We start from the raw sequence: 55,935 nt of genomic DNA on the forward strand, positions 1-55,935 counted from the left end.
TAGGCGGCGATCCGGAACGACGCTATGCCGAACGGAATCGTGATGATCAGGATGAAGCAGATGATCCCCGCCGCGATGTAGCCCAGCGCCAGCCAGAACCCGGCGAAGATCAGCCACAGGATATTGAGAACCAACTGGATCGGCTTCATGAGACCAGCATGCCAGCCCGCGGGGCGTGGTGCGCGGCGTCAGAAGAACCAGCCGAGCATCGCGTCGCGCTCGGCGCCGAAGGCGTCGTCGAGCGCGCGCACGTGCGCGGAATTCTTGCTCCGCAACCGGTTCGCCGCGGCGAACACGCGCGCGGGGTGCGCGCCCAAGTACATGCTGCCGAGGACGTCGATGCCGAGCTCGATGTCGGGCGCGCGATCGGTCGGCTCGCATTCCGCCTGCCCGTTGCGGACGCGCAGTGCGAACGTTCCGCCCGCGTTCCGGAAGGGATCGGTCACCTCGAGCGTCACCTCCAGATCGCTAAGGTAAGCGCGTGCGGTGAGCGCCGCGGGCACGTCCATCAGGCGAAGCCACAGACCGTCGTAGCGTGCGGTGGTACGCACCAGCCGGGGATCGGTCAGCAGATAGGGCAGCGGGTCGTGGTCGGTGAGCACCGCGTCCACCCGCCGCGTCAGATCGAGCCCGAGCAGGGCTCGCCACAGGGCCGCGTGCGCTTCGGCGGTGACCGTCCGCATCTCGACCACGTCGACCGTCTGCGCCCTGTCGTCGGAGTGGAACCGGTACAGCGCGTAGCCGTCGGCGTGCAGAAGTCCGAACAGCGTGGTGCCGCCATCGCGGAAACGTTCCGGATCGTCGAAAACGATGTCCCAGGCCGCCGCCGGGCGTACCTGCGCCCCGGGCGTCAGCCTGCGCCAGCGGTCGTAGATCGCATCCGCCGCCGCGCGCATTTCGCTCGGCGGGCGCAGCGTGACGCCGCCGGGATCCGGCGCCGACGGCAGGAATGCCGCGAACCGCCGGTCGATGCCAACGGCGTTCTCCCGCGTCACGGGGCCGTAGCCGAACCGGCCGTAGATGCCGCCCTCGCTCGCGGTGAACATGGTCAGCGGCAGCCCGGCCGCCTCGACGCGCCGGTGCTGTTCGGTGTACATGGCGCGCAGGATGCCGCGCCGCCGGTGGGTCGGCGCCACCCCGACGGCCGCGATGCCGCACGCAGGCACAGTCCGTTCGCCGGGCACCGTGACCGTCATGGTGGTGGACTGCACGTGCCCGACGATCTGCCCGTCCTCGACCGCCACGATGCTGTTCTCCGGTGGGAACAGCAGGGGTATCCGCTCCAGCTCGGCCGGGTCGTAGCGAGTGCCGAACGAGGTCTCCACCAGCGTCGTGATCGCGGGTCCGTCGTCTTCGGTGGCCGACCGGATGGTGATTCCCTGGAGGGTCGTCATGCTCCGACCATCCCACGTTCGCGCACCCGCCCGCACCAGGTTTTCCGTGCTCCGCGACCGCCCGGCGAACGCCGATTCGGACCCGGCCGCGACCGTTCGGCAGGATGGAGCGGTGGCCGAAGTGATCGACATCGATGACCCCGCCGACCCTCGGGTCGACGACTTCCGCGATCTCAAGTCGGCCGATCGCAGGCCCGATCTGCCCGGGCGCAAGGGCTTGGTGATCGCCGAGGGTGTCGTGGTGGTCCAGCGGATGCTCGACTCGCGCTTCGCGCCGTCCGCGCTGCTCGGTGTGGAGCGCAGGCGCGCCGAACTCGCCGACGATCTGATGGCCGTCGACGTGCCGTACTTCCGGGCGACGGCCGAGGTGATGGCCGAGGTGGTCGGTTTCCACCTCAACCGCGGCGTGCTGGCCATCGCCCGCCGCCCCGCCGAACTCGGCATGGACGAGGTGCTCGAGCAGGCGCGCACCGTCGCGGTGCTCGAAGGCGTCAACGACCACGAGAATCTCGGCGCCATGTTCCGCAACGCGGCCGGGCTCGGAGCCGACGCGATCCTGTTCGGCGACCGCTGCGCCGACCCCTTGTACCGCCGGGCCGTCCGGGTCTCGATGGGCCATGTGCTGCGAGTCCCGTTCGCGTCCGTGCCGGACTGGCCGGGTGGACTGGATATACTGCGCCGCAGAGGATTCCAGATCATTGCCCTCACTCCTGACGCGGCGGCGGCGAATCTGGCGGCGGCGATGACGGGGGAGCGGGTGGCGTTGTTGCTCGGGGCCGAAGGGCCGGGGCTGACCGAGGCGGCCATGCGGGCCACCGATGTTCGCGCGCGCATCCCCATGACGCCCGGCACCGACTCGCTCAATGTCGCGACCGCGGCCGCGATGGCGTTCTACGAGCGGGTGCGCACGGCATGAGCGGTCAGGCCCGGAGGAGGCAGCGCAGCGTGACCACGCAGGGCCCCGCTCATGCCGGAAAGGACACGGCATGACCGGACCGTATCGGCCGTATCCGTCCGACCAGGACCCGACGCCGTGGGGCGCGGGCCTCACCGTGGCCGTCATGGTGGCGCTGCTGGCGGCGGTCGCGGTGTATTCGTTCGGGGCCGCGCTGGCCGAAGTGCACCCGTTGCTCGCGGTGGCGGTCAACCTGGTGGCGGTCGGCGGCGCCGCGCCCACCGCGTGGCGCTGGCGGTTCGCCCCGGTGACGCGGTGGGTGATCGGCGGCGGCGCGGCAGGTGTGCTGCTCGGATGGATCGTGCTGTTGATCGGCGGATCGGCCGCCTAGCACCGGCGGGCTGCCGCGTTCAGCCGACCGGGTCGTGGCCGCGCAGCCAGCCGAACAGTCCGCGCTTACGCGCGCGCGTATGCGCTGCGGCCTCGGTCGAGCCGCGAACCGGGGGGTCGGGCATCTGGCCCTTCGGGTACAGCGCGAACTTGCAGACGGGAATGTCACCCGGCACGAGCGCGCGGGGCGCGACAGGCCCGCGGTAGTGGAAGCCCAGCCATTCGTTGTTGGCCGCGTCGGCGAAATCGGGTGGGTCGAAGGGCAGCGCCTGGGGGTCGGGCAGTTCGCCCGCGCGCCAGCGCACCGGATGTTCGCCTGCCCAGTACGGCCGTTCCCAGACCAGCGGAAGTCCTTCGTCCTCCAGGATGCGCACCCGGGTCGAGCTGAAGGCTCTGCGGAATTCGCCGCGCTCCCAGTGGGCGAACGCGCCCCAACCGTGCTCGAGGTCGAACGACACCAGATACGTGTGTTCCGAGGCCAGCGGCCGCACCAGCAACTCCGGGATCTCGGTCGGGTGGATACGCGCGGCTTGGGCCGAGCACAGCACCGTCACGCCGGGAAAACAGCCGATGCACACCTCGTCGGTTCCGGGTCCCGCGCAACCCGCCAGGGTGCCGACCATGATCGGCCGCACATCGCGGTCCTCGTGCAATTGCTTCGCCAATGCCAGTGCGGCTTTGGGATCCGGATCGTGGTTCGCGCGCAATACCGTCAGAGCATCGGGTGCGTCGACGTACCAGAGCGAGCAAGCCTTGGATAGCATCCGGCACCTCCCGATAGCTGCACGAATCGACTCCGCGAACTTCGAGCGAACGCCCGGCTGCGCCGAACGGCCACCGCAGGGGTGGCTCCTGGCGCCGACGCGCGTCGTCGACCACACCGAAAATTTACTCGCCACGGACCGGCCCCGGTGCGGCTTCGCACCGCGAACGCCGGTTCGTAATCATCGATTTCGCGAGGCAGCGCTATCGCCAGAGGGCGGCCGACGCACGAGGGCTTCCACGTCCCGTCGGCGACCGATCGACGGCTCGGAAGGCCGACGCTCAGTGACCGGAGCTGCGCACTCCGAGCAGTACATCCTCCCACGACGGCATCGGAGCCTTGCCGCGCTTGCTGCGACTCGGCTTGGCCGGGGCCTTCGCCGCGGGTTTCGCAGGCTCCTCGGTGGGGGCGGGCGCCGGCGCGGCGGTGTCCGCGGGGGTGGACGTGGTGGCCGTCGCGGCGCCATTGGCGGGCGCGGCGGTAGCGGCGGCGGCCGGGGCCGCGGTGGCGGGCGCGGCGGGCGTCGAGCCGTTGCCCGCCGGGATCGCGGCGGCGCTGCCGCCGGCCGCGACGGCCCGCTGTTCGTAGTACTCGTCCAGCGTCGGCTGGCTCTGGCGGCTCGCGGTGCGCGCCGGCGGCGCGGCCGGGGCGGGACGCGGTTCGGCCACCGGCTCCGGCTGCGGCGCGGCCGGTTCGGGCTCGGGCGGCGCGATCGTCGCCAGGCCGCGCAGGGCGCGGCCGAAATCCGGATCGATCAGATCGGAGGCCGGGTCGTCGAGCGGGGAGACCGAGCCACCGTGCGCGTCCGGCTGGTAACGCCAGTGCGCGGCGATCTCGGATCGTCCGTTCTGCCACTGCAACTGGGCGACCCAGTAGCCCTTCTCGTCTTTCCAGGCATCCCATTCGGCACCCTCGATGTTGTGCCCGCGCGCGGTGAACGCGGCGGTGACCACATCAATCAGAGTGTCCACGGCGGGGCCGTCGGGGCGCACCGGGTGCGCCTTCTGGGCGAGCTCGGCGGCGCGGGCTCGCTCCAGTAGCACCGGATAGGCGAATCGCTCGACGCGACTGGCCGGCATTCCGGATTCTTCGGTGACCTGTTCCACGGAGGCCCCTGCGCGAATACGGGCCTGGATATCGCGGGGACGCATAGTTGCTTCCATTTCGATCTCAATCTGGCCGAATCGGGCAAGGTCTCCGCGCGCGGCGGCTCGCAGTTTGTCGTCGGCGGGCAGCCGGAACTTCTGACCGGACTCGGTGTCGATACACACGATGTGCGTGGAGTCGGGCGTCACCCCGATCACTCGAAGTTCACGCACCGTTACCTCCTTATCGCGTCGACTCGCGACACCGCCCACTTTCCGAAACAGTAGTGCACATCTGAGATTCATGGGGCAGGACACGCGGCACGGAAATCTCTCGGGAGACGTCCGTGCCCCGCTAATCTGCTCTGTTCGCTCGGCTACGCCTAATTCTGCGGCGTGTCGATCCCGGGCGTGTTGCGGCCGTCGGGGTCGAAATATGCGGCCGTCAGCCGAGATTCTGCACGACCCAATCGATGGCGCGGGTCAGCTGGCTGACGTCGTCCGGATCGATCGCCGGGAACATGCCGATGCGCAGCTGGTTGCGGCCCAGCTTGCGGTACGGCTCGGTGTCCACGATGCCGTTGGCCCGCAGGATCTTCGCGACCTTGGCCGCGTCGACCGAATCGGCGAAGTCGATGGTGCCGACCACCTGCGAGCGGTGCGCCGGGTCCGTGACGTACGGGGTGGCGTACTCGCTCGACTCGGCCCAGGAGTACAGCCGCGAGGAGGAGTCCAGCGTGCGCTTGACCGCCCAGTCCAGACCGCCGTTGCCGTTGAGCCACTCGATCTGGTCGGCGAACAACAGCAGGGTGCCCAGGGCCGGGGTGTTGTAGGTCTGGTCCTTCGTGCTGTTGTCGATCGCGATCGGCAGCGACAGGAAGTCGGGGGTCCAGCGGCCCGAGGCCTTGATCTCCTCGACCCGGGCCAGTGCGGCCGGGCTCATCAGCGCGACCCACAGGCCGCCGTCGGAGGCGAAGCACTTCTGCGGCGCGAAGTAGTACACGTCGGCGTCGGTGATGGTCACCGGGAGGCCGCCCGCGCCCGAGGTGGCGTCGATGGCGATGAGCGCGTGCTCCGAGCCCGCGGGCCGCCGCACCGGGATCGAGACGCCGGTCGAGGTCTCGTTGTGCGCCCAGCCGATCAGGTCCGCCGACGGGTCGGACACCGGCTCCGGCGCGCTGCCGGGCTCCGCCGAGACCACGATCGGGTCGCCGATGAACGGATTGCCCTTGGTCACCGCGGCGAACTTCGAGCTGAACTCACCGTTGGTCAAGTGCAGCGAGCGCTCGCGGACCAGGCCGAACGCCGCGGCGTCCCAGAATGCGGTGGTACCGCCGTTGCCGAGCACCACTTCGTAGCCGTCCGGCAGGCCGAACAGCTCACGCAAGCCGGAGCGCACGCGCGCCACCACGTCCTTGACCGGCTTCTGCCGATGCGAGGTTCCGAACACCGAGGCGCCGACGTTCACCAGCGACTGCAGCTGCTCCGGACGCACCTTGGAGGGGCCGCAACCGAACCGTCCGTCGGCGGGCTTGAGATCGTCGGGAATGGTCGGAAACGCAGAGGTCATGGCGAACAGGGTAGTCGGTGGTGTCGCTGTGGCGACGCCCACACTCCGGCTAACGTAAGCGCCCATGAGCATGCCCTCAGCTAACTCGGGGTGGCGACTGCGCGAGCGAGCTCGGAATTTCCGGCTGCGCGGAGCGACGGTCTCGGACGCGATGCGACGAGAGTTGCTAATCCGGGGGGAAGCGGGGACCGCGACGATCCTCGGTGTACGTCCGCGGCGCACCGAACCGGGGCACGTGTTCTGGGTCCGGGTGCAGCTGGCCGGGGAGTTCCCCTACGAGAGCCGGGTGCGGCAGCGGGTGGCCGACGCCGACCTGGAATGGATGCGCCCGGGCGACGTGGTGTGCTGCCGAGTGGACCCGCGCGACCGCGATCGCCTCGTGCTGTACGTGCCCGGCATCGAAGAATCCGGCCGCGCGAGCATCGCGAAAATCCTCGCCGACGGCCGCCGCGCGGACGCCACCGTGCTAGCCGCCGCGCCGGTCGCGGCCGACTATTCCGGGCGTGACGATCCCGTGCTGCGGCTGGACCTCGAACTGCGGGCCTGGGACGAACCCAAACCGTGGCGGGTGCGGCTGGTGCAGCCGGTGCCGTTGAACGCCATCCGCCTGGTGGACCTCGGCCAGCATCTCGAGGTCGCCTTCTTCGAAGTCGACCACGGCGAATCGGTCGCCGTCGACTGGCTCGCGTCGCTGGAGGAGTGAACCGCGGGTTGATCGGGTCGAGCGCCTACAGATGCACGAAGGTGAAACCCATCGCCCGGATCTTCGGCAGCGCCGCGATCATGCCCGCCGCCGTCCCGGAGTGCGGCCGGTGCATGTGGGCGAGTGAAATAGCGCCCGGGGCAACCGCACTCATCGCCGATTGCACCTCGGTGGCCGAAGCCGTCGCGCCGAAATCGGCGTTGATACTGAAACCGACCGGGATTTCCCCCAATTCGCGAACGATAGCCACGGCCACGTCGTCGTAATGCGCGGTGCCCGCACGGAAGAATCGCGGCGGCCTGCCCGCCAGCTTGGTCAGTAACTCGTGGTTGGCCCACACTTCGTCGGCGGCCTCCTGCGCCGAGCGTGTGCCCGCGATGCCATACGCTTCGCGGCCGTTCACCGAAAGCGGTTTGTGCGCCACGCCGTGATTGGCCAGTTCGAACAGTGGATTCGCTGCCAATTGCGCGGCCCGCGCCCGGTTCGCATCGATCCAGCGCTTGTTGAGGAACAGCGTCGCCGGAATCCGCTCGCTGATCAGGAAGTTCATTAGCGACTCGTCGATATCGTTGTTACCTGGCCCGCCGCACGCGTCGAAGGTGAGCGCCACTTGTTTGCCCGCGGCCGCGAAAGCACTTGTGATTCCCGCCATCTCGACGCCCCAGTGGCTCGGCTGCATCCCGGCGTACCGGGTGGCGACAGCAGGCGCCGGTGCCGACCGCGCGCTCGTGGCGGGCGCAGCCGACGTTTCGGCCTGGGCGACGGACGTGATCGGTGTGGTGCCGCATCCGGTGGCGGCGAATCCTGCGGCCAGTACGGCCCCGGCGCCGAGCATTTGGCGCCGCGATATTTCTTTGTCCAGCATTCCTCGAGTCCTCTTGCTTGCCCCGGATGCTACGCCGGGGTAGTGCTCGGCCGGATCCTCGACGTACTCGAGGCGGCCGCGATGGGCGAGGAATACCAGCCGCCGCAGGACGATGCCGACGACCGGTACCGACCTACGCCTTCACGTGGTAGCGCAGTACCGCGACGTCGCCGAGCTGAGTAACGTCGACCAACCGCATCCGCCGCGTCGAACCGCCCGGGAATAGTGCCGGATTCACGAACCGCGGCGCGCGGGGGTCGCCGACCAGGATCGGGCCGATCGCGAGATGCAGCTCGTCGGCGAGCCCGGCCGACAGAAACGCCGTGTGCATGTGAGAGCCGCCCTCGACCATCAACCGGCCGACGCCCCGGGCGCCGAGGTCGTCGAGCAGCGCACCGAAGTCCACCGTCTCGCCGAGCGCGACGACGTCCGCCAGTTCGCCGAGTTGTTCGCGCACCTTCGCTGCGCCGGCGTCGATCGTGTAGACCACGGGCCGGTGCTGGTCGGTGCCGTGGTGCCAGAATTTCGCGTCCGGCTCGAGGTTGCCGCTGTCGGTGACGGTCACCTTCAACGGCTGCCGGCTCCGGCCGGCTGCGGCGCGCTCGGCCTGGCGGTCGTCGCCCTTCACGATGAGCCGGGGATTGTCGGCGCGGATTGTGCCTGCCCCGATGAGGATGGCGTCGCACTCGGCGCGGACCTGGTCGACGCGGTCGAAGTCCTCGGCGTTGGACAGCAGCAGCCGTTCGGCGGTCGTATCGTCGATGTAGCCGTCGATGCTGGTCGCGACAGACAGCAGCACGAACGGCCGGGTCACGAGATGACCGCCCAGCGCTCGGCCGCCGCACGGAATTCGGCGACCTCGGGCAGATGCGGCGCCGACAGCAACTCATCGACGGCGCGCACGTTCCGCAGGACGCGTTCGGATCCGGTGCTGACGCCGACCTGCATCGCGGCGAGGCCCAGCGTGGCGGCGGGCTCTGCCTCACCCGCGTGCGCGTACGCGAGCGCCTGCCGCGAGGTGTAGACAGCTTCATCGCGCGTGAACCCGGACTGCATTCCACCGATCGCCCGCGCGAACTGGTCGATCGCGGCCCGGTAGTCGCCCAGCGCCGCGTGCCCGTGCGCCTGGTGGGCGTCGATGTACGGCTCGTCGAGGAACCCACCCCACACCGGATCCGTGTCGGCGCCGTCCGCGAGCGTGCGCGCCCGGTCGAACGCGCGAGCGCTGCCCGATCGGTCACCGGCCAGCGCGGCACCGTACCCGGCGAAGGTCGCTGCCACCGCAGCGAAACGCGTTCCCGGCGGTGCGGCGCGTTCGGCGGCCTCCGCCAACTCCATTGCCTCGGCACCGTCTTCCATGTCGTTCGCGATCTGCGCCTTACGGATCAGCGTGGCCGCGATGCAGTAGTCATCTCCGAGCTGATGCGACCAGGTCAGCGCGCGGTCGGTCCAGTGCCGAGCGCGCGACCAGTTACAGGCGTCCTGGTACAGCCACGCCGCGAACTCCGCGTAGAAGATCCGTATCCGCTGCATCTCGGCGGCGTCGCCGATCCCCGCGCGCCGCAGCTGGTTCATGATCTCGAGGTTCTGCTCGACCAGTGGGATCACCGACTGGCCGCCGTAGAGGTTGTCGCTCTCGATGAGCGCCAACCGGAGCGTGCGGAAGTGGGCGGGATGGTCGACGTGACTGTGGGCCAGGGCTGCCGCGGGCTTGGCGCCCACGGCGGCGGCTAGGGCTCCAGCTCCGAATCCTGCGACGACGGTACGACGTGGGAGTGACACGAGGACGACCTCTCCGGCGGCGGTCCGGGCGCGCACCCAGACCTGATCAGCATCACCAGCACCCGACGCGATCGGCACCAGCCGAGCGGGGGTGTCATTCGCCAGCGTAACTGTTGCCGGGGGACCGTCCTGGGGTTCGTTTCGCTGCGATCCGATTTCGGCCAGCGCCCGCTCGAAGCGGGCGATCACCTCCGGCGACGCTTCCACGAGCGCCTTGTCCAGCAGTTCCCGGCTGCTCGGCCGCATGTGCGCAGAGACCCCCTGGAGCTCCCAGTTGGTGACCGACCGCGCCGAGATCCCCGTTCTGGCTGCGAACTTCTCGACGCTGAGGAGCATCGCATCGCGCAGCGCTTTCGATTCCACTCCGGTCCAGCGATAGATGATCATCGGCTCGCTTCAGCCCCCTGCTCGTGCCGCCGTGGTGCTTCGAAAATTACACCCGGTCACCCGCATCCCCTCTCCAATCGCTCAGGAGATGCTGCGAAGTTGCGTTACAACTGCATCGCTACTGCCTAGTCGCTTCGACCCGCCGCGGAGACGCTGAGATAGCACACAGGTGCAGGGCCGCAGGCGATCCCCGCATCCGTCTCGGATACGTTCCCGGCCGCGCGGGAGGTCTTGGTTGGAGCTGCGCGGCCGGTTCCGGCGCTGGTGTGCCCGAACCGTCTGCCACGGAGGCTGCCATGCGTATCACGCGAGACACCCAGGACCCGTGGGCCGCGCACTACTGCGACTGCGGAACCGAACCCACCGATCTCGACTTCGACCGCGCCCGCTTCATCCTTGTCGACCACTCCGGCCACGGTGGCGGATGCCTGCCATACCTCGCGGCGATGGCCTACTCGCTCGGATCACAGGAGTAGCCGGGTATGAACGCGGGCAGCAGGTTTCAGCACGGGTTACCGGACTGGCACGAGGTCAGCGCGGCGATCCGCTACGTCGCAGGCGACAAGCCCGGCGATCACCTCGTCACTCGGTGGGCGCGGGCACTCGCGCACCTGCACCGCACCCGCCGAATCGACCCGGGCCGCGCCGCCGACGTCGACCGCCGCCGCGCCGAACTCGTCACGCAGATCAACCGATGGGTGACCACCCACCTTGCGTCGGCCACCGGCGCGGCCGATGTCGGGCCCGCCGCTGATGCGCTTGCCGGCGCGTACGTCGATGTCGAGGCGCTGTTGCTCGCGCAGGAGGAAGTCACCGAGGAGACCCTGCACGCGGCGTGGACACAGGTGGGTTACCTCGCTACGCAGTGGGCAGACCTCGTCTCCGCGGTGATGGATGGACAGCCATGCCCGCCGGACCGGTGCTGATCCTCGCCGCGATGGCCGCCGCGGTCATCGCCTGCGTATTCGCCGCTGCCTGGCTGGCGACCGGTGCACCGGCTATGGGGCCGCGGTTCACCGAGATCGACGAACGCCTCAGCCACGAACCGCCGCCCCTGCCGCTGACGGTCGAGCAGGCCCGCCAGCAGTGGGCGCGGCATCTGGGCTGCCGACTCACCCGCTGCGCCCGCAAGCGGGAGATCCAGCGGACATTGCGCGCGGCCGGAGTCGCCCCGGACATCGACGCCAACCCAACGGCACCGACCCGGCGAGGTGGTCGGCACGCCCACTCCCGGAGGAGGAACCCATGAAGCTCAGGACCACAGCCCGTGCGCTGCTCGCAGGCTGCGCACTCACGGTGTCGCTCGTCGGCAGCACGCTCACGCCGACCGCGATTGCACCGGCCCACGCCGGGCCATGCTTGTTCGGGCACGTCGATCCCAAGGACGACAACTCTGCATGCCGAGGTAGCGACTCGGCGCGGTTCCCGGAATCGGAGTCGACGCCGGACGGCACTCCGGCACTGACCTGCAGCCGACTCAATGAGGGCGACAAGGTGAGGACGCATGACGGTCTGGGGTGGCGGTACTGGTGGTGCAGGAAGTACAAGGACTCGTGGGGGCACACTTACTACGAATGGACCGAGATTCTCTACATGTGACGGGAAAGTGGAGCGATGGCGGAGTCGATCATCCGAACACCCATGTACGAGCGGTTGCTGGCCGACGCCGAGAAGCTCGCACGGGACCGAGGTGACGGATGGGTAGGCGTGGAGCACGTCTTGATCGCCGCGTTCTCCGACCCGGACGCCATCTCGACCGTCGAGCTGCGCGATCGGATGGGCATTGAACCCGCCGAACTGATCCGGCGGCTAGCCCAGATCATCGATGCCCCGATACCTGGACCGGGCCAGTATCGGGTGCGCAGTCTTGACGGAACCACTGTGATTCGATCCGCGGACGGCTGACCGAATCAGCTGGTCTGCGGCCGTTCGCGTTTCCTCTCCCACTCGTGGCCTGATCAGGACCTACCAACGGAAGGTCGGTACAAGCACGTCGCGCGCTACTAGGACGACGGTGGGACAACAACGCCGTCATTTGCGTAACCCGCTGACATGAAAGGAATCGGCACGGCGAATGTACGTTCTGAACCATCCAGCGGTCGCCGTGGCGCTCGATGCCCTGGTGGCCGCTGACCAGGATCTCACGTCGGTCAGCGCGATTGTCCGCGACGAGATCGCCGCTGTCGTCATCGACGGTGAGCGGGGTCGCTACATCGTGTTCGTGCACCCCGACGGAAACCGGTGGACGACCCACGGAACAACGTTCGGCGCACCCCGGCCTAGCGGTCTTCGGCATGCCCACACCCTGGCGTGGGAGCCGTTGCAGCGGCTCGGAGCCCGATTCCGGTCCGCGACCGCTGACCGGAACGGCGTGGGCTGGTTCGCGGTGATCGGCCGCGCCGCACAGGACGCGGTTTCCCTGTCGGTGGCCTCCAGCCTGGAGGAGCAGGTGGTAGCGATCGGTGCGGACGGTTTGGCGTTCGCGGTCGTCCGCGCCACCGGAAGCGAACGGCCGCGCATCACTGTGGCCACCCGCGACGGACGGCGGGTCACGGTGGGGCCGCGCGGGGCCTGATCGGCTGCCCGCTGCATCGGATGCGACGCGAGCCGGATGTGACCGCAGGAGAATATTTCCCGCTGCCACGCCCGGCTCGCGGACCTAGCGATGCGGTGGGTCAGGTGTGCGCGATGGTGGCCCAGCCTTCGACCTCTTCGGGCTTGCGGGGGCCGGGGCCGGTGTAGATGGCCGCCGGGCGGACCAGTTTGCCCAGTTGTTTCTGTTCCAGGATGTGCGCGCACCAGCCCGCGGTGCGGCCGCAGGTGAACATGGCGGGCATCATGTGCGCGGGCACCTCGGCGAAGTCCAGGATCACCGCGGCCCAGAACTCCACGTTGGTCTCGATGGCGCGGTCGGGGCGGCGTTCGCGCAGTTCCGCCAGGGCGGCCTGCTCCAGTGCGGCGGCCACCTCGTAGCGCGGCGCGGCCAGTCGCTTCGCGGTGGCGCGCAGGACGCGGGCGCGCGGGTCCTCGGCCCGGTAGACCCGATGGCCGAAGCCCATCAGCTTCTCCTTGCGGTCCAGGATGCCCTTGACCAGGGCCCGTGCGTCGCCGGTCCGCTCGACCTCTTCGATCATCGGCAGCACGCGGGCGGGCGCGCCGCCGTGCAGCGGGCCCGACATGGCGCCGATCGCGCCGGACAGCGCGGCGGCGACGTCGGCGCCGGTCGAGGCGATCACCCGGGCGGTGAAGGTGGAGGCATTCATGCCGTGCTCGGCGGCGGAGACCCAGTAGGCGTCGATGGCCTCGGTGTGGCGCGGGTCCGGGTCGCCCTTCCAGCGCGTCATGAAGCGCTCGGTGACCGTGGTGCACTCGTCGATCTTCTTCTGCGGGACGGCGGGCTGGTAGATGCCGCGCGCCGACTGCGCCACGTAGGACAGCGCCATCACCGAGGCGCGGGCGAGGTTCTCGCGCGCGGTCTCGTCGTCGATGTCCAGCAGCGGCTGGTACCCCCAGATCGGCGCGAGCATCGCCAGCCCCGCCTGCACGTCGACGCGCACGTCACCGGTGTGCACGGGCAGCGGGAACGGCTCGGCGGGCGGCAGGCCGCGCCCGAACGATCCGTCGACCAGCAGGGCCCACACGTCACCGAAGGTCACCCGGCCCTCGACCAGGTGCTCGATGTCCACGCCGCGATAGCGCAGCGCGCCGCCGTCCTTGTCGGGTTCGGCGATGTCGGTGGTGAAGGCCACCACGCCCTCGAGGCCGCTGACGAAATCGCTGGGAACGGTGGCCTGCCCACCGGAAACCGCGGGGCTGGTAGTCATGTCACGACTCTCCTTGCGCTTGGGTCGCACGTTCTCGCCGATGGGAAGATGTCGGATTTGACGAGTACATGCCGATCATCAAAACCTTAGCTCCCTGCTACTGCGGAGTAACGTCTGGCCCATGCGTGACCTGGACAATTCATCGGATCTGGCGGCTATGCGGGTCGACTACGGCGGCCTTCCACACGGCGGCAACGACGACGTCGACTTGGACGAGACCTGGCTCGCCGGGGGCTGGGAGCCGCTGCTGCGGCATTGGATCGAACAGGCCACCGCCGTGGGCATCGCCGAACCCAACGCCATGGTGCTGGCCACGGTCTCGCTGGCCGACGGCACGCCGCGGCCGGTCGCGCGGACCGTGCTGTGTAAAGGACTCTCCCCCGAAGGCGTGATCTTCTACACCAACTACGACTCGGCCAAAGGCGCCCAGCTGACCGCCGTCCCGTACGCCGCGGTCACCTTCGTCTGGCCCGCGCTGGGCCGGCAGGTGCACCTGCGCGGCGCGGTCGAGCGGGTCCCCGCCGAGACGACGGCGGCGTACTGGCGCTCCCGGCCGCGGGACTCGCAACTGGGCGCCTGGGCCTCCCGTCAGTCCCAGCCGATCGGCTCGCGGGCCGAATTGGACCGCACGCTGGCCGAGGCGACCGCGCGGTTCGCCGATGTCGACGAGATCCCGGTCCCGCCGCACTGGGGCGGTTTCCTGGTCCGTCCCGACGAGGTCGAATTCTGGCAGGGCAGGCGCGGGCGTCTGCACAACCGCATCCGGGTGCGGATCGAGGGTGACGCGACCACGGTGGAGCGCCTGCAGCCCTGACGTATTCCCAGCCCCGGCGTGAGAATTCTCGCGCCGGGCCGGGCCGGAGGACTGATTACGCTGCGGCAGTGAAACTGCTCGCCGACACCACTCCACTGCGCAATCCGGACTATCGACGCCTGTGGAGTTCGGGCATCGTCACCATGATCGGCGCGCAACTGTCCGTCGTCGCGGTGCCGCAGCAGATCTTCCAGATCACCGGCAGCTCCGGCTACGTGGGGCTGGCCGGGCTGTTCGGCCTGGTGCCGCTGGTCGTGTTCGGCCTGTGGGGCGGCGCGCTGGCCGACGTCCTCGATCGGCGCAAGCTCCTGCTGATCACCAATTCGGGCACCGGGCTCACGGCGCTGGCCTTCTGGCTGCAAGCGGCGGCCGGGGTGGACAACGTGTGGATCGTGCTCGGCCTGTTCGCCGTGCAGCAGGCGTTCTTCGCGGTGAACCAGCCCACCCGCAGCGCCACCATCCCGCGGCTGCTCCCGGAACACCAACTCGCCGCCGCCAATTCGCTGAACATGACGGTGATGCAGTTCGGCGCCATCGCGGGGCCGGTGCTGGCCGGTGCGCTCATCCCGGTCGTCGGGCTCGCCACGCTCTATCTGATCGACGCCGTCGCGCTGCTGGCCACCCTGTGGGCGGTGTGGCGGCTGCCCGCGCTGCCGCCCACCGGGACGGTGCGCCGGGCCGGATTCCGCACCGTGCTGGAGGGTTTCGGCTACCTGGCCACACAGCGGGTGCTGCTCGCGTCGTTCGCGGTGGACGTGATCGCCATGGTGTTCGGCATGCCCCGCGCGCTGTTCCCGCAGATCGCGCACGAGACCTTCGGCGACCCGGCCACCGGCGGCGTCGCGCTGGGTTTGCTGTTCGCGTCGATGTCGGCGGGCGCGGTGCTCGGCGGGGTGTTCTCCGGCTGGATTCCGCGCATCCGCAGGCAGGGCCTCGCCGTGCTGGTCTGCATCGCGCTGTGGGGGCTGGCCATGGTCGGCTTCGGCCTCGCCGTCGGCCTCACCGGCCACGGCCTCGGCGTCGGGGCCGGGCTGTGGATCGCTTTGGTGTGCTCGGCTTTCGGTGGCGCGGTGGACATGGTCTCGGCCGCACTCCGGGTGACGATGCTGCAGACGGTGGCCACCGACGATCTGCGCGGACGGCTGCAAGGGGTGTTCACCGTGGTGGTCGCGGGTGGCCCGCGCATCGGTGATGTTGCCCACGGTTTCGCGGCGGCGAGCCTGGGTACCGCTGTAGCCGCGGCGGGCGGCGGCGCGCTCGTGGTCGTGGGCGTGGTGCTCGCGGCACTCGCGTTTCCGGCCTTCACGCGTTACCGTGTCGCTCGCGCTCATGCCGAAATCGCCGCGTGACGTGCGGCGCGAGCACCTGGCGATCGCGTTCCGCCGTGGCTGTGGGACCTCACCGCGCCGGGACGTGTTTGTGAGCCGCCGCAGGACTACCCTCCGGTATTGTCCGCGTCGGTCAACGGCTAGCGTTGAGGCAAGCGCATCGTGCGCCACCGTGCCGGTGCCTGTGGTTCAAGCCTGAGAGGGATCCTTCCGTGCCCGCTGAGAACATCATCAACGTCGACGACGACGCCAAGCCGGTTCTTTCCTACCCCGGCGGCGAGTTCCCGATGACGGTCACCAGGGCCGCCGAGGGCAACGACGGGATCGAGCTGGGAAAGCTGCTGGCCAGCACCGGGTACGTGACGTACGACCCGGGCTTCATGAACACCGCCCCGACCAAGTCGGCCATCACCTACATCGACGGTGAGGCGGGCATCCTGCGCTACCGCGGCTACCCCATCGACCAGCTCGCGGCCGCCTCCACCTTCATCGAGGTCAGCTACCTGCTGATCTACGGCGAGCTGCCCACCCAGGCCCAGCTCGAGGACTTCACCGACCGCATCCGCAGGCACACCCTGCTGCACGAGGACCTGAAGCGGTTCTTCGACGGCTTCCCGCGCAACGCGCACCCCATGCCGGTGCTGTCCTCGGCGGTGAACGCGCTGTCGGCCTACTACCAGGACTCGCTGGACCCCCGCGATCCCGAACAGGTCGAGCTGTCCACCATCCGACTACTGGCCAAGCTGCCCACCATCGCGGCCTACTCGTACAAGAAGTCGGTCGGCCAGCCGTTCCTCTACCCGGACAACTCGCTGAGCCTGGTCGAGAACTTCCTGCGGATGACCTTCGGCTTCCCCGCCGAGCCCTACGAGGTGGACCCCGAGGTCGCCGCCGCGCTGGACATGCTGCTGATCCTGCACGCCGACCACGAGCAGAACTGCTCCACCTCCACCGTGCGCCTGGTCGGCTCGTCCGATGCCAACCTGTTCACCTCGGTGTCCGGCGGCATCAACGCGCTGTGGGGCCCGCTGCACGGCGGCGCGAACCAGGCCGTGCTGGAGATGCTCGACGGCATCAAGGCCACCGGCAGCGACGTCAAGGAGTTCATTCGCAAGGTCAAGAACAAGGAAGACGGGGTGAAGCTCATGGGCTTCGGCCACCGCGTCTACCGCAACTACGACCCGCGCGCCTCGATCGCCAAGAAGCACGCCGACGCCATCCTCAGCAAGCTCGGCGGCCACGACGAGCTGTTCGACATCGCCCAGGCCCTGGAAGAGGCCGCACTCACCGACGACTACTTCATCGAGCGCCGCCTGTACCCGAACGTCGACTTCTACACCGGCGTCATCTACAAGGCGATGGGCTTCCCGACCCGCATGTTCACCGTGCTGTTCGCGATGGGCCGGCTCCCCGGCTGGATCGCGCACTGGCGCGAGATGCACAGCGAACCGCTGAAGATCGGCCGTCCCCGGCAGATCTACACCGGCTACGGCGCTCGCGACTACCGCGAGATCAACAACCGCTGACGAAATCCATCCATCACCTATCGAAGGGGATAGCCGCATGACCAAACCGGAGATCGAGTTCCAGGCAGGGCCCGCGCCCACCGAGCTGGTGATCAAGGACATCATCGAAGGCTCGGGCAAGGAAGCGGTGCCAGGCGGCACCGTGGAAGTGCACTACGTGGGCGTCGAATTCGAATCCGGCGAAGAGTTCGACTCGTCCTGGAACCGCGGCGAGTCCATCACCTTCCCGCTGCGCGGCCTGATCCAGGGCTGGCAGGACGGCATCCCCGGGATGAAGGTCGGCGGGCGCCGTCAGCTGACCATCCCGCCGGAGCTGGCCTACGGTCCGGCCGGCGCCGGTCATCGGCTTTCGGGCAAGACGCTGGTCTTCGTGATCGACCTGCTGAACGCCAACTAATCCGGCGGCTGTGTTGGTTTGCCAGCGCCTGCGGCGCTGGGTGTTCCCGGCCCCCTAGTGGCTCGCATCCGAGCGACCGCCGCTTGCGACTTCGTCGCGGACGCGGCGGCCGCTCGGACGCGAGCCGGGCCGCGAACGGCGATGCTCGGTCTCGCTTCGCTCGAAAGACGTAGTTGAGGTGAGCGGGGCGCGTGGAGTTCGATCGCACTACCCGGGTTCGCCGTAAGGCGGGGCGCGGATGGCCTGTGGCTCGAGGGCTGCGCGTGGGCCGGTCTGCCCGGAGGTGTCGTGGCCGACGGTTCGCGACGACGGGCGTGTCGGTTGTCGATGGGTTCGTGCGCGGGCAAGTCACGATCGATTCCGGCCCAGGCCGAGGCGGCGGGCGATTCGGCTCATGAGCTGGGACATGCGGGACGGGAAGGAGTGCGGCTCGGGGATGCGCACCGGGCGGACGCGGCCGTTGTGCAGCGCGGTGATCTTCCAGCCCTGGTCCGTGCGAACGGTCACCAGAGTCTGGCGGGACCGGCGGCGCTCGGGCAGGTGGGACCGCCAGGGCATCAGAACCGAGGCGGTGCCGTGCACGATCGCGACGTCCGGGGCGACGAATCGGATCGACTCGAGCTCGCCGACCAGTGCCGAACCGGCCAGGACGCCGCGGAAGAGCTTGTCGTGGTTGTCCTGGTGCTCGGCGCGACCGGTGGCCCGGGTGCCGTCGTAGGACACGTAGTCCGAGCTCTCGGTGAACAGGGCTGCGTAGGCGGTGGCGTCGTTGGCGGTCCAGGTCCGCATGAGGGCGTCGAACAGGCTGCGCAGGGCGCTCTCGTCGGTGCGCTGCTGATCGAGTGTCACGTTCATGACGGGTACCTTCCGGTGCTAAGATTCGATTATCGAAATGTACTCTAGCAGAAAGTTTCGAATGTCGAAAGATGAGTTGATCGCCGAGATCGCGCAGGAGTTGCGGCTGCTGCAGCAAAGTTTCGACGCGTTCGACGAGGCCGCCGCCGTGCGCCTGGGCTTGAACCGCACCGACCTGCGATGCCTGGACATCGTGCTGGCGCGTGGGCCGCTGGCGGCGGGGGAGCTCAGTGCCGCGCTGCGACTGAGCCCCGCCGCCACCACCACTGTCGTCGACCGGCTGGTGCGGGCCGGATTCGTGACTCGGGCACAAGATCCCGGTAATCGGCGGCGGATACTGATCGAAGGCACCATGCGGGCCAGGAAGGTCGCGCGAGAGATCTTCGAGCCGGTGGGCGTGGCCGGGGCCGAGGCTCTCCTGCGTTTCGACACCGGCGAACTGCGCACCGCGCTCGACTTCTTGCGCACCGCGCTGGCGGTGCACCAAGCGGAAACCGAGCGGGTGTCGCGCGCCGGGAAACCCGGCTGACCGCGCCGCGATGCCGGCGAGCGGTGGCCTGGTTCGGGCGGCGGGCGCCGAACTGCGAGGATAGCGGGGTGTCCGGTCCCGAATCGTTCTCCTTCACCGTCGGTACTCGCCTGGACGGGCGGCACGGCCGGTCCGGTGTGATCGCCACGCCGCACGGGCCGATCGCCACGCCCGCGTTCATCCCGGTGGGCACCAAGGCGACGGTCAAGGCGGTGCTGCCGGAGACCATGCGGGAACTCGGCGCCCAGGCGCTGCTGGCCAACGCCTACCACCTCTACCTGCAGCCCGGCGCGGACATCGTGGACGAGGCCGGCGGGCTCGGCGCGTTCATGAACTGGCGCGGGCCCACCTTCACCGACAGCGGCGGATTCCAGGTGATGTCACTGGGTGTCGGCTTCAAGAAGGTGCTGGCGATGGAGGCGGTCGACGTGCGCAGCGACGACGTGATCGCGCCCGGCAAGGAGCGGCTGGCCACCGTGGACGACGACGGCGTCACCTTCCGCTCCCACCTCGACGGGTCGACGCACCGGTTCACGCCCGAGGTGTCGATGGGCATCCAGCACCAGCTCGGCGCCGACATCATGTTCGCCTTCGACGAACTCACCACGCTCCTCAATACCCGTGCCTACCAGGAGCGATCGGTTCAGCGCACGCACGAGTGGGCGCAGCGTTGCATCGACGAGCACGAGCGGCTGACCACCGCTCGCACGCACCGTCCGTACCAGGCTCTGTTCGCTGTCATCCAGGGCGCGCAGTACGAGGACCTGCGCCGGAAGGCATGTCGCGGGCTCGAATCGATTCGCGGAAGCGCGGGAACGGGATTCGACGGCTACGGCATCGGCGGCGCGCTGGAGAAACACAACCTGGGCGCCATCGTCGGTTGGTGCTGTGACGAGCTGCCCGAGGACAAGCCGCGGCATATGCTCGGCATCAGCGAACCGGAGGACGTCTTCAACGCCATCGAGAACGGCGCGGACACCTTCGACTGCGTGAACCCGTCCCGGGTCGCTCGCAACGCCGCCATCTACGTCGACACCGGCCGGTTCAACATCAACACCAGCCGCTTCCGTCGCGACTTCACGCCCATAGACGAGAACTGCGACTGCTACACCTGCGCCAACTACACGCGCGCCTACCTGCATCACCTGTTCAAGGCCAAGGAGATGCTCGCCGCCACGCTGTGCACGATTCACAACGAGCGGTTCACGGTCCGCCTGGTCGATCGCATCCGCGACAGCATCGAAGGCGGCTACTTCGATGAGCACAAGGCCGAGACTCTGGGCCGTTGGAGTGGTGCGTGAAACGACGGAGGGCGCGGGCCGGGTGGACGACCGCTGGCTTCACTGTTCTGCGGTCGTCTCACATGGCCCGCGCCCTGCAGGGGTACTCGCCGGAATGCGTCAAGTGTGCAGCGGATCCGCTCCGGTCGGCGCGTAGCTGGGTTCGTACTTCTTGAGCAACGCGATCACCCGATAGGTGACCGGAAGCACAATCACCTCGCAGAGGGTCTTCCAGAGGAAACCGACGATCACGTAGTTGGCGAACTGCTGCCAGGTGTCGATTCCGATGGCGCCGGCGGCGATCGAGCAGAAGATCAGCGTGTCGGCGAACTCGCCGACGATGGTCGATCCGATGAGCCTGGCCCACAGGTACTTTTCCTTCGTCCGCTCCTTGATCAGCACCAGCGTCGCGGAATTCAGCAACTGGCCGACGAAGTATCCGGCCAGGCCCGCGACGACGAGCCGCGGCGTCGTCCCGAGGACGGTGCGGAACGCCTCCTGGTTCTCGTAGAAGCTCGCGGCGGGCAGCCGGATCGCGATGGCGAAGCACACCACCGTCAGCAGCAGTGCGGCGAAGCCGTAGTAGATGGCGCGGCGGGTGGCGCGGAAGCCGTACACCTCGCTCAGTACGTCGCCGAGGATGTAGGCCAGCGGGAACAGGAAGAAGGCGCCATCAGTGGCGATCGGCAAGATTTGCAGTGGTCCCAGCGACACCGACCGGTCGCCGAAGAACTCCACCCCCTTGGTGGCGCAGATGTTGGAAATGATCAGTGTCGCAGTGAACAGGGCCACGATCGGTGCGTAGTACCCCCGCGCGACCTGGGCAAATGCCGCATGGTCCGCGGGGCGCCCAGGCCCGCCGTGCTCTTGGGTGGTTTTCGACTCACTCACCCGCATCATCCAACCAGGTTGTGGAATACGCTGTAGCAATGACGAATCCCGGCGATTCCGACGAGTGGTGGAAGCAGTACGGCGGCCAAGGCGTGTCGCCGGAGTCCGGTGGCCAGAGTTCGGTCCCGCAGTATCCGAGCCCGGAGCAGCAGCCCTCGGGCTACCCGTCGGCGCCGCAATATCCGGTTCAGCCACCCTCGCAGCCGATGACGCCGCCTCCGCAGCCGCAGTACCCGTCCTATCAACAGCCCGGGCAGCCGTATCCGCAGCCGAGCTACGGCTATCAGACTCCCTATCAGCCCTACGGAGTCCCGGCGCAGGGCACCAACGGCATGGCGATCGGTGCGCTGATCTCCTCGCTGGTCGGGTTCGTCACCTGCGGGCTCGGCTCGATCGTCGGGATCATCCTCGGCGTGGTCGCCCTCAACCAGATCAAGCAGAGCGGCCAGGAAGGGCGCGGCATGGCGCTCGCAGGCATCTGGATCGGTGTCGGCGCGATCGTGCTCGGCATCCTGTGGTTCGTCGTCGTGATCATCGCGGGCGCGACCAGCGCGTAGCGGCACGGCCGGGAAACCGACAGGGGGCGCACCCGAATCGGGTGCGCCCCCTGTTCTGTGCCGCGGTGGCGATCAGGCCTTGACGACCTGGGTGCCGCCGGCGAACTTGTCGTGCCAGCCCTGCTTGTTCGGATCCTGCGAGATGGTGACCATGATGTAGATCGCCAGGACGAGCGAGATCAGGCCACCGACGCACGGGATGATGCTCGCCGCGATGAAGATGTTGCGCTTCAGCGAGGTGACCGGGTCGATCTTCGCGGCGCCGCCCGGGGCGAGCACCTTCAGGCCGAGGATCTTCTTGCCGAGCGTGGTGCCCTGCGAGGTCTCCATGCCGACGAAGTAGCCGAGCTGAACCAAGGTCCACACCAGGCCGAGACCGATGGTCAGGCCCAGCGAGTTGTCGACCAGGACGTACAGGATGAAGTACGGGATGTACAGGATGATCGCGTCGATGACGCGGGCGCCGATGCGGGTGCCGAGGTCACCCGGCTGGCCGCCGTAGTTGTTGAACCCGGGCTGCTGCGGGTACTGACCGTAGGGATCCTGCCCGTACTGGGGCTGCTGCTGGCCGTATTGCGGCTGCTGCCCGTACTGAGGCTGCTGCTGCTGGCCGTATTGCGGCTGCTGCCCGTACTGGGGCTGCTGGCCGTACTGAGGCTGCTGCCCGTACTGGTCACCCCCCTGCGGGTACGGCTGCTGCCCGTACGGCTGCCCGCCCTGCGGATACTGGTTGGGGTCGTACCCACCGCTTGTCATAGTTATTTGTCCTCGTCGATTGATCAGTAGTTGGACGATGCGTACGTTACGGACATGGGCTGCTTCGCAACAACCCATGAACGTCGAGTATCCACGGTTCGCGGGGCAGCCGCCGGGCGTCGAAACGCGCGAGCAGCTCGGACGACGATGTCGCGGTGAAGCCGAGCGAAGCGGCCAGTGCCGAGACTACTTCCTCCGGCGTGTTGCCGAGCGCCAACCGTTCGCGGAGTGTCACCGCCCCATCCCGTTTCGCCAGGCGCCGTCGCTGCGGATTGAGCACCAGCGGCACATGGGCATAGTGCGGCACCGGCAGGTCGAGCAGCGTCGCCAGGTATGCCTGCCGCGGCGTCGACGGCAGCAGGTCGTCGCCGCGCACCACTTGGTCGACGCCCTGTCCCGCGTCGTCCACCACGACGGCGAGGTTGTAGGCGGGGATGCCGTCGCCACGCCGCAGCACCACGTCGTCGACCGGGCCTCGGTAGCGACCGTGCAGTTCGTCGCGCACCTCGAATTCGGTGGTCGTGGCGCGCAGGCGCAAGGCGGCCGGGCGGCCCTCGGCGCGCAGCCGGTCGCGCTGGGCGGCGCTCAGCGCGCGGCAGGTGCCGGGGTAGGCGCCCATCGGCCCGTGCGGTGCTGTCGCGGCTTTCTGTATTTCCCTTCGGGTACAGAAGCATTCATAGGTCAGCCCGGCGGCGGTGAGGCGTTCGATGGCTGCCGCGTACTGCGGCAACCGTTCCGACTGGCGTACCACCGGTCCGTCCCAGTCCACGCCGATCGCGGCGAGGTCGTCCACTTGCCGCTGCTCCGCACCGGGACGCACTCTGTCCAGGTCATCGATCCGCAGCAGGAAGCGCCGACCGGTGGAACGCGCGAACGCCCACGCCAGCAGTGCCGTGCGGAGATTGCCCAAGTGCAGGTCCCCGGACGGGCTCGGCGCGTACCGGCCCGCACCCGGCTCAGTCACGGGCTCTGCCGGTAGACGATGAGGTGCGCACGTCGGCCATGGTAGGAGCGTCGCGCTCAGCCGCGCAGACGCGGCCGCAGGTCGGCGTCCGACGGCTCGGCGCCCGCCTCCAGCGCGGCGAGCAGCGCTTCGGCGTGAGCGACCAATCCGGGGAGGTCTATACCGTAGGGCGCTCGGCCGCCCTCCGGTTGGTATGCCGTCAACCGCGACACCGCGCGGGCGAGCAGTGTACGCGCCCCCTTGGGATTTCCTCGTTGTATGTGGGTTAGTCCGACAGCGAACTGCGCCAGCGCCTGCCACAGCATCCGCTCGGCGAACGGTCCGTTCTTCCACGCGGCCTCTAAAACCTCGTGTGCATTGAATGCGAGTCCGTCGTCCAGCAGTTGCTGGGCGAAGGTCAAGGTTTGCTGGGGTGGAAGTTCGAGATCGTCCGGAATTCGGGCAACCCCGGTGCTGCCGAGCGGCAGCGGTCGCCCGAGGCGGTCGCGCGGACGGGCATTACGGGCGCGACCTGCGTCGTCGCGAGCGCGTTCGACCATAGAATCCATCATGCACGGTCGCTGTGCGCACGTCGACGCGGGCGGGGAGGGCGCGCGAATTGTCCGCCGATAACAGAGCAATAACATCCGTTAAAAACATTGTGGATCATCGGTGTGTGGAATGAATGCCAGGAGCTGGCAATGTTCCCGCAACTCTCATGCTTCGCAAACTTGTGTGGTTGCGATGATTGAATAGGCAAGAGCCGGGCAAACTTTCGAAGGACCTGCTAGGGTTACCGCGCGGGGAGAGGCCCCGCGCGAGGTTAATTTCCTCTCGAACTCGATGTGCGATATCGACGCACCGGGAATGTGCGCTCCGGCGTGGGGTGCACCACGGGATTCGGCTTTCCAGTCGGGTACCGATGCTAGCTGGAACGATGTCAGGAGAAATCTCGCTCTCGACGCAGCAAAGGAGCTAGTGCCGTGGAGGTTGATTGGGCGGGCGCTGTGTGGCGCAAGAGCACATACAGCGGTCCGGATGGGAACTGCGTGGAAGTCGCTTTCCTCGTCGACGGCAATGTCGCGGTTCGTGACACGAAGGACAGTGGAAGTGGCCCGGTCTTGGGCTTTGCGCCGGGCGAGTGGGATGCATTCCTAGTGGGGGTCTCGACGGGAGAGTTCCGGCGCGGCTGAACCGCTCCGGAATGGCCTGAACAAGGCAAAGCGGGCCCCGGGTCGTGTGGACTCGGGGCCTTCGCGGTTTTCCGGACGGGTGTGCCGGCGAATCCTCAGTGGGCGGAGCCGTTTCCGTTTCCGTTGCCGTTCGCCCGTTCCTGGATCTTGCGCAACACGGTGAGCTGCCTGCGTTCTTCTTCGTGCTCGAGCTCGAAGTGCCGCACGCTCTCCTCGCGCGGATCAGCGCGCAGGAAGCTGCCGGTGCCCGGCTTGCCCGCCGCGCCCAACTTGCTCATCTTCTTCGGCACGGGTGCGCCTTGGTATTCCAGCGGGAGCGGGTGACCATGCGCGTCCACCGGGCCGAGCGGCTGGTGCACCTCGATGTACTCACCATGCGGCAAGCGTTTGATCACGCCGGTCTCCACCCCGTGCTCGAGCACCGCGCGGTCACTGCGCTGCAGGCCGAGGCAGATGCGGTAGGCCAGGAAGTAGGCGAGCGGCGGGGCGAGCAAGATGCCGATGCGGCCTGCCCAAGTTGTCGCGTTCAGCGAGATGTCGAACTTGTACGCGATGATGTCGTTGACGCACGACAGCGTGAGCACGACGTAGAACGCGATCGCCATCGCGCCGATCGCCGTGCGCACCGGTACGTCGCGGGGACGTTGGAGCAGGTTATGGTGTGCGGTTCGGTCGCCGGTCAGCCGCTTCTCGATCCACGGGTACGCGATCAGCACGGTGAACACCAAACCCATGAGCACGGCGACCCAGAACACGGCGGGCACGGTGTAACGGCCGAGGTACAGCTCCCACGGCGGCATCAACCGGGCCATGCCGTCGGTCCACATCATGTACATGTCCGGCTGCGAACCCGCCGATACCTGCGACGGGTTGTACGGCCCCAGGTTCCAGATCGGATTGATCTGGAAGAGACCGCCCATGATGCCCACGATGCCGAGGGTGAAGGCGAAGAACGCGCCCTGATCGGCGGCGAACACCGGCACGATCCGCGCGCCCACCACGTTGTTCTCGGTGCGGCCGGGGCCGGGGAACTGGGTGTGCTTCTGGTACCACACCAGCGCCACGTGCGCCGCGATCAGCGCCAGGATGATGCCGGGGAAGAGCAGTACGTGCGCCACATACAAGCGGGGGATGATGATCTCGCCGGGGAAGTCGCCGCCGAACATCAGCCAGTGCATCCAGGTGCCGATGATCGGGATGGAGATCGTGATACCCGAGAACGCCGCCCGCAGGCCGGTGCCCGACAGCAGGTCGTCGGGCAGCGAGTATCCGAAGAACCCTTCGAACATCGCCAGGATCAGCAGCAGCGAACCGATCACCCAGTTCGCCTCACGCGGCTTGCGGAACGCGCCGGTGAAGAAGATGCGGAACAGGTGGATGATGATCGACGCCGCGAACAGCAGGGCCGCCCAGTGGTGGACCTGGCGGACGAACAGGCCACCGCGCACCTCGAAGGAGAGGTTGAGCGCCGTCTCGTACGCCCGCGACATGGTCACGCCGCGCAGCGGCTGGTAGGCGCCGTTGTAGACGACCTCCGTCATGGAGGGGTCGAAGAACAGGGTCAGGTAGACGCCCGACAGCAGCAGGATGATGAAGCTGTAGAGGGCGATCTCGCCGAGCAGGAACGACCAGTGTGTCGGGAAGACCTTGTTGATCGACCGCTTCACGAACGCCGCGGCCTTATACCGTTCGTCCGCCTCATCGGCTTGCTTGGCAATTGTGCGAGCTAGATCTACAGCCATGGCCGACACCCCGCCTGGGTGAGTGGTATCCGTTCTACTACAGACGGTAGCAGAGCTGGGTGCCGGAATCGATGGCGTTTTCCGGGCGATATGTGGAACAAGATCATTCACATTGCCTCGGGCTCGCCGGACGCCGCCGAATCCGAGTCGATATCGTTTTACTGTGAGCGCGATGGCACCGCAGGACGCGACGATGTATTGGCTGTCCGCACGCACGCGAAACGACCTTTTTCTGCTGTATTGCTTCGCCGATCGCGGACTGCCCATCGAGGAACTGCGCGCGTCCGTTGCCGAACGCAGTGCGCGGATCGCGGACCTGCGAGTCCGGCTGCGCGAACTGCCCGGGGACATCGATTACCCGATCTGGACGCGATCTGAATTCGCCGTCGAGCAAATCGTGGAACACGAACTGCCGGAACGTAATTGGTCGAACCTGCTGGAGGCTCTCGGCGAGCTGCTCGGCACCGGTGTCGACGCCGCGGTGCACCCGTGGCGGCTGCATCTGTTTCGCTCGATCGCCGACGCGCCAGGGCTTGTGGGTGAGCCGGCGCTCGTGGCGGTGCTCCAGATGTCCCACGCGCTGGCCGACGGCCGGCGGGCCTCGGTGATCGCGCGTGCGCTGTTCGGCGGGGCGGGCAACCTTTCCGACGAACACGAAAGCCGTACTGGCGTGTCAGGCCCCGGTGGGGGACCGGCCGGCGACAGTGCCACTGATGCCGCAGGTGCCGAGCGTTCGGGTGGCCGGGCTCGGTGCGCGGATCAATCGGTCCCGGAGATGTCCGCGCAGGAGGAATTCGCTGATCCGCGAGGGGTCGGCTGGACCGCGATTGCCCGTGAGCGGACCGAGGCGGACTCGGTGTCGGCGAGCGGGTCGTCGGTGCGAGTTCGGGTCGGCTCGACGGTGGTGCGTGTGCGGACCCTCGGGGATGCGATGGGGAGAAGCGCGCTCCCGGCAAGCGTGCTGGTCGATTCGGCGGTCGGTCTCCTGCGTGTTCCGGCCCGGCTGGCCGCGACAGCGGTACGTGGCTACCAGGCCTTTCGAGCCCAGCAGCGGCTTGCGGCGTTGACCGAGGCGGGCGAATTGCCGCCGCCGGGGCCAGGTTTCCCGCCGACCGTGCTGAATCGTACGGCGGCGGAGGGGATCTCGCGGCACGAAGCTCGGATGCTGGTGTTTCCGGCCGGAGAGTTGCGGGTGCCCGGTCGTACGGTCACTGTCGTCGTCCTGACCGCGGTATCGGTGGCGCTCGCCCGCTACCTGGCCGACCGGGGCGAGCCGGTGGAGCGTCTCGGTGCACAGGTCCCGATGGCCCTGGCCGAGGCCACCAGTCCACGCAACAACTATCGCAGTCTCGGAGTCGACCTGTTCGTCGACGAACCCGATCTACGTCTGCGCGCCGACAAGATCGCCGCGGCGCTCGCCGAACGGCGGGTCCGTGCGCGACACCCACTGCTGTCGGCGCAGGACAGGGTCACCGCGACGATTCCCGCCTTCATGCTGCGGCGGGACGTCGACCGCTATCCCCTCGATACCGTTCCCGGCTCGATAGCGGGGCACACTGTCGTCTCCAGTGTCGACCGTGGGCCGGCCGACCTGTCCTTCGGTGGCGGGCCGGTGCGGTTCACCGCCGGATTTCCGTCGATCGGCTCCGTCATGCACCTGACCCACGGCGTGCACGGACTCGGTGACACCGTCACCGTCTCCCTGCACGCCGATCCGGCGGTCCTGCCGGATCTCGACGCCTACGCCGGTCACCTCCACGCCGCGCTGCTGGAGGCGCATCGCACCGGGGTGGGTTCCGCTCCGGCGTGACGCTCGTTCGCGCGCCGGTCAGGAACGGGCGAGGGCCGGCTGGGGCGTGGCCTGGTGGACCTCGGCGGAGATCTTGATCTCCAGTTCCAGCCGGGTGACGTTGATGACCGAGCGCTCCTCCTCGACGGTGTTCTCGATCGCCCGCGACCACAGCGCCTGGATCTCGGTGATCTCTTCGGCGGTGGCCTCGCCGTCGAGTTCGATCCGGCGGCGTTGCAGGCTGATGTTCAGCGCCGCGGTGAGCGTCCGCATCAGGTCCTCGCAGCGATTGGGGATCTTGCGGTGCGCCACCACGCGCAAGGTGCTGATGAAATCCCGCGAACCGGCGATGGCCTGCCGGACCTCCTCGTCGAGCTGATCCAGTTCCTCCGCCTCCCAGCGATCGCAGTGCAACAACTGCCGGCGGACGTCGCTCGAGATGGCCAGCACGGACGAGACCGCCGCCAGCACCGACTCCCGCCGCCACTTGTCCACCTCGCGCCGGTCGGCCGCCGCGTTCGTCAACTCCACGTTGCGCTGCGCCGCGTCCAAGGTGACCCGGTTCCGCTCGTCCGCGGCGGTGACCGCCGCCCGGTTGGCGCGGTTGTTGACCAGCACGCCGACCAAGACCGCAATGCCGACGACGAGAGAACCGAAAAGCGGGAGCCACTGAGTCACGGGGACGATCATTCCATCGGAATGGGAAGTCGCACAGCCTAGATCGGGCGAATCCGGCTCGTCCGGCTACTCGGGAGGGAATCCGAACGGTGGAGGGGTCAGTCCCGTGCGGCGCCTTCCGGCCACACGACATCAACCGGCACCCCCCGCACACGCGCGAGTTCGACCACCGTCCCGGTGCCCGCCTTCTGCCCGGCATCGCCATCCCACACGGCGATCAGTCGATCGACCGACCCCACCACGGCATCGTTGGCCGCTTCGTACGCTGCACGGCCCGCGTCGTCGAAATCCATCACACGCACTTCGGCCGCGTTCTTCACGAGCTCGTCGAACAGCTCGGCGTGATCCGGTTTCACCTTCCGCTCGCGGTAGTTCCGGGACGGCAACACCACCTCGATCCGCCCACCCGCATCCAGCACCGCCCGCGCGAACACCGAATCGGAACCGCGCGCAATACAGCTCACTCCGACCAGTTCGCTCGGATCGTGCTCGTCCAGCAGCACACGCACCGCGTCGTACACCAACGGTGCTGTCGACTCGGTGATGTTCATGTGCCCCGTGACGCCGATACGCACCATGCAGATGTGCTCCTATGTTGTCGCGGCAACCAGCGGCCGCATCCGCTCCCGCAATTCGACGACCGCGCCGAACTCTACGGTACGGTTGTACACCTCGCCGGCTTCTTCGCGACGCGGTCCGGCGCAGATGCCAAGCCGCGTAGAGGCTCGACGCCGGTACCTGCCGTTTCGTCCTCTGCGGCGAACTTGCATCGGATAACGAAGCCCCATCGTGTGCCCCTCGCTAGGCTGGCTTGATGGCAATCCCGAGTGTGTGGTCCGTGACAACGACCACCCCGACCGAGGAAGTAGCCCAAAAGATCGCCCGCGCCGTGGTGTCCGAGCGGTTGGCGGCCGGGGCGTCCATCACGGGCCCCATCAAGTCGGTGTTCTGGCATCTCGGCGAACTCGGCGAAGGCCAGGAGTGGCGTGTCGAGCTGCGTACCTCTGAGGCTACGCGAGACAAACTCGCGGAACGAGTCAAAGAACTGCATCCCTGGGACAACCCGGAGTTGGTGGGCCAACCGATCGAGTGGTACCCAGAAGAATACGGGCGCTGGGTGGCCCGCTCTACAAACGCGTCGGAATAGGGGCCCTGGCTGTTCGAGCGCGTGACCAGAGTTGGGCGCCGCCAGGTATCCCGGCGACACGTTGTGCAACCTGCTGTACGCGAGCCAGCGGCCGGACTGACGCTACCTTTTCGGCGGAAGCAAGAGCGTTTTCCGTGATCGCCATCGCCTCCTCGGGGTTGCCCGCGTCGAGGTGAGCGTCGGCCAGCCAAGTCAGGTACAGGGCTTTGTCCCTGAACCATTGATCCGGATATGAATCGAGAGCGCGGTTGAGCGGTGCGGTCGCCTTGTCGGGATCGCGCAGAACCGACCATACGCGGCCCGTCATAATGTCCAACTCGTTCCAGTTCATCCACGCGAACCACGGTTGGCCCCGTGAAGCTGCTCTACCTCAGCAGCGGCCCTGTCACATGGTCGACTCGCCGGCTCTGGTTGCGTCAGACCCTGTACCTCTGGGTCCGGGGCGTCCCTCGCGCGCCCGGCTACACCGGAGAGAATCAGTGGCACCTTCGCCGTGAATACGGCGGATGGGTAATCCGTCCGGCCAGTGGATGGCGTCGGATCCGATGGATAACCCCACCGCTGCACTACACGCGAGCCATCCCCGCTGACGACATGTACGCCGTCGGCAGTTGGATGCTGGCGAAGCTGGAGAAGTAGACCGGCAAGCCGTAGCAATCGAATCCGCCGACATCCCCTGCCGATGCCCGTTCTCGACCGCGGTCGCGGTAATGCCGGGTCGGGAATGGTGACCATTCCTGACCATGTGACGGGAAGGTGGAGTGATGGCGAAGCCCGATCATGCGAGCACCCATGTACGAGCAGCTGCTCGCCGACGCCGAGAAGCTTGCACGGACCGCGGTGACGGATGGGCGGACGTCGAGCACGTCGTTATCGCCGCATTCTCGCCGACCCCGACCCCGACCCCGACTCCATCGCGACCGTCGAGCTGCGTGACCGGATGGGCGTTGACCCCGTGGAACTGATCCGGCGGCTGGCTCGAATCATCGATGCCCCGATACCTGGCCCGGGCGAGTATCGGGTGCGCAGTCTTGACGGAACCACTGTGATTCGGTCCGTTGAAGACTGATCGGATAGCCGGCCTGCGCCCCTCTGCGTTTCATCTCGCGACGCAGCAGCAGTTGCCGCTCGAGCAGCGCACGGTTGAGCGCCCGCGAGCTCAGCACCCCGGAACTCGGGTGTCGTCCGGGCCCGCGGGCGCCCATGTCAGCCCAGCTTCCGGAAGAACGTGCGCAGGTCGTCCACCACTGCCTGCGGTTCTTCCATGGCCAGGAAGTGCCCGCCGCGGTCCAGCTCGGTCCACTGCACGATGTGATGGTCACGTTCGGCCCACCGGCGAATGGTCACGTCGTGGGCCGAGACCAGGACACCGGTCGGTACCGTTGCGCGTGCTGCGGTCGGCCAGTCCGCTGCGCCGTCGCCCCAGTCGCCGTCCGAATGCTCGGCCCCTGATTGCTCGGCGCCCCAGTCGCCGTCTGGTCCGGCGGCCTCGTCGCCGGACCACTCGGCGGCGCTCCAGTCGTTCGCGGAGATTTCCTCGTAGTAGACCTGGGCGGCTGAGCCCGCCGTTCCGGTGAACCAGTACAGCGCCACATCGAGCAGAATGCGATCACGGTCGATGCTGTCCTCCGGCAGCCCGTCCTCGGGCATGGTCAGCTCCTTGAACTTCTCCACGATCCAGGCGAGCTGGCCGACCGGTGAATCGTGCAGCCCGAAGGCGACCGTCTGTGGCCGCTTCGAATTGCATTGCAGGTAGGCGTCATTGAAATTCTGCATCCGCTGCCAGCGTCGCTGCTCGACCTCGCTGAGCCCATCCATCTCCCCTTCCGTGCCGATCGGGAAGGTGATCATGGCGTTGACGTGGACCCCGGTCACCCGGTCCGGATCCACCTTCCCCATCTGCGGGGCGACCCACGAACCGGTGTCGTAGCCGTGCACACCGTAGCGGTCGTACCCGAGCCTGGCCATTACCTGTGTGAGCGCCGCTGCCATCTTGGCGGCGTTCATACCGGGCCCGGCCAATGGCGTGGAGAAGCCGAAACCGGGCAGGGATGGGATCACCAGGTGAAACGCGTCGGCCGGATCGCCGCCATGCGAACCGGGATCAGACAGCGGACCGATCACGTCGAGGAAGTCGGTGAACCCGCCGGGCCAGCCGTGCAGCAGCACCAGCGGTGTGGCGTCCGCTTCCGGTGAGCGCACGTGGAGGAAGTGGATCGCCTGCCCGTCGACGTCGGTGACGAAGTGCGGAAGCTCGTTGAGCAGCGCTTCCTGCGCTCGCCAATCGAAGCGGGTGCGCCAATGCGTCGCAAGGTCCTTCAGGTAGTCGACCGGCACACCCCGGCTCCAGCCGACACCAGGCAACTCGTCCGGCCAGCGAGTCTCGAGTAACCGCTCGTGCAGGTCATCCAACTGGGCTTGCGGGATCTCGATGCGGAAGGGACGGATGCTCTGCGGCGGATTTGTCATGAATCCGACGATAGGAAAGCCTTAGGACAGTTTCGTTCCTAAGAGCGAACGGCTTTTCCGATTGTCGCGCCGAACGCCGCCCCGGCTCGAGCACGCGAGGACGGCGTCCGGTGGGAACGGTCAGCCCGTCGGACCGACCCGTGGGTAGCGCGGAGTATCGAGCGGCCGCCCCGGTTCGATACCGACCACCTCATCCTGATAGGTCTCTTCCGGTGTGGGGTGGTAGGTCGCCGCGGCGTCCATGTATACCGTCGCCAAACTTATTCGAGCGGTGTCGGTTTCGTTGGTCCCGGCCATATGCACAGTTCGGGAATGATGGAAGGTGCAGTCGCCCGCGCGCAGCGGTATGGTGACCTGCGGCCACCATCGCAACTCCGGCCGAGCGTCGAGCGGTTCGGCGGACGACGCGCCACTGCCCTCCGGCCAGACGTGTGAGCCAGGGATGAAGGTCATGCAGCCGCGCTCCGGCGGCACGTCGACCAACGCAACCCAGGCGGTCAGCGTCACATCCGCCCCGGCGATCGGGAACGCCGGACTGTCGATATGCAGCGGTGTCCTCGTCGCTCCGATGGTTCGTTTACGCAGCAATTCGCTTTTGAACAACCGAAGTGGTCGTCCGGCCAACTCTTCCGCGATGCGGGTGATGCCGGGATGCAGCGCGAGTCTGCGCATCACCGAGCTCTTCGCCTCCGGTGCGGCAACCCAATCCATCACGTTGCCGTCGCCTTCCTCGTCCCAGGACACCTTCTCGTGGGATTCGAGCAGTTCCCGCGCATCGGCTAGAAACTCCCGCACCTCGTCGGCACCGAGCACGCCGGGGATGTGCACAAAGCCCTGGCTGCGGTAGCGTTCGACTGGGTCGTGCGAAAGTGTCTCAGATGTAAGGGTATTCGCGGTTTCGGTCATGATCCTACGGTAGGAGCCGGTTAGGACGAGCCCGTTCCTAAGTCCGCCGGATCGGGATAACGCCGAATGGCGCACGTCGGGCACCGCGTGGCCCGTATAGCCGGCTCGGGCGCGGCGATAACCGTCGGTGCCGACATCGGCGAGTCGGTACTTCCGTCCAACCCCGGTGGGGATCTCCACCAGGGTTGGATGGGAAGCGACAGCGGCCACAGGGCGCAGTAGGCCTGTTCGGTGCGCCGCCCGCAGCGCGCGACGCCACTGATGCCGGATCGGGCGGATTGCCGTGATGATCGGACGGGTGGCAAGAATCGACTACGACGAAAAACGCCCCTGACCTGCGAGTCAGGGGCGTTTGCCGTGGCGGAGGATAGGGGATTTGAACCCCTGAGGGCGTTAACCCAACCCGCGTTCCAGGCGAGCGCCATAGGCCACTAGGCGAATCCTCCGTGGAGCAGCATACCGGTAGCCCCCGGCCCGTCGCCAAATAGGGCCGTCCGAAGGGATGAAGTGCCTGGTCGAGGACGGTTGTAGACCCGGAGGATGGGATTGTGGGCCGGAGGCGCTACACTGGCCGACGGATCCCGCGCGGCGCGCATCCTGTGAACTCCCCCAGGGCCGGAAGGCAGCAAGGGTCAACGGGCTCTGCCGGGTGCGCGGGGTCCCCTTTCTTCCAGGTCTCGCGCGGGTGCCTGGTCTCCCCCGGGCCGGTGCGGGATGCGGATGGGCTCGTCCGGTCGGCACCCATCCCGCCCTCGGATAACGCCTCCAATTCCGGCCACCGCACGGGTAACGTGAACACCGTCCGCGGATGCACGTGCGTCTGTACGGACAACTGTTCGGCCGCCGCCCATCGGTCCGGCCAGACCATCGTCCCCTCGCTGCTTGAAAGGCTGCCCAGGATGCCCCGGCAAACGCAGATCGGTTTGATGAGCCATGAGGAGCTCGTGCTCGAGCACGAGACCCAGTCCGCGAACTACGCGACGCTCAAGACCGAGAAGCTCACGCTGGATCTGACCCGGGGGAAACCTTCGCCGGAGCAACTCGACCTGTCCGCCGCCCTGCTGCACCTGCCCGGCGACGGCGATTTCCGCGACGGCACCGGCACCGACTGCCGTAACTACGGTGGCCTGCACGGTCTGCCGGAACTGCGCGCGATCTTCGGCGAGCTGCTCGGCATCCCGGTGGACAATCTGCTCGCCGGCAACAACGCCAGCCTCGAGCTGATGCACGACGTGATCAGCTACGCGATGCTCTACGGCACCAATGATTCCGAGCGGCGCTGGGCCGCCGAGGACACGCTCGAGTTCCTGTGTCCGGCGCCCGGTTACGACCGGCATTTCGCGATCACCGAGGCGCTCGGCTTCGAGATGATCCCGATCCCGATGCGCCACGACGGCCCGGACACCCACGCCATCGCCGAGCTGCTGGCGAACGATCCGCAGATCAAGGGTCTGTGGGCCGTGCCGAACTACTCCAACCCGACCGGTGTCGTCTTCTCCGAAGACGTTGTCCGCGAATTGGTCTCGATGCCGGCCGCCGCGCCCGACTTCCGGCTGTTCTGGGACAACGCGTACGCGGTGCACCCGCTCACCGACACCGCCGCCCCGGTGATCGATGTGCTCGGCCTGGCCGCGGCAGCCGGGAACCCGAACCGACCGCTGGTATTCGCCTCGACCTCGAAGATCACCTTCGCGGGCGCGGGAGTCAGCTTCATCGGCGGTTCGACCGCGAACCTGGAGTGGTACCTGAGCCACGCCTCGAAGAAGAGTATCGGCCCGGACAAGATCAACCAGCTGCGCCATCTGCGCTTCTTCCGCGACGCCGACGGCGTGCGCGCGCACATGCAGAAGCATCGCGCCATCCTGGAGCCGAAGTTCGCCCTGGTGCTGAAGATCCTGGAAGACCGTCTCGGCGCGTCCAAGGTGGCGTCCTGGACCGAGCCGAAGGGCGGCTACTTCATCAGCCTGGACGTGCTGGAAGGCACCGCGGCGCGGGTGATCGCGCTCGCGAAGGAAGCGGGCATCGCGCTCACCGCGGCCGGCTCGGCCTTCCCCTACCGGAACGACCCGGAAGACAAGAACATTCGCATCGCGCCGAGCTTCCCCAAGCTGCCCGAGCTGGAGAAGGCGATGGACGGCCTGGCCACATGCGTGCTGCTGGCGGCCACCGAGAAGCTGCTCGGCAAGTAGGCGGCGGACCCGGAACGACTGATCGCCCGGCACGGATCCCGTGCCGGGCGATCTTCGCGCTGTGCTCGACGGCCGTCCAGAGTGGCTCCGGTCAGGGGTGAAGCAGCCCTACCTGGTCTCCAACAACTCCTTCAGCCGGGCCAGATCCCCGCGGTTGGCCCGTCGGATCGCCGCCTCCAGCAGCGGAGCGGCGAGTTTCCCGAAGCCGCTCGGCTCGCCGCGGTTGCGCAGCGTCATGCGGGTGCCGCCCTCCGGCGTATCGGCCCAGGTATAGGTCGTCTCCATCGGAAACGGCCCCTGGGCGGTGCGCATCACCAGCCGTCTGGCGGGCTCGTAGTCGACCACCTCGTAGGTGTAGGTCAGCCGGTTGCCGAGGAAGTGGGCGACGAAGGTCATCCGCGACCCGGCGCGCAGCGGCGGCTCGGTTTCCCAGGTGACGCTGTGGATGCGCGCGTACCAGGCCGGGGCGTGCGCCGGATCGGCTGCGTACGCCGCGACCAGCTCGCGGGAGCGGTTGATCGCGATGTCGGTCAGCACGTCGACGGCCATCGGCCGGTCAGTGCGGCTTGTGCGCGAGGACCGCAAACATGGTCACCGAGAGATGGATGTCGCCGGTGGCCGCGGCCCGCTCCAGATCCTCGAGCAGCTGCTCGCGCTGCGCCTCGGTGATCGCGCCGCGCGCCACCGCCATCGCCGAGATCCTGGTCACCAGCGAGCCCGCGCCGACGCTGCGATCCTGCACCAGGGCCTGCGAGCTGATGTCGTCGACCACCAGGCCCGCCTTGGTGAGCAGACCGGGAAGCCTGCGGCCCGACAGCGGATTGGTGGTCGCCGACACGAGGGTGTCGATCACCTCGCGGACGACCTGCCGGTCACCGGGGTGCATGATCGCGGTGCCCCAATCGCTGTCCACCACGACGACTCGTCCGCCCGGACGGAGCACGCGCGCGATCTCGTTGGCCGCGCGGGCTGGGGCGGTCAGATGCTGGAAGACGCGCTCGCAAAGAACAGCGTCGAAGCTGTCCGCGCCGAACGGCACGCCGTAGGCGTCGCCGGAGTGGAATTTGGCGGACGAGCCGGCCTGGGCGGCGCGGCGCTCGGCGGAGGCGAGCAGCTGCGGGTCCGGCTCGACGCCGACCGCGCTGCCGTTCGGGCCTACCGCCTCGGCGAACGTGATGACCTCCGACCCGGTGCCGGAGCCGATGTCCACGGCGTGTTCACCGGGCCGCAGCGCGAGCGCTTCGTGCGCCCAGGTGCGCAAGCGGCGGATGCCGGGCAGCGCGGCCTGGAGGTCGCGCACGTCGACGAGCTGGTCCTGGCCTGCTCGGTCGAACCGATCGGGGCGCAATGCGTGGGTGTTCATGGGCCCGTGTCCATCCCTGGCCGTTGCCGTCGTCTTGGTCGGTGTCGCCGTCATCTGAGGCATGGCCTGGAGCCTACGCGGCAGGTCATCTACCCGCGCGTAGGCACTGTGAGGTGAGTCACTATGGTTGATGAACCGGGCGATTTCATGAGTACATGGGTAACTCGTCGGGCAGGCCCGAACAGATGTGGCACCGACGCAGGACCTGAGCGCGGATCTCGTGGCACCTACCAGGACGGCCTGAAGATACGGAGAGGCGGGACAGTGACGCGCACGCTGTGTCTGGCGCAGGACGCCGAGGCGGACAGGCTGCTGACCGAGGACCACTTCGCCACGCTGCTCGGCATGCTCTTGGACCAGCAATATCCGATGGAGCACGCCTTCCGCGGCCCGAAGAAGATCGCCGACCGGATGGGCGGGTTCGACATCCACCGCATCGCCGAGGCCTACCCGCAGGAGTTCGAGGAACTCGCCGCGACGCCGCCCGCGATCCACCGCTACGGCCGTTCCATGGCCCGGCGTGCCCAGGAACTGGCTCGCTACGTCATCGAGCACTACGACGGCAAAGCGGAGAACATCTGGACCGCGGGGGACCCGGACGGCAAAGAAGTGTTGCGGCGACTGAAGGACCTGCCCGGCTATGGCGAGCAGAAGGCGAAGATCTTCCTGGCCCTGCTCGGAAAGCAGCGGGGCGTCCGGCCGGACGGCTGGCGTGCCGCGGCGGGCGCCTACGGTGACGAGGGCTCGCGCCGTTCGGTCGCGGACGTGACCGACGCCGAATCCCTCGCGCAGGTAAGGGAATTCAAGAAGCAGGCGAAAGCGGCCGCCAAAGCGAAGTAGTCCAGCAGTCGTAACTCGCCGGTTGCCTATTTGAAATCTGCATGCTTTTTTTCCTCGTTTCGCCGGAGTTCCTGCCGGATGCTTTGCCTCGAAGGGCTCCACCTGAGATGAGGGATTGCAGGACATGAGGATGAGGAAGCTCGCCGTGGTGGCGGCGCTGGTCACCATTGCGACCGGAGTGGCCGCTGGTACGTCCGGCGCCGCCCCGGCGGAAGAAAGTGCGGAAAGCGCGATCAATTTCACCGCGCACGCGACCGATACCCAGTCGATCATCGAAATCGACGCGGGCTCGCTGGTGGTCGAGAACGAGGTGCTGGAGCTCAAGGCCTCCAACGGTACCGTCCTCGCAGCGCAGCCGCTGAGGTTTCAGCTCGATGACTTCGAATTCCCGATCGCCGCAGCGGTTTCCGGCCGCACCGCGACGCTGACGCCCGTGTTCGACCGGGAACACGCGGTCTACAAGCCGGTCGCCCTTCCCTATGAGGACAAGGCGCCGTGGAAGACCGAGTACGACCGTGAGGTCGCCGCTTGGACCCGTCTGACCAGCACGATCGCCGCCGGAGCCACCATCGGAACGCTCGTCGGCGGGCTGGCGGGCGGCGCCATCGGCTGCGTGCTCGGCGGCATCGCGGGCGCGACCGTCGCCTCCGCCGCGATCGTCGGCCTGTTCGGCGCGTTCATCCCGGCCGCGGCCATCGGCTGCCTCGGCGGCATCATCGCCGTCGGCGCGCTCGGCACCCTCGCGGGCCAGATCCTGGTCACCGCTCCGGTGGCGGTCGCCGCCGCGATCCAGTACTTCACGACGATCAATCAGCCGTTCGTCGCGCCGAAGTAATCCTTCCGCGTGAAAAGACTCCGTCCCTGCGGACCTCCGCTGGAACGGGGTCTTTTCGTGCGCTTGCGACCTGGGGAAACAATGTGCTGGTGCGCACAACGGCGCGTCGAGGGTTGGTGTGTCATGGATATCGGTGTTAATTTAAATGACATGTCTGCCGGCCGATCGAACCTCCTGCGCGTCACTTACGTGACCGCCGCGCTGGGTCTTCGGCTGCCGTTGACGCGCGAACTGTGTCGCCTCTCTTGCTGCAGCTGAGCCGGTTTTCCCGCTCGTTTGCTGCCTCGCCGCCCCATGTAGGCATGTCCCGTTGATTTACGGGACTTCAGCAAGGATCTGCACAATGTCCCTTCCTACCCTTGAACGTTCCGCCTCCAGGGGTACCGGCCGTGCCCGCGTCCAGCGTCCGGTTATCGCTCCCGAACTGCGCATCGCCGACAACCCGGCGGCCGCGGTGCTGCGGGCCGCCACCGGCGGTCCCGTTTCCCGTGACAATGCCGCGCGCACAACAGGTTTGAGCATCGCCACGGTCAATCGCCAGGTCTCCGCACTGCTCGCGGCAGGCCTGCTGCGCGAGCGCCCCGATCTGACGGCCTCGGGTGCGGTCGGACGCCCCCGCGTCCCGTTCGAGATCGATCACGACGCCTACCTGACCATCGGCATCCACATCGGCGCCGCGGTCACCAAGATCGTCGCCGCCGACCTGCGCGGCCGCATTCTCGGCGGTTTGGCCATCGCCACCCCGCAGACCGGCCAGGAATTCGCCACCACCACCGTGGCACGCAGCGCGAAGGCGTTCCTGCAGCGCTGGCACCGGCGCAAGGCGCTGTGGGCCGGTGTCGCGATCGGCGGGCGGGTCGACCCGCTCACCGGCGTCGTCGACCATCCGAAGCTGGAATGGCGTGGGGCGCAGGTCGGTTCGGTGCTCGGCGAGGTGCTGGAGCTGCCCGTCTCGGTGGCGCCGCACGTGGAGGCGATGGCCGGTTCCGAATTGTTGCTGCCCACGGGTGAGCCCAAGGACCAAGCCCGCGTCGAGCGGGGCAGCAGCCTGTACTTCTACGTGCGTGAAACCGCAGGCATCGCAGTGACTCTGGACGGACGGGTGCACACGCCGAGCAACGGCCCCGGTTCGATCGCGCATCTGCCCACCGGCTCGGACGTCGAATGCCCCTGCGGACGGCGCGGCTGCTTGGAGGTGACCGTCGGCGATCGGTCGCTGCACTCCAGGGCCGTCGGCCGCGGCATCATCCCGGCGTACAACGGCACCGCGGGTTCGACCATCGCCGACCTGCACCGGGCCGCGGAAGCGGGTTCGGAGTCCGCGCGGGAACTGCTCGCCGAACGGGCCACCATCCTCGGCCACACCGTGGCGATGGTGCGCGACATGCTCAACCCCGATCGAGTGATCCTCGGGGGGCAGGCCTTCACCGGCTACCGGCCCGCGGTCGCGCATGTCGCCCGCGCGTTCAACCAGGGTTCCTCGCTGCCGCCCACCGATATCCGGATCAGCGGATTCGGCGGCAAGGTCCAGGAATACGCCGCGGTGGTGACCTCGCTGAGCGTCCTCTACGCCGATCCGCTGGCCGCGGTACGGCGCACCGCGTCGATCGACTGAGCACCTACGCCGAAGGGCGACCGGCCGCACTGGCCGGTCGCCCTTCTCGTGTGTGCGTGACGTCAGCGGTGTGGATCGCCCGCTACGGCGAAAAGCCCTTCCAGCGCGGTGATGAAGAACGGGAAGTGCCCGGCGAAGCGTCGCAGGTTGCGGTCGCGTTCGAAGCCGCCGAACCAGTAGACGCCCGGTTGCGCGTCCGCCGACGGATCGAGGTCGCGGAAGGCGCGGATCCAGTTGTCGGCGCGTGCGCCGAGGACCATGAACGGCAGCGCGCGGGAGAACACGGTCTCCTGATCGATCGGCGGGATCTGTTCGCGCCGAGTGTTCTCCAGGCCGCGCTGGAGTGCGCGGATCTGCCGGGCGAGCTCCAGTCCGCGCGACGTCCGCACCGGCAGATACTGTGGCGCGAGCAGCGCGGCGGCGCCACCGAGCGCGATGGCGACACCGACCAAGGCATGCCCCGAAGTGAGCGCGAGGGCCACGGTCGCCACGATGCCCGCGAGCACCAGCGCCCCGCCGAGCCACATCGCCAGGCCGGGGCGACGGCGATCGAGGAAGTTCCCCCGCGCGACGGCGTCGGCCACCATAGCGGCGCGCACCGGACCGGAGGCCACGCGCCCCGGCCTGCGCAACTCGCCCAGTGTCACCGCGTCGGTGCCGTCCGGCAGCAACGCCTCGTAGACGGCCTTCTCGTAGGCGCGCAACTGATCGTCCGGCGTGTTCACCCGGGTGATCCGCCAGTCGCTGTCGCTGAGCGGCGTGATCCGCAGATACCGGCGCACCGCGAGGTCCACCACCGTCGCGGCGACGTCGACCGGATCGACATGCCCGTCCAGCAGCAACCCCGCCTCGCCGGGCAGCGCGCCGTCGGGCGAGGTGAACCGCACGCGGTCGCCCTCGCGCAGCAGCGGGTCGATCGTCTCCGAACCGCCGCCCACCGCCGCGTCCCGGCGGCGGGCGCGCAGCACGAAGGCGGCCAGCGCCGCCAGCGCGAGCAGCAGGACGCCGAACGCGGCGAGCACCGGTGCGGTGATCGCGAAGGGGCCCGCGTCGCCGCTGCCGCGCACGTCGGCGTTGCTCGGCACGGTGCCGGGCGGCAACTGCAGCGTCAGGTCGATCGCGTCGCCTTTGTGCAGGTCGGTCTGCTCCAGGAACAGGACGCCGTCACTTTCGATCTTGACGTCGGCGCAGGGCCGGGTGGCGCCGGGCGGACCGAGTTTGCAGTCGACGATGCCCATTTCGAAGCTCGGACTGATCAGCGAGGCACTGATGGACGCGATATCGGTGTTGAGCACACCGAGCCAATGGAACACCTGGGTGCCCGGCGCGTCACTCACGGTGTTCTGCACCGAGTACCGGAAGGTGGAGACGCCGGGCCGGGCCTCGATGGTGAACTGGTCGTTGGCGACCGTCGCGGTGCCCGCGCCCTCGGTGTCCACGTCGGTAACCCGGAAGACGCGTTCGGCGTCGTCGCTCACCTTCAATCGCAGCGGAAGCACCATCCGGAAGGAGCCCTCCGGCGGCACCGAAACCTGTTCGACCACTTCGAGGATGCCCTCGCGGTTCAGCTTCAGATCGGCGGTGATGGCCACGCCGCCCGGCTCGGGCTGGGCCTGGGTGACCGGGGCCGTCGCGAACATTCCCGCGATGGCGAGAAGCAGCGCGCCTAGGGCGGCCCCCCGAAAAGTCAGCATGGTCGCCTACTCTAGACAGCTTGCTATTCTGCGTCAGCGGCTGTCGGCGATCACTGAGACGAGGGGGTACGGGGGCGTGACACAACCACCGTACGGACACGGACCGGTCCCGCATGGAGGGCGTCCGGTCCCGCCGCCCGGCTACGGTGCGCCCTACGGCCCGCGGCCGGGTTACGGCCCGCCCCCCGGTTATGGTCCGCCTCCGGGGTACCGGCCCCCGGCGGGATATGCCCCGCCCGCCTACGGCCCGCCACCGGGTTACGGCCCGCCGGTGCCACCGCCGATGCCCTATGGTCCGCCCGGGCGGCCGCCGTACCCGCCGCCCCGCAAACGGGGTGGCGGCGGATGGGTGGTGCTGCTGGTCATCGTCGTCTTCGTGGTGGCGGCGGGGCTGGTGCGCAATGCGATCTCGGTGGGGCGTGGCGACAACGACGCGTCCGGTCCGCAGCCGAGCTTCACGTTCGACGCCCAGCCGGACGGTTCGTCCGGACCGTCGGAGACCGGCAACAACCCGTTGCTCACGGATCCGAGCGCGACGTTGATTCCGGCGCGGTGCGATTACTCGCCGTGGGGCACTCAGGTGGATGCCGCACGCAAGTTCTTCGAGAGCGCCGCGTCGTGCCTGGAGACGGCATGGAAACCCGTGCTGCGCAAGGCGAATCTGCCGTTTGCGCCGCCCGCGTTGAACGTCAGCGCGACCACGGCGGGTATCACCACGCCGTGCACCGGTTCGACCAGCAATTTCGCCGCGTTCTACTGCCCCGCGAACAAGACCATCTACATGCCGATCAGCCAGTTGCAGACCGATTACTTCAAGGACAACTGGGTGGTCTACCTTTCGGTCTTCGCGCATGAGTACGGCCACCACGTGCAAGCCATGTCCGGCATCCTGCGCAGGGCAAACAGCGAGCGCGCCGACGTGGGACCGCGCAGCTCCAAGGGACTGGAACTGTCGCGGCGAGTCGAGTTGCAGGCCAACTGCTTCGACGGCATGTACCTGTCCTCGTCGTCGAAGGGCGGGTCGCTGTCCGACCCGCAGCTCACCCTGGCGCGCAAGGACGCCTACGGGCGCGGCGACCAGGCGGGGGACATGCGCGACCACGGCTCCGCGGAGAACGGCGGGCAGTGGTTCGAGACGGGGTTGGACAACAACCGTGCGGCGCAGTGCAATACGTTCACCGCGTCGGCGAGTTCGGTCAGCTGAGGCGGTCACCGCGCGGCCGGGGACTCTCCCGACGACGCGAATTCTGTCGGTTCACGTCGGTGCGGGGCCGACCGGCTGTGGCCGCGACGCTTTCGCGCGGCGACAGTGTCCAGCACACCGACACCTCGATCCGGCGTGACCAGGCGTTCAGCCGCGGTCGGGGGTGCGAGCCGGATAGGCGCCATGGCGATCCGCATCGCCGCCGACCATTTCAGTCGTGCTGACCGTCTTCGAGGGCGCGATCCGGGTGTGGACGCCCGAAATGCCCCTCGCCGAGGCGGCGCGGCGCGTGGCCGTGCACCCCTTCGGCGTACGCCGTCTCGGCGTGCAGGGCGAAGTCGATGCCCGCGGTCTCGTCCTCCTTGCTGACCCGGAATCCGACGAGCCGGTCGATGCCCTTGCCGAGCGCGAACGAGACGCCGAACGCGTAGGCCGCGACGACGAGCACCGCCACCAGTTGTTTGCCGAGCTGCGTGAACCCACCGCCGAACAGCAGGCCCTCGACGCCGCCGGTCATCACCTCGGTGGCGAGCAGGCCGATCAGCACGGTGCCGACGATGCCGCCGACGAAGTGCACGCCGACCACGTCGAGGGAATCGTCGAAGCCCGCCTTGAACTTCCACCCCACCGCGAACGAGCACAGCACGCCCGCCGCGAGCCCGACCAGCAGCGCGCCCAAGGTGTTCACCGACCCGCAGGAGGGAGTGATGGCGACCAGGCCGGCCACTACGCCGGACGCGGCGCCGAAGGTGGTGGGCCTGCCGTCGCGGATCTGCTCCACCGCGAGCCAGCCGAGCATGCCGAGGCAGCCTGCCACCAGCGTGTTCAGGAAGACGGCCGCGGCGAGGCCATTGGCCGCCAGCGCCGAACCGGCGTTGAAGCCGAACCAGCCGAACCACAGCAGGCCCGCGCCGAGCAACACGAACGGCAGATTGTGCGGTCGCATCGCGTCGGTGCGGAACCCGATGCGCGGGCCGAGCACCAGCGCGAGGGCAAGGGCCGACGCGCCGGAGGCGATCTCCACCACCAGGCCGCCCGCGTAGTCCAGCGCGCCGAACGAGGCGAGCCAACCGTCCGGGCCCCACACCCAGTGGGCGATCGGCGCGTACACCACCAGCGTCCACAGCGGCACGAAGACCATCCACGCGGAGAATTTGGCGCGGTCGGCGATGGCGCCGCTGACCAGAGCGGCGGTCAACACGGCGAAGGTGAGCTGGAACGTCGCGTACAACAATTCGGGCACCGAACCGCGCACCGAGCCGGGATCGATGCCCGCCATGCCGAGGTGACCGAGGCCACCGATGAGGCCGCCGCCCGCGTCGGCGCCGAACGCCAGACTGTAGCCGAGAAGTAGCCAGGTGACGGTCACCAGCGGGATCGCGATGAAGTTCATCATCAACATGTTGAGTACGCCGGTCGAGCGCACCATCCCGCCGTAGAAAATGGCCAGGCCCGGGGTCATGAGCAGGACGAGGGCCGTGCTGACGAGCAGCCAGGCGGTGGCCGCCGGATCGATGGTCGGGGACAAGGGTGCACTCCTTCCGCGCGCGTGCGCTGGAAGGAAGTTACCGAACGGTCGCTAGCGGGTCGACAATCGATCGGCTCGAGCGCGGTCAGGCCGGCGGCGAGCCCTTCCTGACGCGGCGCAGCCACGTGGTGACCGTGTCCGGCGTGGGCGGGTCCGCGCCGACCAGGTCGAGCACGCTGTAGCCGAGGCACGCCGCGCCCATCACGCGCGAGGCGACTGCTTCCGCGTCGCCCCAGGGCAGGAAGGGCTTGGCCAGCAGCAGGGAGGCGATGCCGTGGGCGACGGACCACAGCTCCAGCACGATCGGCCGCGGGTCGCGCGGCGCCATCGTCCCGTCGTCCATGCATTTGCGCACCGTGGCCGCGAAATGCTGGAACGCCCCGCTGGTGAGGACCTGATCCACCGCGCCTTCGGTCTCGGTGGGCGCGGTCGCGAGCCGGTACTGCTCGGGATGCGCGAGGGCGAAGCGGACGTAGGCCATGCCTTGCTCGTGCAACTGCGTCACCGGGGAGGCCGCGGGATCGGTGGCCGCCCGCATCGCGTCGGCCAGGTCTTCGAAGACCTGGGCGACCACCGCCTCGATGAGCTCGTCCTTGTCGGCGAAGTGCCGGTAGATCGACGGCGCGCTCACACCCACCAGCTTGCTCACCGCCCGGATCGAGACGGCATCGGCGTGCCCGGTCCTGGTGAGCAGGTCGGCCGTGGCGCGCAGGATCTCCTCGCGCAGCTGCGCGCCGGAACCGCGCGGCGAGCGTGGGCGTCTGCCGCCGATCATGCCCGCCCTGCGGTTTCCAGCGGACGGGCGGCGGCGTCCTCCTCGCCCTCGGTCAGACCGATCTTGGCGTGCAGGCGGGCCAGCGGTGCGGGCGCCCACCAGTTGAGCGGACCGAGCAGGCGCATGAGCGCGGGCGCGAGCAGACCGCGGATGATCGTGGCGTCGGCGAGCACGGTCAGCGTGAGACCGAGGCCGAGCAGCTGCATGAACGACACCTTCGCGGTCACCAGCGCGCCGAGCACGATGGCCATCAGCACGGCGGCCGCGGTGAAGATCCGGCCCGTGCGAGCCAGGCCGACCGCCACCGCGCGGGTGTTGTCGTGGGTGGCCAGCCACTCCTCGCGCACCCGCGACAGCAGGAACACCTCGTAGTCCATGGACAGGCCGAAGGCCAGGCAGAACATCAGGATCGGCATGGTCGGCACCAGGTAGCCGACCGCGGTGAAACCGAGCAGCCCGGAAAGGTGGCCTTCCTGGAACACCCAGACCATCGCGCCGAAGGCGGCGGCCAGCGACAGCGTGTTCAGCACGAGCGCTTTGATCGGCAGCACGACGCTGCCCGTGAACAGGAACAACACGATAAACGTGGTGAGGGCGATCAGGGCGGCCGCGAGCGGAAGCCGGGCGGCCAGCGCCTGCAGCGAGTCGGCGTTGGCCGCCGCAGCGCCGCCGAAGAGCGCCTCGCCCGGCGCCGGGACGGCCCGGATCGCGTTCAGTTGACGGTCACCGGCGGGGGAGAACGGATCGAGCTTCGTCGCGACACTCAGGTAGGTGCCGGTGTCGTTGCTCATCCCGGGCGGTGCGGGCGCGACCCGCGCGCCCGTCACGTAGACCCCGGCGGCGGAGAGGACGGCGGGCACGCCCTCGACCTTGGACAGTTCGGCGGCGTATCCACCGAGCGCCGCGGTGTCGCCGCGATAGCCGTCCAGCACGATCGTGGTGCTGGCGACCGGGTCGGCCTGAGGGAACTGGGTGCGCATGGCGTCGCCGACCTGGCGACTGGACGCGGTTTCCGGCAGCACCCGGTCGTCGGGATAACCGAACTGCACCGACAGGAACGGTGCGCCGAGTGCCAGCAGCAGGGCGATGATCACGATCGCGACCGGAGCCGCGTGCCGCATCACCACGCCGGCCAGCCGGTACCAACCGCTGTCCTCGGGCGCGTGCGGACCGGGTGCGGGCGCGTCGCGCCGGAACAGGCGGCGCAACGGAGCTCGCAGGTCGAGGGAGTTCACCCGGTGCCCGAGCAGGACCAGCGCGGCGGGCAGCACCAGGATCGACGCGGCCGCCGCCGCGGCGACGACCGCGACGCCCGCGTAGGCGAAACTCTTCAGGAAGTACAGGTCGAACACGCTGAGCACGGCCAGCGAGAGCGCGACGGTGAGCGCGGAGAACAACACGGTGCGGCCCGCGGTCTGCACGGACCGGATGGTGGCCGCGGCCGGATCCAGGCCGCGCGCCAGCTCCTCCCGGAAGCGGCTGACGATGAACAAACTGGAATCGATGGCCAGCGCCAGACCCATCGCCGTCGTCATGTTCAACGCGTAGATCGAGACATCGGTGAACAGCGTGCACAGGCGCAGCAGCGCCAGCGTCGCCAGGATGGCGAACACGCCGATGGTCAGCGGGAGGGCCGCGGCCACCAGGCTGCCGAACACCAGGACCAGCACGATCATCGACAGCGGGACGGCGACGCCCTCGGCCAGGGTGAGGTCTCGGGTGGTCTGCTCGGTGACGTCGTGGTAGATCGCGGCGATGCCGCCTTGGCGGACTGTGATGCCGTTGGAGACGCCGGCGAACTGCCCCTCCAATTCGCTCGCGGTCTTCTGGACCTGCGTCTCGTCGCCGTCGATGTAGGCGACGACCAGAGCGCTCTTGCCGTCGGTGCTGCGCAACGCGTTCGCCAGCGGTTGCGGGGTGGTCCAGTAGGACTGCACGCCCTGCACGTCACCGCGGTTCTTCAGCGCATCGGCCAGCTCGATGCCCGCCGCCCTGGTGGCCGGGTCGTCCGCCCCCGCGTCCGAGCCGACCAGCAGGACGAAATTGGGCGCTGCGCCGGAGAAATTGTCGGCGATCAGCTCGGCGACGCGGGCGGACTCGGCCTCGTTCGACGTGAACCCGCCGGACTTCAGATGCGCGGGCGCGGTGGCGCCGAAAACACCGCACAGAACGGCGATGACCAGGGCAGCGGCCAGCACCACGCGCGGAGATCGGGTGATGAATCGGGCTGTCCGGGTCAGCATCGCGGCTCCGCTCGCTAGGTTAACGGCGTTAGAGTAACGCTGTTAACCTATGGTGTCGAGTCCGCATGGTCCGCTCCGGCTCAGCCACGAGATCTACGGATGGCACGCAAACCGCGTCGCCCGGGCACGGGCAGGTCGTCGCGCATCTCCACCCACTCCGCGGTGGTCAACCACAGCTGCTGGGCGCGGGCATCGGCGGTGTTGTGGAAAATCCGGCGGCCCCGGTCGTCGCGCAGTTCTTGCGCCACCACCGACCAGCGCGGCGGGCGGCCGTGCTCGGCCTGGTAATCCGCCAGATAGGTCGCGATCGCGGTGCCGATGGTGTTCACGGGGCGCAACGAGACCCGGTTGCCGTACTGGGCGGCGTAGAAACGCCGGGCGGCGCACAGGGACCGTGGATTGGCGTTGGAAGCGATCCACCCCGCGCGCTGGGCCCGCTCGATCAGCCAGAGGTGTTTGACCGCCGACGGCGCGATATTGCCGACGCGGGTGCGGATCAGGGTCATGATCTGCTCTGTGCACAGCACATCGCGCCGGGTGGGTCCGTAGCCGTGCGCGGTCCAATGCGCGTCCGCCAGTTTGGCGAGCACCCGGCCGAAGTCGTCGATACTGCGCTGGGCGCGGCGGCCGAGCCGTTCGATGCGCTCGGCCTCGCGGCGCATCTCGTTCTGCGCGGTCAGAGTGCGGATCGCGGCCATGGTGGGCACCTGGCCGCGTTCGAGGAGTTCGAGGATGGCCGCCGCGGTGGTCGGATCGGCGGCCGCGGTGACCGGCAGCGAGTCGCGCTTGATCGCGAACTCCTGCGGGCTGATGGCGCGGCTCAAGAGGGCGACGGCGGAGCGGTCGCCTGCGAAATCGGTGCTGGACAGCCAGGCGGCGGCGATGTCGTCACACGACACGGTGGACGGTCCTCCGGTGGAAGTGGGGATTGGTCGCTGGTCACCCGTGGGCTCAGTTCGGTAGGTTGTGCCCCGGTCGGGATGAGGGACCGGCCGGGGTCACCAACCTGATGAAGGTTTGGCTACCGAAGTTGCCGAGTGCCACGTTAGCCAGCGGATTGCATCGCTGTCACCCATGGTGACGGTTTCGTTATTTCCAAAAAGTCGTGGTGAATCGGGGTAGGAGTCCATATTTTCCGGCGCGGACGGGATGCTTCGGTGGGCAAGTCCGACCTTCCCTCGTGCAGCGTGAGCGATAGCTCTAAGGTTGCTATCGCGTGCGTACCGGTCGGCCCCCGAAGAAGGCGATGCGCATGTTGTGATGTAGATCACATAAATTGTTCCGATCGGGCCATCCTCGAACGCGGCGGGCGGGAATGTCCTTTGTCGGCGGTCGCCGGTAACCTCTGGCCGTGGCTCTGTACCGGAAGTACCGACCGGCAACGTTCGCTGAGGTGGTGGGTCAGGAGCACGTCACCGACCCGCTGAGTACCGCGCTCGACACGGGGCGGATCAGTCATGCCTATCTGTTCTCCGGTCCGCGCGGCTGCGGCAAGACGTCTTCGGCGCGCATCCTCGCCCGCTCGCTGAACTGCGCGGAGGGGCCCACCTCGACGCCCTGCGGCACCTGCTCGTCCTGTGTGGCGCTGGGGCCCGGCGGTCCGGGCAATCTGGACGTCATCGAGCTCGACGCCGCGAGCCACGGCGGCGTCGACGACACCAGGGAACTGCGTGACCGCGCCTTCTACGCGCCCGCCGAGTCCAGGTACCGCGTGTTCATCGTCGACGAGGCGCACATGGTGACCACCGCCGGGTTCAACGCGCTGCTCAAGATCGTCGAGGAGCCGCCGGCGCACTTGATCTTCATCTTCGCGACCACGGAGCCGGACAAGGTGCTGCCCACCATCCGGTCGCGGACGCATCACTACCCGTTCCGGCTGCTGCCCCCCGCCACGATGCGCGGACTGCTCGGGCGGATCTGCGAGCAGGAGCACGTACCGGTCGAAGAAGCCGTGTACCCCTTGGTGATTCGCGCGGGCGGCGGGTCGCCGCGCGACAGCCTCAGCGTGCTCGACCAGCTGTTGGCCGGCGCGGGCCCCGAGGGCGTCACCTATGCCCGCGCGGTCTCGCTGCTCGGCGTCACCGACGTGGCACTGATCGATGACGCGGTCGAAGCGCTGGCCGCCGACGATGGCGCCGCGCTGTTCGGCACCGTCGACCGAGTGATGGAGGCAGGCCACGACCCTCGGCGTTTCGCCGTGGACCTGCTCGATCGTTTCCGCGACCTGATCCTCTTGCGGGCGGTGCCCGACGCCACCGAACGCGGCCTGGTCACCGGCCCCGAAGACGTGCTCGACCGGATGCGTGACCAGGCGGCGCGTTTGGGCTCGGCCACCCTCACCCGCTACGCCGAGCTGCTGCACGAGGGGCTGGGCGAGATGCGCGGAGCCACGGCGCCGCGGCTGCTGCTCGAAGTGGTCTGCGCGCGCATGCTGCTGCCCTCGGTGTCCGACGCGGAATCCGCCACGCTGCAGCGGTTGGAACGGTTGGAACGCGGACTGGCCGGCGGGTCCGTCGGTTCCGCCCCCGCCGCGTCCCCGCCGCCTGCTTCCGCCCCGGCGGCCGCGGCCGGGCCGTCCCGTCGCCGAGGCGCCGAGGCGCTGGCCGCGATTCGGGAGAACCGCGGGGGCGGTCGCTCGGCTGCTGAAGCCGGTGGTGGTCCTTCCGCAGGCGTTCCGGCGCGGACCGGTGGTGCGGAGGGGGCGGCGCCCGCCCCAGGCGCGTCCGCTGACGCGGAATTCGGCGAGCGCTCGGCATCGAGCAGTGGGCCGGGAACAGAATCATCTCCCGATATGGCCGGGCCGCGTGGCGGTGGGCAATCCGCGGGCAGCGAGCGTCTGCGGTTGCCGGCCGGTGGCGCGTCGGCCCCAGGCGGTCCCTCGGCTGCTGAAGCCGGTGGTGGTCCTTCCGCAGGCGTTCCGGCCCGGACCGGTGGCGCGGAGCCTGCCGCGCCGGTATCCGAAACGGACTCCGCTGCTGTGCCCGGCAGTCGGCCGGTGGGGACGATGCCGGTGGGAGGGCCGAGCGCGAGCGCCGAGACGAGTGCTCCGACCATCGGGACGGCCGCCGCATCTGGGGCCACGCCGGGGGTGGCCGGGTCGGCAGGCGACGTGGAAGGTGGTGGCGTCGGAACCAGGCGCGTTTCTTCCGAACCCGCTGCCCCGCAAGGCGGTTCCGATGTCGCATCGCCGACGGGGTCTTCACCGGCCGAGCAGGCGGTGGGTTCTCGGCCTTCGGGCCCGCAGGCGGCGTCGCCCGCCGCCGATCGCGATCGCGGAGCCCCGGACTCGGGTGGCGCGCGGCAATCTGCTGTGCGCCCCGACCAGGGAGGCATGTACTCGGCTGCTGCGCGGGAGTCTGCTGTCGGACGTGAGCGTGGGGTCGGGGAGTCGAGTGATGCGCGGGACTCGGCTGTGGGCCAGGATCGCGGGGCTGCGGATTCGGCTGTCGCCCGAGGTTCTGCTGTGGAGCCCGATCGTGGGTCCGGGGGCTCGGGCGATAACCGGGACTCTGCTGTCGGCTGCGGGGCTGCGGATTCGGCTGTCGCGCGGGGTCCTGCTGTCGGACCCGTGCACGGGGCTGCGGATTCGGCTGTCGCCCGAGGTTCTGCTGTCGAGCCCGATCGCGGGTCCCGGGACACGGGCGATAACCAGGACTCTGCTGTCGGCCGCGGGGCTGCGGACTCTAGTGCCGTGCGAGGTTCTGCTGTCGAGGGTGAGCGCGGGTCCGGGGACTCGAGTGCCGCGCGGGATTCTGCTGCCGGACCCGCTCGCGGGGCCGCCGATTCGGCTGCCGCGCGACGTTCTGCCGTCGGTCGGGAGGCGCGGGACGCGCAAACGTCCTCGCCGGAGCCCGCAGCCGGTTCTTCCGCGGTTTCGAGCGATGATCTGCTGCGCGAAGTGGAAGCCGCTTGGGCGGACATCCGGGCGAAAGTGCGGGAGTTCGGCGCGGCCGTGCAGGCGATGCTCGCCGGCGCGTCGGTCGCCCGGGTGGAGGGCGCGGTCATCGTCTTCGCGCACCAGCATGCGCCGTTGGCCCAGCGCCTGTCCGATCCACGGAATCTGGAAGCGGTGCGGTCGGCGGTACGGGCGGTGCTCGGACGCGACCACGAGGTGCGCTGGGAAGCCGGTGGCGCGGCGCCACGGCCCGCGGCGGCGCCACGGGCGGGCGGAGCGGGCAACCGTACCCGCGGGCAGGCGGGCAATCAGCCGGGACGTGAATCCGGCAACGCGGCAGGACGTGCTTCGGGCGCCGCTGCCCCGCCACGGTTCTCCCGCCCGAGCCAGACGAGGAACGCGAGCGCCGACAAGGCGGGCAACGCGGGGCGTTCCCGAGCGGGCGGAGCCGACGCGCGTCCGTATCCCGCGGACGACGACATCCCGCCGCCCGACTACCCGGACCTGCCCGACGACCCGGGCCCCGCGGACTATCCGCCGTACGACGCCGGGCCGAGCGCGAACGACGCTCCGGCCGAGCGCGGCTGGGACCGCGACGGGGTCGTCCCGGCCTCGACGCCGGAGGAGGAGCAGGAGATGATGGCCGCCGCGGCCGATCCGGTGGCTCCCGGCGACCGGCGCGACCCGGACGAGGTCGCCCTCGAATTGCTGAAGAGTGAGCTGGGTGCCACACGGCTGGATGGTTGACAACCACCGTTCTCGCGACGTTAAGTTAACCGGAGTTCGCACTCCACGGTAGTATGGACGGGTAGCCGGGAGCTTCGGTACGCCGACGTTCTATGGTATGCCCAGGCGTACGGGCGACCGGGTCGTGCGTCCGCTGTTGCCTGCCTGGTTTTGTACAGCGTTAGGAACGGTCGGCCGCAAGGCCGGTCGGCGAGGTCAGCCGCAGCCATGCCGCACCCGCGGTGTCGCCGCACACCCGCGCTCGGACGGGCATACGTCCGGCCGCAGCACATTGAGGAAGGAACACTCCATGACCACAGAGGCCTACATTTACGAGGCCATCCGCACTCCGCGCGGCCGTGGCAAGAAGAACGGCTCGCTGCACTCGGTCAAGCCGATCGATCTGACTGTTGGTCTGATCCAGGAGCTGCGCGGCCGCTTCCCGAACCTCGACGAGGACCGGATCTCCGACCTGATCCTCGGCGTGGTGGCGCCGGTCGGCGACCAGGGCGCGGATATCGCCCGTACCGCGGTCACCGTGGCCGGCCTGCCCGACACCGTGGGTGGCTTCCAGCTCAACCGCTTCTGCGCCTCCGGCCTCGAGGCGGTCAACCTCGCGGCCCAGAAGGTGCGCTCCGGCTTCGATGACCTGGTCATCGCCGGTGGCGTCGAATCCATGTCGCGCGTGCCGATGGGCTCCGACGGCGGCGCCTGGGCGCTCGACCCGGCCACCAACTACGACACCTACTTCGTCCCGCAGGGCGTCTCCGCCGACCTGATCGCCACCATCGAGGGCTTCAGCCGCGACGACGTCGACGCCTACGCGGTGCGCTCGCAGGAGCTGGCCGCCAAGGCCACCACCGGCGGGTACTTCGCCAAGTCGATTGTCCCCGTCAAGGACCAGAACGGCATCGTCGTGCTGGACAAGGACGAGCACATGCGGCCCGGCACCACCGCCGAGGACCTGGCCAAGCTGCAGCCGTCCTTCGCCGTGATCGGTGAGATGGGTGGCTTCGACGCGGTGGCGCTGCAGAAGTTCCACTTCGTGGAGAAGATCAACCACGTGCACCACGGCGGCAACAGCTCCGGCATCGTCGACGGCGCCGCGCTCGTGCTCGTCGGCACGGAAGAGGCGGGCAAGGCCTCCGGCCTGACCCCGCGTGCGCGCGTCGTCGCGACCGCCACCAGCGGCGCGGACTCCACCATCATGCTCACCGGTCCGACCCCGGCCGCCAAGAAGGTGCTGGCCAAGGCGGGCCTGACCCTCGACGACATCGACCTGGTCGAGATCAACGAGGCGTTCGCCTCCGTGGTGCTGAAGTTCCAGAAGGACCTGAACGTCCCGGACGAGAAGCTGAACGTCAACGGCGGCGCGATCGCGATGGGCCACCCGCTGGGTGCGACCGGCGCGATGATCACCGGCACCATGGTCGACGAGCTGGAGCGCCGCAACGGCCGCTACGCGCTGATCACGCTGTGCATCGGCGGCGGCATGGGCGTGGCCACCATCATCGAGCGGGTCTGATTTCCCAACCGACAGCTGAAGATTTACGGCGGCGTGAGCGTCAGGCCCGGAGACGGCAGCCTGCGTAACCACGTAGGGCCGCGAACGCCGCTAATTCACCAAGGAGACAACAGAGCTGTGAGCGAAACCAACATGATCGGTTGGGAGCAGGATTCGGACGGCATCGTCGTGTTGACGATGGACGACCCGAACCAGGGCGCCAACACGATGAACGAGCTGTACAAGAAGTCGATGACCGCCACCGTCGACCGGCTCGAGGCGGAGAAGGACACCATCACCGGTGTCGTGCTGACCTCCGCGAAGAAGACCTTCTTCGCGGGTGGCGACCTGAAGAACATGATGAAGGTCGGCCCGGACGACGCCCAGGCGCTGATGGAGGAGCTCACCGAGATCAAGAGCGCCCTGCGTCGCCTGGAGCAGCTGGGCAAGCCGGTCGTCGCGGCCATCAACGGCGCCGCGCTCGGCGGCGGTCTGGAGATCGCGCTGGCCACTCACCACCGCATCGCGGCGGACGTGCCGGGTTCGCAGATCGGTCTGCCGGAGGCCACCCTCGGCCTGCTGCCCGCGGGCGGCGGCATCATCCGCACCGTGCGCATGCTGGGCCTGCAGAACGCCCTGATGCAGGTGCTGCTGCAGGGCCAGCGCAACAAGCCGGCCAAGGCCAAGGAGATCGGTCTGATCGACGAGCTCGTCGGCTCGATCGAGGAACTGGTTCCCGCGGCCAAGGCGTGGATCAAGGCCAACCCCGAAGCCGGTGTGCAGCCCTGGGACAAGAAGGGCTTCAAGATCCCCGGCGGCACCCCGTCCTCGCCCGCCTTCGCGGCGAACCTGCCCGCGTTCCCGGCGAACCTGCGCAAGCAGCTCAAGGGTGCGAACATGCCTGCGCCGCGCGCCATCATGTCCGCCGCGGTCGAGGGCTCGCAGGTCGACATCGACAACGCGTCGCTGATCGAGTCCCGCTACTTCGTGCACCTGCTCACCGGCCCGGTCGCGAAGAACATGATCCAGGCGTTCTTCTTCGACCTGCAGACGATCAACAACGGCGGTTCGCGTCCGAAGGACGTGCCGAAGAAGGAGATCAAGAAGGTCGGCGTGCTCGGCGCGGGCATGATGGGCGCAGGCATCGCCTACGTCTCGGCCAAGGCGGGCTACGAGGTCGTGCTGAAGGACGTCTCCATCGAGGCGGCCGAGCGCGGCAAGAACTACTCTGAGAAGATCGAGGCCAAGGCGCTGTCCCGGGGCAAGACCACCGAGGAGAAGTCCAAGGCGCTGCTGGACCGGATCAAGCCGACCGCGGACGCGGCCGACTTCGCCGGCGTCGACTTCGTCATCGAGGCAGTCTTCGAGAACACCGAGCTGAAGCACAAGGTGTTCCAGGAGATCGAGGACATCGTCACCCCCGACGCGCTGCTCGGCTCGAACACCTCCACCCTGCCGATCACCGGTCTGGCGACCGGCGTGAAGCGCCAGGAGGACTTCATCGGCATCCACTTCTTCTCGCCGGTCGACAAGATGCCGCTGGTGGAGATCATCAAGGGTGAGAAGACCTCGGACGAGGCCCTGGCCCGGGTGTTCGACTACACCCTCGCGATCAAGAAGACCCCGATCGTCGTCAACGACAGCCGCGGCTTCTTCACCTCGCGCGTGATCGGCACCTTCGTCAACGAGGCGATCGCCATGCTGAAGGAGGGCATCGAGCCCGCCACCATCGAGCAGGCCGGTCTGCAGGCGGGCTACCCGGCCGCGCCGCTGCAGCTGTCGGACGAGCTGAACATGAAGCTCATGCAGAAGATCGCCAAGGAGACCCTGGAAGCCGCCCAGGCGGGCGACACCACCCTGGGCGTCAAGCGGCACCCGGCGCAGGACGTCATCGACTACATGGTGTCCGAGGGTCGTCCGGGCCGTCTGGAGAAGGCGGGCTTCTACGAGTACGACGAGAACGGCAAGCGCACTGGTCTGTGGCCGGGCCTGCGTGAGCACTTCAAGACCACGGCGGACTTCGGTGTGCCGCTGCAGGATCTGATCGACCGCATGCTGTTCGCGGA

At 68.5% G+C, this 55,935-nt stretch carries 53 protein-coding genes, 1 tRNA gene, 1 other RNA gene and 1 pseudogene (2 of these 56 cut by a window edge); 28 read left to right on the forward strand and 28 right to left on the reverse strand.

Annotated elements, in window-relative coordinates; translation table 11 throughout:
* Positions 1-149, reverse strand: partial view of a YccF domain-containing protein gene (locus ACWEKR_RS22730; RefSeq protein ID WP_452356164.1) — the beginning only. 253 nt of this gene lie to the left of the window's left edge; 149 of the gene's 402 nt are visible here — the first part of the coding sequence; the start codon lies at positions 147-149; its stop codon lies off the left edge, out of view.
* 39 nt (positions 150-188) lie between these two features.
* Entirely contained in the window at positions 189-1,394 is a 1,206-nt protein-coding gene (locus ACWEKR_RS22735; protein WP_452356165.1) for a GNAT family N-acetyltransferase, read from the reverse strand.
* 112 nt (positions 1,395-1,506) lie between these two features.
* Here ACWEKR_RS22735 and ACWEKR_RS22740 point away from each other — a divergent pair, with 112 nt between their 5' ends.
* Positions 1,507-2,310: a TrmH family RNA methyltransferase gene (locus ACWEKR_RS22740; protein ID WP_452356166.1), complete on the forward strand. Its 804-nt coding sequence runs from the start codon at positions 1,507-1,509 to the stop codon at positions 2,308-2,310.
* A 70-nt stretch (positions 2,311-2,380) separates the two neighbouring features.
* Positions 2,381-2,680: a DUF2537 domain-containing protein gene (locus tag ACWEKR_RS22745; protein ID WP_195085660.1), complete on the forward strand. Its 300-nt coding sequence runs from the start codon at positions 2,381-2,383 to the stop codon at positions 2,678-2,680.
* A 19-nt stretch (positions 2,681-2,699) separates the two neighbouring features.
* On the opposite strand, the gene ACWEKR_RS22750 is transcribed toward ACWEKR_RS22745, so the two are convergent.
* The 3 genes from ACWEKR_RS22750 to serC form a co-directional block, all read right to left on the reverse strand.
* Complete coding sequence (locus tag ACWEKR_RS22750) at positions 2,700-3,443, reverse strand: DUF6928 family protein (RefSeq protein ID WP_452356167.1); 744 nt, start codon at positions 3,441-3,443, stop codon at positions 2,700-2,702.
* A gap of 280 nt (positions 3,444-3,723) precedes the next feature.
* On the reverse strand, positions 3,724-4,761 hold the full coding sequence (gene sepH, locus ACWEKR_RS22755; protein WP_452356168.1) for a septation protein SepH: 1,038 nt from the start codon (positions 4,759-4,761) through the stop codon (positions 3,724-3,726).
* Between the two features lie 211 nt (positions 4,762-4,972).
* On the reverse strand, positions 4,973-6,097 hold the full coding sequence (gene serC / locus ACWEKR_RS22760; RefSeq protein ID WP_159843332.1) for a phosphoserine transaminase: 1,125 nt from the start codon (positions 6,095-6,097) through the stop codon (positions 4,973-4,975).
* 64 nt (positions 6,098-6,161) lie between these two features.
* Between serC and ACWEKR_RS22765 the strand changes: the two genes are divergently transcribed.
* Positions 6,162-6,800 carry a hypothetical protein gene (locus ACWEKR_RS22765; RefSeq protein WP_452356169.1) on the forward strand — a complete coding sequence of 213 codons (639 nt, stop codon included), beginning with the start codon at positions 6,162-6,164 and terminating at the stop codon, positions 6,798-6,800.
* Between the two features lie 25 nt (positions 6,801-6,825).
* Here the strand turns inward: ACWEKR_RS22765 and ACWEKR_RS22770 are convergent, their stop codons facing one another.
* From ACWEKR_RS22770 to ACWEKR_RS22780, 3 genes are all read right to left on the reverse strand, one after another.
* Complete coding sequence (locus ACWEKR_RS22770) at positions 6,826-7,410, reverse strand: polysaccharide deacetylase family protein (protein WP_452356170.1); 585 nt, start codon at positions 7,408-7,410, stop codon at positions 6,826-6,828.
* A 388-nt stretch (positions 7,411-7,798) separates the two neighbouring features.
* Positions 7,799-8,479, reverse strand: coding sequence for a RibD family protein (locus ACWEKR_RS22775; protein ID WP_195085656.1), 681 nt, complete (start codon positions 8,477-8,479; stop codon positions 7,799-7,801).
* Positions 8,476-9,834 (reverse strand): helix-turn-helix domain-containing protein, encoded by a 1,359-nt coding sequence (locus ACWEKR_RS22780; protein ID WP_452356171.1) that lies wholly within the window; start codon positions 9,832-9,834, stop codon positions 8,476-8,478. The genes ACWEKR_RS22775 and ACWEKR_RS22780 overlap by 4 nt, the downstream gene beginning before the upstream one ends.
* A 296-nt stretch (positions 9,835-10,130) precedes the next feature.
* Here ACWEKR_RS22780 and ACWEKR_RS22785 point away from each other — a divergent pair, with 296 nt between their 5' ends.
* The 6 genes from ACWEKR_RS22785 to ACWEKR_RS22810 all read left to right on the forward strand — a co-directional run bounded on the left by ACWEKR_RS22785 (position 10,131) and on the right by ACWEKR_RS22810 (position 12,409).
* The gene (locus tag ACWEKR_RS22785; protein ID WP_452356172.1) at positions 10,131-10,310 is read left to right on the forward strand and encodes a hypothetical protein; all 180 of its coding nucleotides are present in this window, start codon (positions 10,131-10,133) and stop codon (positions 10,308-10,310) included.
* Between the two features lie 6 nt (positions 10,311-10,316).
* Positions 10,317-10,760, forward strand: coding sequence for a DUF4254 domain-containing protein (locus ACWEKR_RS22790; RefSeq protein ID WP_452356173.1), 444 nt, complete (start codon positions 10,317-10,319; stop codon positions 10,758-10,760).
* Entirely contained in the window at positions 10,739-11,083 is a 345-nt protein-coding gene (locus ACWEKR_RS22795) for a hypothetical protein (RefSeq protein WP_452356174.1), read from the forward strand. Before ACWEKR_RS22790 ends, ACWEKR_RS22795 begins: the two co-directional genes overlap by 22 nt.
* Positions 11,080-11,433 carry a hypothetical protein gene (locus ACWEKR_RS22800; protein WP_195085651.1) on the forward strand — a complete coding sequence of 118 codons (354 nt, stop codon included), beginning with the start codon at positions 11,080-11,082 and terminating at the stop codon, positions 11,431-11,433. Before ACWEKR_RS22795 ends, ACWEKR_RS22800 begins: the two co-directional genes overlap by 4 nt.
* Before the next feature lie 15 nt (positions 11,434-11,448).
* Entirely contained in the window at positions 11,449-11,739 is a 291-nt protein-coding gene (locus ACWEKR_RS22805; RefSeq protein WP_452356175.1) for a Clp protease N-terminal domain-containing protein, read from the forward strand.
* Positions 11,740-11,908: 169 nt separating this feature from the next.
* Positions 11,909-12,409 (forward strand): hypothetical protein, encoded by a 501-nt coding sequence (locus ACWEKR_RS22810; protein WP_452356176.1) that lies wholly within the window; start codon positions 11,909-11,911, stop codon positions 12,407-12,409.
* Positions 12,410-12,509: 100 nt separating this feature from the next.
* Here the strand turns inward: ACWEKR_RS22810 and ACWEKR_RS22815 are convergent, their stop codons facing one another.
* Complete coding sequence (locus ACWEKR_RS22815) at positions 12,510-13,658, reverse strand: citrate synthase 2 (protein WP_159843346.1); 1,149 nt, start codon at positions 13,656-13,658, stop codon at positions 12,510-12,512.
* Between the two features lie 121 nt (positions 13,659-13,779).
* Here ACWEKR_RS22815 and pdxH point away from each other — a divergent pair, with 121 nt between their 5' ends.
* From pdxH to ACWEKR_RS22835, 4 genes are all read left to right on the forward strand, one after another.
* Complete coding sequence (gene pdxH, locus ACWEKR_RS22820) at positions 13,780-14,472, forward strand: pyridoxamine 5'-phosphate oxidase (protein ID WP_159843348.1); 693 nt, start codon at positions 13,780-13,782, stop codon at positions 14,470-14,472.
* 68 nt (positions 14,473-14,540) lie between these two features.
* Positions 14,541-15,821 carry an MFS transporter gene (locus ACWEKR_RS22825; protein ID WP_452356177.1) on the forward strand — a complete coding sequence of 427 codons (1,281 nt, stop codon included), beginning with the start codon at positions 14,541-14,543 and terminating at the stop codon, positions 15,819-15,821.
* 191 nt (positions 15,822-16,012) lie between these two features.
* Positions 16,013-17,326, forward strand: coding sequence for a citrate synthase (locus ACWEKR_RS22830; RefSeq protein WP_280474233.1), 1,314 nt, complete (start codon positions 16,013-16,015; stop codon positions 17,324-17,326).
* A gap of 37 nt (positions 17,327-17,363) precedes the next feature.
* Positions 17,364-17,723, forward strand: coding sequence for an FKBP-type peptidyl-prolyl cis-trans isomerase (locus ACWEKR_RS22835; RefSeq protein WP_043719293.1), 360 nt, complete (start codon positions 17,364-17,366; stop codon positions 17,721-17,723).
* 348 nt (positions 17,724-18,071) lie between these two features.
* On the opposite strand, the gene ACWEKR_RS22840 is transcribed toward ACWEKR_RS22835, so the two are convergent.
* The gene (locus ACWEKR_RS22840; protein WP_452356178.1) at positions 18,072-18,578 is read right to left on the reverse strand and encodes an SgcJ/EcaC family oxidoreductase; all 507 of its coding nucleotides are present in this window, start codon (positions 18,576-18,578) and stop codon (positions 18,072-18,074) included.
* A 61-nt stretch (positions 18,579-18,639) separates the two neighbouring features.
* Between ACWEKR_RS22840 and ACWEKR_RS22845 the strand changes: the two genes are divergently transcribed.
* Both ACWEKR_RS22845 and tgt read left to right on the forward strand, forming a co-directional pair.
* A complete protein-coding gene (locus tag ACWEKR_RS22845; protein WP_452356179.1) occupies positions 18,640-19,107 on the forward strand; it encodes a MarR family winged helix-turn-helix transcriptional regulator in 468 nt (155 codons plus the stop codon).
* Between the two features lie 68 nt (positions 19,108-19,175).
* On the forward strand, positions 19,176-20,408 hold the full coding sequence (gene tgt / locus ACWEKR_RS22850) for a tRNA guanosine(34) transglycosylase Tgt (protein ID WP_281919224.1): 1,233 nt from the start codon (positions 19,176-19,178) through the stop codon (positions 20,406-20,408).
* A gap of 99 nt (positions 20,409-20,507) precedes the next feature.
* Here the strand turns inward: tgt and ACWEKR_RS22855 are convergent, their stop codons facing one another.
* On the reverse strand, positions 20,508-21,287 hold the full coding sequence (locus tag ACWEKR_RS22855; protein ID WP_452356180.1) for a queuosine precursor transporter: 780 nt from the start codon (positions 21,285-21,287) through the stop codon (positions 20,508-20,510).
* Positions 21,288-21,316: 29 nt separating this feature from the next.
* On the opposite strand from ACWEKR_RS22855, the gene ACWEKR_RS22860 reads away from it, so the two are divergent.
* Complete coding sequence (locus ACWEKR_RS22860; RefSeq protein WP_159844559.1) at positions 21,317-21,835, forward strand: DUF4190 domain-containing protein; 519 nt, start codon at positions 21,317-21,319, stop codon at positions 21,833-21,835.
* A gap of 72 nt (positions 21,836-21,907) precedes the next feature.
* On the opposite strand, the gene ACWEKR_RS22865 is transcribed toward ACWEKR_RS22860, so the two are convergent.
* Genes ACWEKR_RS22865 through ACWEKR_RS22875 form a run of 3 tightly spaced genes read right to left on the reverse strand, consistent with a single transcriptional unit; the run spans position 21,908 to position 24,094 of the window.
* Positions 21,908-22,591, reverse strand: a complete 684-nt coding sequence (locus tag ACWEKR_RS22865) for an RDD family protein (protein WP_195084946.1) — start codon at positions 22,589-22,591, stop codon at positions 21,908-21,910.
* A 46-nt stretch (positions 22,592-22,637) separates the two neighbouring features.
* Positions 22,638-23,555 carry a tRNA glutamyl-Q(34) synthetase GluQRS gene (gluQRS, locus tag ACWEKR_RS22870; protein WP_195084945.1) on the reverse strand — a complete coding sequence of 306 codons (918 nt, stop codon included), beginning with the start codon at positions 23,553-23,555 and terminating at the stop codon, positions 22,638-22,640.
* A gap of 56 nt (positions 23,556-23,611) precedes the next feature.
* Complete coding sequence (locus ACWEKR_RS22875) at positions 23,612-24,094, reverse strand: DUF309 domain-containing protein (RefSeq protein WP_159844551.1); 483 nt, start codon at positions 24,092-24,094, stop codon at positions 23,612-23,614.
* 447 nt (positions 24,095-24,541) lie between these two features.
* On the opposite strand from ACWEKR_RS22875, the gene ACWEKR_RS22880 reads away from it, so the two are divergent.
* The gene (locus tag ACWEKR_RS22880) at positions 24,542-24,727 is read left to right on the forward strand and encodes a DUF397 domain-containing protein (protein WP_357435561.1); all 186 of its coding nucleotides are present in this window, start codon (positions 24,542-24,544) and stop codon (positions 24,725-24,727) included.
* Between the two features lie 95 nt (positions 24,728-24,822).
* Here ACWEKR_RS22880 and qcrB read toward each other — a convergent pair whose 3' ends face one another.
* Positions 24,823-26,469: a cytochrome bc1 complex cytochrome b subunit gene (gene qcrB / locus ACWEKR_RS22885; protein WP_452356181.1), complete on the reverse strand. Its 1,647-nt coding sequence runs from the start codon at positions 26,467-26,469 to the stop codon at positions 24,823-24,825.
* A gap of 172 nt (positions 26,470-26,641) precedes the next feature.
* On the opposite strand from qcrB, the gene ACWEKR_RS22890 reads away from it, so the two are divergent.
* Positions 26,642-28,279, forward strand: a complete 1,638-nt coding sequence (locus tag ACWEKR_RS22890; protein ID WP_452356246.1) for a WS/DGAT domain-containing protein — start codon at positions 26,642-26,644, stop codon at positions 28,277-28,279.
* Between the two features lie 18 nt (positions 28,280-28,297).
* Here the strand turns inward: ACWEKR_RS22890 and ACWEKR_RS22895 are convergent, their stop codons facing one another.
* Positions 28,298-28,936: a hypothetical protein gene (locus tag ACWEKR_RS22895; RefSeq protein WP_452356182.1), complete on the reverse strand. Its 639-nt coding sequence runs from the start codon at positions 28,934-28,936 to the stop codon at positions 28,298-28,300.
* Between the two features lie 98 nt (positions 28,937-29,034).
* Positions 29,035-29,439 (reverse strand): hypothetical protein, encoded by a 405-nt coding sequence (locus ACWEKR_RS22900; protein WP_452356183.1) that lies wholly within the window; start codon positions 29,437-29,439, stop codon positions 29,035-29,037.
* A 335-nt stretch (positions 29,440-29,774) separates the two neighbouring features.
* On the opposite strand from ACWEKR_RS22900, the gene cutA reads away from it, so the two are divergent.
* Entirely contained in the window at positions 29,775-30,083 is a 309-nt protein-coding gene (gene cutA / locus ACWEKR_RS22905; protein ID WP_452356184.1) for a divalent-cation tolerance protein CutA, read from the forward strand.
* Here the strand turns inward: cutA and ACWEKR_RS22910 are convergent.
* The 4 genes from ACWEKR_RS22910 to ACWEKR_RS22925 all read right to left on the reverse strand — a co-directional run bounded on the left by ACWEKR_RS22910 (position 30,064) and on the right by ACWEKR_RS22925 (position 33,904).
* On the reverse strand, positions 30,064-30,414 hold the full coding sequence (locus ACWEKR_RS22910) for a tetratricopeptide repeat protein (RefSeq protein WP_452356185.1): 351 nt from the start codon (positions 30,412-30,414) through the stop codon (positions 30,064-30,066). The two genes, cutA and ACWEKR_RS22910, sit on opposite strands and share 20 nt — an antisense overlap.
* 875 nt (positions 30,415-31,289) lie before the next feature.
* Positions 31,290-32,552 carry an epoxide hydrolase family protein gene (locus tag ACWEKR_RS22915; protein WP_452356186.1) on the reverse strand — a complete coding sequence of 421 codons (1,263 nt, stop codon included), beginning with the start codon at positions 32,550-32,552 and terminating at the stop codon, positions 31,290-31,292.
* Between the two features lie 120 nt (positions 32,553-32,672).
* On the reverse strand, positions 32,673-33,638 hold the full coding sequence (locus tag ACWEKR_RS22920) for a phytanoyl-CoA dioxygenase family protein (RefSeq protein ID WP_452356187.1): 966 nt from the start codon (positions 33,636-33,638) through the stop codon (positions 32,673-32,675).
* A gap of 178 nt (positions 33,639-33,816) precedes the next feature.
* Positions 33,817-33,904: transfer RNA gene (locus tag ACWEKR_RS22925), tRNA-Ser, on the reverse strand.
* Positions 33,905-34,031: 127 nt separating this feature from the next.
* Here ACWEKR_RS22925 and ffs point away from each other — a divergent pair.
* Positions 34,032-34,126: signal recognition particle sRNA small type (ffs, locus tag ACWEKR_RS22930), an RNA gene on the forward strand.
* Between the two features lie 231 nt (positions 34,127-34,357).
* Entirely contained in the window at positions 34,358-35,647 is a 1,290-nt protein-coding gene (locus ACWEKR_RS22935) for an aminotransferase class I/II-fold pyridoxal phosphate-dependent enzyme (RefSeq protein ID WP_357435460.1), read from the forward strand.
* A 108-nt stretch (positions 35,648-35,755) separates the two neighbouring features.
* Here ACWEKR_RS22935 and ACWEKR_RS22940 read toward each other — a convergent pair whose 3' ends face one another.
* The gene (locus ACWEKR_RS22940; protein WP_452356188.1) at positions 35,756-36,196 is read right to left on the reverse strand and encodes an SRPBCC family protein; all 441 of its coding nucleotides are present in this window, start codon (positions 36,194-36,196) and stop codon (positions 35,756-35,758) included.
* A 7-nt stretch (positions 36,197-36,203) separates the two neighbouring features.
* Positions 36,204-37,010, reverse strand: coding sequence for a methyltransferase domain-containing protein (locus ACWEKR_RS22945; RefSeq protein ID WP_195085153.1), 807 nt, complete (start codon positions 37,008-37,010; stop codon positions 36,204-36,206).
* 264 nt (positions 37,011-37,274) lie between these two features.
* On the opposite strand from ACWEKR_RS22945, the gene ACWEKR_RS22950 reads away from it, so the two are divergent.
* From ACWEKR_RS22950 to ACWEKR_RS22960, 3 genes are all read left to right on the forward strand, one after another.
* A complete protein-coding gene (locus ACWEKR_RS22950; RefSeq protein ID WP_452356189.1) occupies positions 37,275-37,850 on the forward strand; it encodes an HhH-GPD-type base excision DNA repair protein in 576 nt (191 codons plus the stop codon).
* 124 nt (positions 37,851-37,974) lie between these two features.
* Positions 37,975-38,685: a hypothetical protein gene (locus ACWEKR_RS22955; RefSeq protein WP_452356190.1), complete on the forward strand. Its 711-nt coding sequence runs from the start codon at positions 37,975-37,977 to the stop codon at positions 38,683-38,685.
* Positions 38,686-39,028: 343 nt separating this feature from the next.
* On the forward strand, positions 39,029-40,300 hold the full coding sequence (locus ACWEKR_RS22960) for an ROK family protein (RefSeq protein ID WP_452356191.1): 1,272 nt from the start codon (positions 39,029-39,031) through the stop codon (positions 40,298-40,300).
* A gap of 62 nt (positions 40,301-40,362) precedes the next feature.
* On the opposite strand, the gene ACWEKR_RS22965 is transcribed toward ACWEKR_RS22960, so the two are convergent.
* Positions 40,363-41,994: a DUF2207 family protein gene (locus ACWEKR_RS22965; protein ID WP_452356192.1), complete on the reverse strand. Its 1,632-nt coding sequence runs from the start codon at positions 41,992-41,994 to the stop codon at positions 40,363-40,365.
* Between the two features lie 283 nt (positions 41,995-42,277).
* On the opposite strand from ACWEKR_RS22965, the gene ACWEKR_RS22970 reads away from it, so the two are divergent.
* Complete coding sequence (locus tag ACWEKR_RS22970) at positions 42,278-43,198, forward strand: neutral zinc metallopeptidase (protein WP_452356193.1); 921 nt, start codon at positions 42,278-42,280, stop codon at positions 43,196-43,198.
* Positions 43,199-43,409: 211 nt separating this feature from the next.
* On the opposite strand, the gene ACWEKR_RS22975 is transcribed toward ACWEKR_RS22970, so the two are convergent.
* The 4 genes from ACWEKR_RS22975 to ACWEKR_RS22990 form a co-directional block, all read right to left on the reverse strand.
* Positions 43,410-44,726, reverse strand: a complete 1,317-nt coding sequence (locus ACWEKR_RS22975; protein ID WP_452356194.1) for an ammonium transporter — start codon at positions 44,724-44,726, stop codon at positions 43,410-43,412.
* A gap of 85 nt (positions 44,727-44,811) precedes the next feature.
* Positions 44,812-45,501 carry a TetR/AcrR family transcriptional regulator gene (locus tag ACWEKR_RS22980; RefSeq protein WP_452356195.1) on the reverse strand — a complete coding sequence of 230 codons (690 nt, stop codon included), beginning with the start codon at positions 45,499-45,501 and terminating at the stop codon, positions 44,812-44,814.
* Positions 45,498-47,744, reverse strand: coding sequence for an MMPL family transporter (locus ACWEKR_RS22985; protein WP_452356196.1), 2,247 nt, complete (start codon positions 47,742-47,744; stop codon positions 45,498-45,500). Before ACWEKR_RS22985 ends, ACWEKR_RS22980 begins: the two co-directional genes overlap by 4 nt.
* Positions 47,745-47,824: 80 nt before the next feature.
* Positions 47,825-48,643 (reverse strand): hypothetical protein, encoded by an 819-nt coding sequence (locus ACWEKR_RS22990; RefSeq protein WP_195084923.1) that lies wholly within the window; start codon positions 48,641-48,643, stop codon positions 47,825-47,827.
* A 452-nt stretch (positions 48,644-49,095) separates the two neighbouring features.
* Here ACWEKR_RS22990 and ACWEKR_RS22995 point away from each other — a divergent pair.
* The 3 genes and pseudogenes from ACWEKR_RS22995 to ACWEKR_RS23005 form a co-directional block, all read left to right on the forward strand.
* A pseudogene (locus ACWEKR_RS22995) lies at positions 49,096-50,694 on the forward strand (DNA polymerase III subunit gamma and tau); the annotation flags it as partial.
* Between the two features lie 1,981 nt (positions 50,695-52,675).
* On the forward strand, positions 52,676-53,890 hold the full coding sequence (locus ACWEKR_RS23000; RefSeq protein WP_063018946.1) for an acetyl-CoA C-acetyltransferase: 1,215 nt from the start codon (positions 52,676-52,678) through the stop codon (positions 53,888-53,890).
* A gap of 117 nt (positions 53,891-54,007) precedes the next feature.
* On the forward strand, positions 54,008-55,935 hold the 5' portion of the coding sequence (locus tag ACWEKR_RS23005) for a 3-hydroxyacyl-CoA dehydrogenase NAD-binding domain-containing protein (RefSeq protein WP_452356197.1). 223 nt of this gene lie beyond the right edge of the window; only the first 1,928 of its 2,151 coding nucleotides appear in the window; its start codon is at positions 54,008-54,010; its stop codon lies beyond the right edge, outside the window.

This window comes from Nocardia sp. NPDC004573, from assembly GCF_053602135.1.

Bases quoted from the DNA above. Each gene is read 5' to 3' on its own strand.
- ACWEKR_RS22735 (WP_452356165.1), bottom strand. From the start codon at position 1,394: ATGACGACCCTCCAGGGAATCACCATCCGGTCGGCCACCGAAGACGAC.
- ACWEKR_RS22745 (WP_195085660.1), top strand. From the start codon at position 2,381: ATGACCGGACCGTATCGGCCGTATCCGTCCGACCAGGACCCGACGCCG.
- ACWEKR_RS22750 (WP_452356167.1), bottom strand. From the start codon at position 3,443: ATGCTATCCAAGGCTTGCTCGCTCTGGTACGTCGACGCACCCGATGCT.
- serC (WP_159843332.1), bottom strand. From the start codon at position 6,097: ATGACCTCTGCGTTTCCGACCATTCCCGACGATCTCAAGCCCGCCGAC.
- ACWEKR_RS22765 (WP_452356169.1), top strand. From the start codon at position 6,162: ATGAGCATGCCCTCAGCTAACTCGGGGTGGCGACTGCGCGAGCGAGCT.
- ACWEKR_RS22780 (WP_452356171.1), bottom strand. From the start codon at position 9,834: ATGATCATCTATCGCTGGACCGGAGTGGAATCGAAAGCGCTGCGCGAT.
- ACWEKR_RS22785 (WP_452356172.1), top strand. From the start codon at position 10,131: ATGCGTATCACGCGAGACACCCAGGACCCGTGGGCCGCGCACTACTGC.
- ACWEKR_RS22790 (WP_452356173.1), top strand. From the start codon at position 10,317: ATGAACGCGGGCAGCAGGTTTCAGCACGGGTTACCGGACTGGCACGAG.
- ACWEKR_RS22795 (WP_452356174.1), top strand. From the start codon at position 10,739: ATGCCCGCCGGACCGGTGCTGATCCTCGCCGCGATGGCCGCCGCGGTC.
- ACWEKR_RS22800 (WP_195085651.1), top strand. From the start codon at position 11,080: ATGAAGCTCAGGACCACAGCCCGTGCGCTGCTCGCAGGCTGCGCACTC.
- ACWEKR_RS22805 (WP_452356175.1), top strand. From the start codon at position 11,449: ATGGCGGAGTCGATCATCCGAACACCCATGTACGAGCGGTTGCTGGCC.
- ACWEKR_RS22810 (WP_452356176.1), top strand. From the start codon at position 11,909: ATGTACGTTCTGAACCATCCAGCGGTCGCCGTGGCGCTCGATGCCCTG.
- ACWEKR_RS22815 (WP_159843346.1), bottom strand. From the start codon at position 13,658: ATGACTACCAGCCCCGCGGTTTCCGGTGGGCAGGCCACCGTTCCCAGC.
- pdxH (WP_159843348.1), top strand. From the start codon at position 13,780: ATGCGTGACCTGGACAATTCATCGGATCTGGCGGCTATGCGGGTCGAC.
- ACWEKR_RS22835 (WP_043719293.1), top strand. From the start codon at position 17,364: ATGACCAAACCGGAGATCGAGTTCCAGGCAGGGCCCGCGCCCACCGAG.
- ACWEKR_RS22840 (WP_452356178.1), bottom strand. From the start codon at position 18,578: ATGAACGTGACACTCGATCAGCAGCGCACCGACGAGAGCGCCCTGCGC.
- ACWEKR_RS22845 (WP_452356179.1), top strand. From the start codon at position 18,640: ATGTCGAAAGATGAGTTGATCGCCGAGATCGCGCAGGAGTTGCGGCTG.
- ACWEKR_RS22855 (WP_452356180.1), bottom strand. From the start codon at position 21,287: ATGATGCGGGTGAGTGAGTCGAAAACCACCCAAGAGCACGGCGGGCCT.
- ACWEKR_RS22860 (WP_159844559.1), top strand. From the start codon at position 21,317: ATGACGAATCCCGGCGATTCCGACGAGTGGTGGAAGCAGTACGGCGGC.
- ACWEKR_RS22865 (WP_195084946.1), bottom strand. From the start codon at position 22,591: ATGACAAGCGGTGGGTACGACCCCAACCAGTATCCGCAGGGCGGGCAG.
- ACWEKR_RS22875 (WP_159844551.1), bottom strand. From the start codon at position 24,094: ATGGTCGAACGCGCTCGCGACGACGCAGGTCGCGCCCGTAATGCCCGT.
- qcrB (WP_452356181.1), bottom strand. From the start codon at position 26,469: ATGGCTGTAGATCTAGCTCGCACAATTGCCAAGCAAGCCGATGAGGCG.
- ACWEKR_RS22890 (WP_452356246.1), top strand. From the start codon at position 26,642: ATGGCACCGCAGGACGCGACGATGTATTGGCTGTCCGCACGCACGCGA.
- ACWEKR_RS22910 (WP_452356185.1), bottom strand. From the start codon at position 30,414: ATGAACTGGAACGAGTTGGACATTATGACGGGCCGCGTATGGTCGGTT.
- ACWEKR_RS22915 (WP_452356186.1), bottom strand. From the start codon at position 32,552: ATGACAAATCCGCCGCAGAGCATCCGTCCCTTCCGCATCGAGATCCCG.
- ACWEKR_RS22935 (WP_357435460.1), top strand. From the start codon at position 34,358: ATGCCCCGGCAAACGCAGATCGGTTTGATGAGCCATGAGGAGCTCGTG.
- ACWEKR_RS22940 (WP_452356188.1), bottom strand. From the start codon at position 36,196: ATGGCCGTCGACGTGCTGACCGACATCGCGATCAACCGCTCCCGCGAG.
- ACWEKR_RS22945 (WP_195085153.1), bottom strand. From the start codon at position 37,010: ATGAACACCCACGCATTGCGCCCCGATCGGTTCGACCGAGCAGGCCAG.
- ACWEKR_RS22955 (WP_452356190.1), top strand. From the start codon at position 37,975: ATGAGGATGAGGAAGCTCGCCGTGGTGGCGGCGCTGGTCACCATTGCG.
- ACWEKR_RS22960 (WP_452356191.1), top strand. From the start codon at position 39,029: ATGTCCCTTCCTACCCTTGAACGTTCCGCCTCCAGGGGTACCGGCCGT.
- ACWEKR_RS22965 (WP_452356192.1), bottom strand. From the start codon at position 41,994: ATGCTGACTTTTCGGGGGGCCGCCCTAGGCGCGCTGCTTCTCGCCATC.
- ACWEKR_RS22970 (WP_452356193.1), top strand. From the start codon at position 42,278: ATGCCCTATGGTCCGCCCGGGCGGCCGCCGTACCCGCCGCCCCGCAAA.
- ACWEKR_RS22980 (WP_452356195.1), bottom strand. From the start codon at position 45,501: ATGATCGGCGGCAGACGCCCACGCTCGCCGCGCGGTTCCGGCGCGCAG.
- ACWEKR_RS22985 (WP_452356196.1), bottom strand. From the start codon at position 47,744: ATGCTGACCCGGACAGCCCGATTCATCACCCGATCTCCGCGCGTGGTG.
- ACWEKR_RS23000 (WP_063018946.1), top strand. From the start codon at position 52,676: ATGACCACAGAGGCCTACATTTACGAGGCCATCCGCACTCCGCGCGGC.